The sequence below is a fragment of the Candidatus Aramenus sp. CH1 genome, from assembly GCA_022678445.1.
Lineage (GTDB): Archaea > Thermoproteota > Thermoprotei_A > Sulfolobales > Sulfolobaceae > Aramenus.
The window spans coordinates 1-56,489 of sequence record JALBWU010000008.1 but is presented as its reverse complement, the minus strand read 5'-3'; the positions used below and the strand labels follow the sequence as shown (position 1 = coordinate 56,489).

The window sequence follows — 56,489 nt, the reverse complement described above, 5'->3', positions numbered from 1 at the left end:
AAATCCAGACCTTTGAGGGGACTGAAGTTTACGTCTACCAGCCTGGACTCCTTCCTGGGAACTACGTTCCACTAAGCCTTCCAGCTTCAATCTACTTGCTGGTTAACGTTAGCGTCAACTCCTTGGGTCAGCCTGTCATCTACTTCTGGTACAACGACGGCTATGGGTGGATTAACTACGACACCGTGACCGTAACCAACGTACAGTTGGCCAGCAACGTCTACTTTATGGTAGACGGCTACCAGTACACGGGGAACGGGCACTTCTACGACGCAGAACTCGTAATGGGAGGACCAGGTGGAGGCTCTACCGCCTACCTCAACTCGTCCCAAGTGTTCTTCTCCCTATCCTACTGGAACGGCCACAATTTCCAAGGGATAGAGAACGCCTACAACTTCGGCTCCGACACAGGGGAGACAGTGAGCGACGCAGTGGACACTTCCTACTACTACCCGTTTTCCGGGGAGCTTGTGGCCGGGGTCACTGCCGGCTCCGGAACCCTTGGAAGCTTATGGACCTCCAACCAAGTTTCAACGCTAACGGTAGAGACAGGTGTGCAGAGCGGTTACGTGGTGGTGTACAACGACACTTACCAGTACTCCCCAAACTACGAGGGCCAGGGCATACCTTTTACTGGGGGCTCAGCTACCTTAACCCTCTTTCCAATGGACTACGCTGTTCTGGTGTACAGTGCCCAAGGTCAGCTAATAGGCGAGGCCAACGTTGCCCTATACGGAGGTGAAGTCACGTCCACTCCTGTAACCCAGTTCTCACTCAGCGTTCCAGGAGCCGTCACTGAGATTACATTTACCTTCTCCATCCCCATAACAGTGTACGCCTATGGCACAGTTACCCTCTCCGTCGTCACTCCCAACGGTGTTACCTACACCTTACCGGGTCAAGTGACAGTAAATGGCGAGGCCACGGAGTACCTGGACGTGACAGCGCCCGGGCCCGGCACCTACGACCTAACAGTGGTAGCTACACTGTTCCCAGGGTTCTACGTGGAGAGGACCGTCGAGGTGCTAGTGAGTCAGCCAACAGCCCAGGTGACGTTGGCGTACGAGGTAATAGGCCAGCCTCTGCCCACCTCTCCTACTGTGACACTGCAGTTCCCCAATGGGACGATAGCATCCTACCCAATGCCCATCTCCTTGGTGGTGCCAGTTGGCACTACCTACTCCGTGCAACAGATAGTGGGCATCTCCCAGGGGATAAGGTGGGCTACTCCCACAGCTGTTGAGGGCGTTGTGAACGTGAGCGGATCAATAAACGTGGTTTACTACGAGCAGTACCTGGTCACCTTCGAGTTTGAGGTGCAGGGCGGACAGGGCTATGGGGATCCCAGCGTGATATACACGTACTTCGGCATGGAGGCGGGAGCGACTGCCCCAGCGACGGTATGGGTGGACTGCAATTCCACCTACGCCTACAGCCAGACCCTGCCGGGCTCCAACTCCCAAGGTAGGTGGGTGGCTTACAACTACGAGGGTGTGGTCTCCTCTCCAGGGACTATCTCAGTATTCTACAACTACGAGTTCAACGTCACTGTGAACTCCCCAATCCCCGTGTACGCACTAGTCAACGGGACGAACACCACGCTGAAGACGGGGTGGTACATAATAGGGACTACCATTGACGTGGAGAACCTCACCTACTACGCCAGCCCAGTGGAGAGATACGTCATTGCCTCAGTGTCCCCTTCAGAGAAAGTGACTGTAGCATCGCCCCTCATCTTAGAGGTCTACGCGGTAATGCAGTACTACGTCACTGTGAACTCCCCAATCCCCGTGTACGCACTAGTCAACGGGACAAACGTTACCCTTGTCACTGGATGGTACAACGCCGGGGACGCAGTGAAGGTGGAGAACATAACTTACTACCCCTACGCTGGTGCCAGGGAGGTGATAGTGAGCATATCTCCTCAGTCCTTTACTGTGACGTCGCCCGAAGCAGTCACGGTGAGCGTGGTGCCCCAGTACTACATCAACTTGATCACGGAGGTCCAAGTATATGCCTTGGTCAACGGGACTAACACTACCTTTAAGGCAGGGTGGTACAACAAGGGCACTACCATTGTGGTGGAGAACTTGACCTACTACCCCTCACAGGGCACTAGGTACGTGGTAGTGAGCGTCATGCCCTCGGAGAAGATCACATTGGAGGAATCTGTGAACTTAGTCGTCAGCTCGATCAAGCAGTACTACGTCACTGTGAACTCCCCAATCCCCGTGTACGCACTAGTCAACGGGACGAACACCACGCTGAAGACGGGGTGGTACGACGCGGGAACGGAGATCCAAGTGGAGAACTTGACCTACTACGTGAGCCCCCAGGAGAGGTACGTGCCGACCTCTATCTCGCCTTCGACGCTCAAGGTCAACTCCTCCTCTTCTGTGGACGTCACCGCGGTTAAGCAGTTCCTGGTTACAGTTAACGACGTCTCCTCTTGGTACGACCAAGGGTCCACTGTGGCCCTGAACGCCAACGTCCCCATATACGAGGTGGGCAAGTTCACGGGGACGGATAACGTCTCAGTGGGGGCGACGTTAGTGGTCAATGGTCCAATACACGAACAACTGGTAGAGTCGCCAAACTACGCGTTCTTAGGCTCAGTGGGCGTAGTAGTTGCAGTAGTGGCTGGAGCTACTGTAGCGCTTTCCAGGAAGAAGCCCGGGAAGTGAGCCGTAACTCGGTTAACGCCTTTTTTAGTTCCTTTTATGAAATCATTGTTTAAATTAGATGAAGGCTAATACTTCAGTTATGCAGTTGAACTGGCTTATCGGAGGTCAGCAGGGGGCTGGAGTAGACACATCAGCCCTTGTGTTCGGCAACGCCCTAGCCTCAGCGGGGTACTACATCTACGGCAACAGGGAGTACTACTCAAACATCAAGGGGAGGCACAGCTACTTTGCTTTGACCATCAGCGACAGGAGGGTGAGGAGCTTCTCCTTTACCGTCGACATCTTGGCAACCTTTGACGCCGAGACTCTCTTCCAGCACTTCACAGAGGTAAAGAAAGTTGTGATCTACAACAAGTCCCTAGAGGGCACCAAGGCAGAGTACGTACAGAACATGGAGCCAGAGATTGCGGAAAAAGTAGTGTCCTTCCTTAAGGAGAAGGGGTACGGTAGCACGGTAAGGGACGTTGTGGAGTACTTGAGGTCTAAGGGGGTCACTGCCATAGGCGTTGACTACGATGGCATCATGAGGAAGGTAGCTGAGGAGGTAAAGCTATCTCTGTCCGTAGTTGAGAGGGGAAAGAACACCATCGCCATAGGGGCTTCCTACGGTCTCTTAGGGTTGGGGAAGGGCTACCTCGAGTCAGCGATAAGGGGCATGTTCAAGAACGAGACCTTCGTTAAGCTCAACTACATGTCCGCGGAGCTGGGGATGGAGTCCGTGCCAGTAGTGTTCCCCCTGAAGGAAATACCAGTGGGGAAGGAGAGGGTACAGTTGGACGGCAACACGGCAGTGGCAATAGGCAAGATCTACGGAGGACTTGGGTTCCAGAGCTTCTACCCAATATCGCCTGCGAGCGACGAGAGCGTCTACATCCAGGCCCACCAGGAAGTGTGGTACGTGGACCCCAAGACGGGAGACAAGAGGAAGAAGACCATAGTTGTGGTGCAGGCGGAGGACGAGCTCTCAGCCATAAACATGGCCATTGGCGCCTCCTTGACCGGCGTTAGGGCGGCTACGGCGACCTCGGGCCCAGGATTCTCGCTCATGACAGAGGGAGTTACGTGGGCTGGCATGAACGAGGCACCCGTAGTAATAACCTACTACATCAGGGGAGGGCCAGCAACAGGACAGCCAACTAGGACGTCTCAAGCCGACTTGTTCTTCGTAATGAACGTTGGTCACGGCGAGTTTCCCAGGATAGTCATAGCCTCAGGGGATCACGTAGAGGCGTTTCAGGACGCCGTGTGGGCCTTTAACTTAGCTGAGAGGTACCAAACTCCCGTTATCCACCTCGTGGAGAAGGCCATAGCCAACGCCTACTCCGTGATCGACTTGGAGGAGCTTGGCCTCGACAAGCTGAGGGCCGATAGGGGAGACGTGTTACTCTCTCCTCCTCCCGACTACGCGAGGTTCAAGATTACTGATACCGGGGTCTCTCCGAGGGCCTTCTTGGGCTCCACCTCCATGTTTTACACTGGGGACGAGCATAACGAGGAGGGCCACATAAGGGAGGCGTCCCACGTGAGGGAGTCCATGTACGAGAAGAGGCTAAGGAAGCTAGAGACCGCGGACAGGGAGATACCGGAGGAGGACAGGGTGAAGACCTTCGGAGATCTAGACCAGAAGGTGGTCGTGGTGACGTGGGGCTCGCCTAAGGGGGCAGTGCTTGACGCAATGGAGGAACTAAACGAGGAAGGGGTCAAGTTTGGGGTGGTGCAGATAAGGATGTTCAGTCCTTTCCCAAAGAACTTGATGAGGAAGCTCTTGTCGGGGAAAGAGAAGGTAGTGGACGTCGAGGGTAACTACACGGCTCAGGCGGGGATGACCATGAAGCTCTTCTCGGGGGTTGAGCCCACCCACTACGTGCTAAAGTGGAACGGCAGGCCAATGGCGAGGGACGAGGTGAAGGAAGCCTTAAAGGCTGTAATCCTAGAGGACAAGAGAAAGGTGGTGTTGCACGGTGGAGCTTAAGCCCGAGTGGTCTGACTGGTGCCCCGGTTGCGGTAACTTCGGGATCTTAAACGCTGAGCAGAAGGCCATCCAAGAGCTAGGTCTCGACTCCAAGAAAGTGGTGATAGTCTCAGGGATAGGCTGTTCTGGCAAGATACCCCACTTCCTCAGGATACCCATCTCCGGAGTCCACACTCTACACGGTAGGGCAATAGCCTACGCAACGGGAATAAAGCTATCCAACCCGGGTTTAGAGGTAATAGTCAACGGAGGGGATGGGGATCTCCTAGGCATAGGGGCAGGACACTTCGTCAACGCGGGTAGGAGGAACATAGACATGACTGTAATAATACACGATAACGGCGTCTACGCCTTGACCAAGGGGCAGGCCTCCCCCACCCTAAGGAGGGGGGACAAGCCAAAGTCTCTTCCCTTGCCCAACATAAGCGACAACGTGAATCCCATAGCCCTAGCCCTCTCTGCAGGGTACACCTTTGTGGCCAGGGGTTACGCCTACGACGTCAACGGGCTCAAGGAGCTCATAAAGCAGGCGATAAAGCACAAGGGATTAGCGGTGATTGACGTGCTACAGCCCTGCCCCACCTACAACGACATCTACACCAAGGAGTTCTACGACAAGAGGATCTACTACCTCTCTTCAGAGAAGGATTGGGACCCCGTGGTGAGGAGGCCTGAGGATGAAGGGGAGAAGATGGCGAAGGCGATGCTGAAGTCCCTTGAGTGGGGAGACAGGATACCCATTGGAGTCTTCTACCAAAACGAGCTAGTACCGACTTACGAGGAGAGGATTGCTCAGCAGGCGCCCAGCTACAAGGACGCCTACCCGGCTAACGTGGAGATAGAGAAGGACGGGAAGCTCTTAACCCTAGTTGACGACATATTGAAGGAGAAGAAGGTCTAGAGTTTTTTACCTTTGGGAAATATAGGACCCTATGAAGCTCTTAGTTCTGGGATTAGCCCTAATGATCTTAGGGGCAATAGCAGTAGCCTTGACCTACCACGGATACAAAGCAATCACCTCTACGTCCTCAGTCTCCATCCCTCCTCACTCGTACTTCCACGTCTCTTATCCTGGGAACTCGGAGGTCGTGTTCACGTACAACTTCACCCTGCCCGTGGTTGTGTCAGGGTACTCCAGCTCAGCAACGTTGGCAAACAACAGTTTGATATACGAGGTCTGTTTCTTCTCCACAAGTCCCGGTGAGCTAACGGTGTTCAACCCGAACAACGCGAGCACTTTGGTGCATTACGCTCTACAGTACGTCCAGGGAAGGAGAGTAGACTTTGAGTACGGGTTCGTCCTTGGCCTCATTGTGTTGGGCGGGGGCGCCTTCTCCACTGCTATCAACTTCTTGCTGAAGCCCAAGAAGAGGGGGACAAGGTGATGTGGGAGTACAAGGTTCCAGGGATACCAGATGATATGTTTGAGAGGGAAGAGTACATCCCTATGACAAAGGAGGAGGTAAGGGCAGTGGCCTTATCGAAGCTGAGGGTGAGGGAGGGGGACGTCTTCCTAGACGTGGGGAGCGGTTCTGGTAGCGTAAGTGTGGAGGCGTCTCTCTTGGTTGGGGAGAGGGGCAAGGTGGTCTCTGTCGACTCCGACAAGAAGGCAGTGGAGCTCACTAAGAGGAACGTAGAGAGGTTCAACTTGAAGAACGTAGAGGTGGTCTTGGGAGAGTCCCCACAAATCCTCCAACACGTCGTGCAGAGGGTAGGAAAGGTAGACAGGGCGTTCGTGGGAGGAACGAGGGGACTTGAGGGAACTCTCAAGGCCCTCTTTGACGCGTTAAGGCCAGAAGGCAGGGTAGTGGTCTCAGCGGTATTACTGGAGACCACCTCTAAGGCCATCTCCTCCATGGAAGAGGTGGGCTTCATCAACGTAGAGGTGGTAGAGCTCATAGTGGCAAAGGGCAAGAAGATCAGGGAGGGCACTATGATGCTGTCGAGAAACCCCGTCTTCCTGGTGTCTGGAGAGAGACCGTAACCAGCTGGGGCCATGGTTTCGAAGGCCCCTTCGAAGTCCAAAGACTAAAATTGTTGGAAAACAAAGTTAACTAAATGTTGGAGATCTCAGACGGCACCCTCTGGGCACAAGTCATGGAGGAGGGGGCTTACCTTTACTCCCTTAAGAAGAACGGCAAGGACGTAATCCTCCCAGGGAAGGAGAGGAAGACTAGAGGAGGAATGGCGATCCTAGTGCCCTACGCCAATAGGGTAAAGGATGGGGTCTACACTTGGGAGGGGGCAACCTATTACTTACCTAAGAATTCGGAGGGCCACGCTATCCACGGCCTTGTAATGGACAAGGTGTTCGAGGTGAGAGAAAAGGGCCAGGAAAGGGCTGTCTTGGAGACCCTGCTCTCCCACCCGGGCTACCCGACTACCCTGAGGGTCAGCGTTACCTACTCCGTGGTGTTCGGTAGCTTGGACGTGACGATCTCAGTGGAGAACGTCGGGGAGAGGTCTGCCCCCTTGGTGGTCGGAGCCCACCCGTACTTCCTGGTGAGGGGGAAGTGGTCCGTCTCCCCCTTCAGGGTGAGGAGGTTGAAGGCAGAGAACAAGATCCCCACAGGGGAGGTGGAAGAGTTCAAGCTAGTACAAGGGGACTACGACGATACTTTTGTGATAGAGGACAACGTGGTCGAGCTGAGATCCGAGTACTCCACGGTGACCATAGAGAAGAGCGACATGAACTACGTCCAAGTGTACACTGGGCAACCGGGGGCGGTCGCAGTAGAGCCCATGTCAGGGGCACCGGACGCCTACCATAACGGACTAGGGCTCGTAGCCCTCTCGTCAAAGGAGAGAAGGGACTTCAACTTCGTCATCTCAGCGAGGGTGGTGTGAGGGTTGCCAAGGAAGAGGGAAATTAACGTAAGACCATACACGTCGCTTAGGGCCTCCTCAGTCTTCCTCCTAGTTTACTCCTTTTCCATTGCGGTCACTGGGGAGCTGGCGTTCTCCCCGCCGGGCTACGTCTCTGCAGTAGTTTCTACCGCATCCCTCCTTGCCTTTGGGGTGCTTGCAAGGAAGTCCTTCGACCAGATGGCCGAGAACTTCAGCTTGGCAGTGAAGGTGTTCCCTATCCTAGTAGTGGGGCAGGCAATATTTCTTGTCTTCTACTTCATGAATGCAAGGGGTCTCTTCTCGATCTTAGAGTTCGTCGGAGAACTCCTAGTTCTGGCTTACCTCCTGGAGTTCGCAATGGAGGTGCTGAGGCTCTCCAGCTTCCTAAACTTGAGGGAGCTGAAGGTGTCGGGGTACGTGTTGGTGGCGGCCCTCGTCGGATTCGTCATCTTGGGCTTCACTGTGTTGAGCTTCTTGGTCTTTGGCTTCCTGCTCACGGTTGCGTCGCTCTCCCTCTTCTACGGGCTCAGCAGAGTCATCTCTAGGGATACCTCCCGGTGAGCTGTAGGTACCTCTTTAGGTACGGCGTGTCCTCTATCTTCTCTTTCGTCAAGTACTCCAAGAAGAGCCCCTTCGGCTTCTGCCTAGGCTCCACCCTTATCAACTCCTTCTCAGTGGCTATCAAGTCTAGGGGCACGTCGTAGGGCTCAACTGGTATGTAGTCCACGATCTGGATCGAGTGCACAGTAGTAGCTATGGGCGTCCCCTCGTCCACCTTCCTAAGCTCCCTGAGTATTGCGTATTCTAGTTCGCTGTACCCCTCCCCTTTCCCCACTCTGTCCCCCTTCAGCGTTACCGCTACAGAGCCCACTACCACGAGGTCTACGTGGGGTATTTCTTCGAAGCTCACTCTTTTCCCCAATTTGGTAAACCCAGAGATAGTGGAGGCCTTCCTGGGATCAACGCCTCTCCCGTCCAGGAGGAAGAACTCCCCTCTTAGCCTAGGAGTGGGAGTCAGCACTTTCTTCCCCTCCCTCAGGGCTATCTCTCTCACCTTCCTCTGAGGGGCGTCAGGGTTCACCTTAACCACCTCCGCCCTAGCGAACTCCCTTGTCCTAGCCAAGTTCTCCGCTGCCCTCTCCGAGCCCTTAAAGTTTGGAATTCTGCCGTAGACTGGCCTAGGAAAGGAGGCAATGTCCCTCTCCTCCAGTGTCTTCCAAACCAACTCCCTGATTTGCTGTTTGTCCATAAAAAAGGGAGCTAACGCGTGTTTTTAAGCGTCCACCAGATTTCATCATTATGAAATACTTGGTGCTGGGTCTAGGGTTCGTGGCCACGCACGTGGCTGAGTACCTCTCCAGTTACGGAGAGGTGGTGGTGACTTATAGGCACTTGAACCCAGTGAAGGAAGTCTACGCGAACGCACTCAAGGAGAAGGGGGTGAAGCTGGTCAAGGTCGATCCGTTGGCAGAAGACATATCGGGGCTAGTCAGGGACGCTGACGCCGTGGTCAACTTAGTCGGGGAGATCTCGGGAGACGAAGAGGCCTTAAGGAGGGCAAACGTAGAGGTACCCATGAAGGTGGCCAAGACGATAGTCAAGGAGAACCCCAAGGTAGTAATGATCCACTTGAGCGGTATGCTGGGCATGACGGGAAACGTAAAGCCAGAGGAGAAGCACTGCGAGGGGGTCACTCCTACTACGACCTTCGAGAGGACCAAGTGCGAGGGGGAGAAGGTGATCAGGGAGGCAGGGGTCAACGCTGCCATACTGAGGCCGGGGCTGATCTACGGCAAGTACGGGGCTCACGTCCAGTTCGTTACAATGTACAAGTTCGCCAAGAGGGGGTTCGTTCCCGCCATAGGCTTTCTCTTCTCCTCCATAAGCGCCAACTCCGTGGCGAGGATAATAAGGGCAGTGGTAGAGGAGAGGCCCAAGTTCACTTATTTCTACGCAACGGAGTGCGAGCCGGTGAAGGTGGACAGGTTCTTCGAGGCCATGGCGAGGGGCCTTGGGAAGAGATACGTGAAGATCCCCGTTCCAAAGTCCTTGGCCAAGGCCTACCTTCCCGCTGACATAAGGAACTTGTTGAAGTACGACGGCTCCAGGTTCGACTGCTCCCAGGCAAAGAACTACGACAAGGACTTGGGGTTCGACGAAAGGGAGGTAGAGGAGAACGCTTGGTTCCTCAAGTCTTTGGACGAGAGGGGGATACTGGTCCCGACTTGACGCGCCTTGCTGAACCCTTAAACGCCTTGTCCCTTAAGGCAGGCCCTTTCCTACTCGCGAGCGGTTCTAAACACTCTTAATGTTTTCCCCGTAATTAGCGTTAAACCTTTGACGACTAGAAGGCAGTAACTGTACATGTTTTACTTTACTCTACCTATAGAATTGTCACTGCTTTCTCTGGGTATCAAGGGAAACCACCCGAAAAAAGTTTAAAAGAAGTAGTTTACAAAAAACAAATTGACTTTAATCCTCAGAGAGCACGCCAGCAGAGTGTTACTTCTTCTGGCCCTGCTGGCTCTGGCTCTGTCCCTGTGACTGCTCCTTCTTCTGCTTCTTGGCCATTTTGCCTCTAATTATGAGGTAAAGGATATTACTATTTAAGAATTCCTATGTTGATTTGTTCTAAACATTCATGTAAAACAGGGAAGGGATATCACAATCATTTTAAACGACTGTTTGTTGAGATTATCAACATAATTATGTTTTATCATGGCTTCTCACTAAATCATTTTTAATTTTCTTTATATATAGAAAATACTGTTCTGAGGAATCGCGCTCGTAAATCCCCTAAGTTCTTAATTAAGAGAACAATTTGACAAATATAATTATAAATTTTTCTTGGAAGACCGCTTGGCCTCTCCACGTGCCTATATAGAGTATGGAGAGAATCCTTATTATTTTATGTTCAGACTAACTTTCTATGTTAACGCTTGTGTTGGTAAGGCACGGAGACGCGGAGCCAAAGGTAGACGGAGTGGACGACAAGGATAGAAAGCTCGTAAAGAAGGGGGTTAAGCAGATGAGGAGGGTCGCCTACTTCCTGGAGGAGATGGAAGTGGTGTTTGACAGGGTAATGACCAGCACGCTATTGAGGGGCTACCAGTCAGCCGAGGTAATACTAGAAGAGCTAGGTGAGGAGGACAAGAAGATAGAGACCTTGAGCGAGCTAGACCCAGAAAGGGAGCCCTCCGACTTCGTGGGCAAGCTCAAAGAGATGGACAACTCCACATTGCTTGTTGTGGGCCACGAGCCCTTCCTCTCCAAGCTGGTCAAGGAGATCACGGGAGGGGAGGTGGAGTTCAAGAAGGGCGCAGTAGCGGTTGTAGAGTACGACGTGGCCAAGGGCTCCGGCGTCCTCCAGTTGCTGTTAAACCAAAAGATCTTGAAGCTGATGTGAATGCTATCAGCCGTAATTGACACGGGTTACAACTCGACGAGGCTCTGCATCTACCAGGTCTTCCCCAACGACACCTTCAGGATAATAGGATCCACCAAGTCCTTCTTGAGGCTAGGGGAGGACGTCAAGGAGGACTACCCGATACCCGAGGGCAAGGTAGAGGAGGCGGAGAAGCTGTTCAAGGAGTTCAAGAAGGTCATAGAGAAGAAAAGGGTGGGAGAGGTAAAGCTTCTCGGCACGAGCGCCTTTCGCTACGCGTCCAACGGGCCAGAGGTCGCAAAGAGGCTCTCGGACGTCCTCGGCGTGGAGATGAGGGTCTTGAGCGGTGAGGATGAGGGGAAGCTCTCCTTCCTGGGGACTGTGAACTCGTTGCCAGTGGACTCCGGCGTCATGTTTGACCTAGGAGGGGGATCTCTTGAGGTCGTGTACTTCTCGTCGAGGGAGGTCAGAGAGGTCTACCACTTTAGGCTTGGGGCACTCAAGCTTTCCAGGGAGGTAAAGGACGAGAAGGAGCTCAGGAAGAAGGTGAGGGCGGAGCTCTCCGTCCTTAAAAAGGTGAACGGCGTGGTCGTAGGCGCTGGGGGGGAACGTGAGGGCGCTGGGCAAGATGGACTAGAGGCTCTCAGCCTTCCCGCTCAAGTCCACCCACGGCTACGAGCTACAAGGTAAGGAGGTGTCAAAGTACTCGAGCGTCCTCTTCAACCTCGACCCGGAGGAGAGGGCAAGTCTGCCTGGGATAAGCAAGGATAGGGCCTACACCATCTCCACAGCCTCTGTCGTTGTGGACGAGCTCATGAAGGCCTTGGGGGCGGAGAAGTTGGTGATCTCCGCCTTTGGCCTGAGGGAGGGGGCACTGGTGGAGGAGAAGTTGGACAACTTGAGGGAGAGGTGGCTTGAGTCCATTGCCTACTGGTTCAACGTGGATCCGCCGTGGGACCTCTACAACCACTTCGACGACTTCTACCAGAAGGTCACCGCCTTCATCGTTGGCGTAATGAAGTCTGCTGGCTTCCTGGACCCCTACGAGATGTGCCAGAGGTTCGTCAAGTACTCCACCCTCCCAGGGTTCACCTCGAAGGAAGCATTAATGGTGTACTTGATGTGCAAGGCGTCCAAGGGGAAGCTAAAGAAGAAGCACATGTCCGTGCTGAAGGACTTGGTGAGCAAGGAAGACCTAATCAGGAAGGGCAAGGAGATAAAACAAGTAGTGGAGTCGTCAGTGGCTGGTAGCCTATGAGGGGACTCTTGATAGCCTTTGAGGGAATAGACGGTTCGGGGAAGTCGAGTCAAGCTTCCCTGCTCAGGGACTGGATGTCCAAGAGGAGGTTCACCTTCCTCACGGAGTGGAACTCCTCCGAGTGGATACACGACATCATAAAGGAGGCCAAGAAGAAGGGCCTGCTTACCCCTCTGACCTTCAGCTTGATCCACGCCACTGACTTCGCCGACAGGTACGAGAAGTACGTCCTCCCAATGCTTAGGCTGGGCTTTGCGGTGATCTGCGACCGGTACGTCTACACGGCCTACGCTAGGGACACTGTCAGGGGGGTTAGCCTGGAGTGGGTGAAGAAGCTCTACAGCTTCGCAAGGAGGCCGGACGTAGTCTTTTACATAAGGGTACCCCCTGAGGTCGCCCTTGAGAGGTTGCTCAGATCTAGGAGGCAGGTTAAGCCGGCTGAGGCTGGGGCAGACGTGTTCCCTGGGCTCACGCCAGAGGAGGGCTTCCTCAAGTACCAGTCAGCGATACTGGAGGTGTACGATAAGGTCTCCCAAGAGGAGAATAACTTCGTGGTGGTGGACGGCACCAAGGACCCAAGGGAAGTCCAGAACGAGATAAGGAGGAAGGTGGTGGAGGTATGGGAAGGGGGAAGATAATAGCCATTGAGGGGGTGGAGAGCTCTGGGAAGACAACCCACGTCCAGAGCCTAAAGGAGTACCTAGAGGAGGAGGGCTACGGCGTAGTCACCTTTGGGATACAGTCGTCAAAGCTCATGGCGGAGGCAATAGCCAAGGTGAAGAAGGACATAGTATTCCAGAGGAGGACCCTCTTCCTCGCTTACGTCACCGACTTGGCCGACCAAGTGGAGAACGTGGTTAAGCCCGCGCTGGAGTCGGGCTTCATCGCCATAGCCGACGGCTACCTGCTCACGCTAGAGGCTTGGGGGATAACGAGGAAGCTGGAGAGGGAGTGGATCGAGGGAGTCCTCTCAGTCCTCCCCAAGGCTGACGTCAGCGTCTCCCTGGTGTCGCCCTCCATGGAGGTAATGAGGAGAATAATAAGGAAGAAGGGGTTCCTCGACCCACTTAGCGAGAGCGTGGACCTATGCGTCAACGAGGAGATCTTCACGTCGTACAGGAAGTACGTTATTGAGTTCCAGAAGCACTTGAAGAGGCTGTCGAGGGACGTCATAGTGACCAGGGGAAACGTCAGGGAGGTCAACGAGAGGATAAGGTCGCTGGTTAAAGGGGTATTAAGCACTTGAGGCCTGAGGACTATGCCAACCTGCACCTACATAAGTTCCTGTCGATAAGCTCCACCTCGGAAAAGGCAATACACGACGCAAGGGTGGAACTGAGGAGGTACCTCGTCGTAGCCAAGGCCACTTACCTCCTCCATTCAAGGGCAGAGGCAGTCCTAGTGGCTAGGTCTATACTGAGGAAGCTGGGGGAAGTGAGGGACATGGACGTGTTGACGTGCTTGGACAGGGACAAGAGGGACTACTTGGCTAGGAAGGTGGTCTCGCAGTTCGGCAAGATGGCTAAGTATGAGCTTCCCAGGATGTACGGCTCGAGGCTTTTGGTGGCGAGGAGGGTAAAGGCCAACGCTTTGGCACTGGAGGTGGAGGAAGACTTCCACGAAGTGAGGAAGAGGATAAGGGAGTCGAGGTTCCTCCTTGAGAGCCTAGGGCAGTACTCTCCCACGTTAAGGGACGTATCCAGGGAGCTAGGCAACATGAGGGACTTGTACCTCTACAGCGTCAAGTGCTTAAAAGCAGAGAAGAAGGTCGACTGGGAGAAGGTGGACGAGCTCCGAAGGAAGGTGCTGGAGGAGATAAAGAGGAAGTTGTCTCACGCAGGTTTCACTTAAAGTACGGCACCCTTTCTCTCATGCCCAAGAGGGTGGAGAAGAGTTTTTCGTCCAGCTCGATACCGCTCTTTAGCCTCTCCTCTCTGATCTTCCTCCCGTGCTCCCCTGGGAAGAGCCCTCCGACAACCACCTTCATGTACTCTATGGCGCCGTCATTTGACTCGAAGTACTTTGGGTCGATGACTATCATCACCTCCCCCTTGTTTGGAGGCTGCTCAGTGTTCAGCACCCCCCTCACTTGGGGCCCCACTGCAGACCCTGTCAAGAACGCCACTAAGAGCTCCAGAGTGAGCATGAGGTAGAACCCCTTCTCCCCACCTAAGGGTAAAAGTGCACCTTCTAAGGCCCTTTGTGGGTTAGTGGTCACTTTTCCCTCTGAGTCGACAGCGACGCCGTGGGGTATCACCTCGCCTTTCCTAAGCGCCTCCACGATCTTCCCCCTAGCTATAGCGGAGAGGGCCATGTCAAGCACTACCGGAGGGTCAGAGGGTATGGCAACGCTAAAGGGCGTCGTGGAGAGCACCTTTGTAGGGGTCCCGCTGGGCCTCGTCACGGCTGGCTCCGCATTCCCTAGCATTATAGCTACCTTTCCCTTCCTCGCAAGCCTTTCGGTGTAGTAACCTAGGTAACCCACGTGGGAAGCGTTTCTCACGGCTATGGCTGCCACCGGGGAGTCGAACTCCTTTTCGATGAGTAAGCTCCAGAGCGAGATTCCCACGCTGTGCTTACTGTCGATCAAGATGGAAGAGTTGCTCTCCTTGACTACCTCGAACTCCAGGCCCCTCCTTATGGTGCCGAGCTCTATCCCCTTTACTAAGGGTATTATCCTCTGGACGCCGTGGGAGGAGTGGCCCCTCAGCTCCGCCTCGATGAAGTGGTCTGCAATTACGTCACTGCACTCTACCTCCCTCTTCTCCAGGATGTCGGTGAGCAGTCCCCTTAACTCGTTGTGGCGGACGATCATCAATTCCCACCTCGTGGCCTTTTTATTTAAACATTTTCCAAAATAAGTAAAAACGTATTTCTTGTTAAAATCAGGCCACAGTATTAAACGCAGAAATATCACTTTATATGAAAAAAATATCTTTAGTAACACCGGCTAATATGAAAATCTTTAAAGTAAACTGCGGGTTTCAGGTAGGTTTTCCCTACATTTTTCGTTATGATCTTTACTAGGTTTCTAAACGATTTTCAGCTCAATTATAGTTTATGAGTGAGTCTGTTTACACTTTATATTTTTCCAAAATCATTTTTTAACGCTATATTAACTCATGTATTATTAAGCTTATTATTCCCCTGACAAAACGGGTAAGCGGAAATGGAGACAAAAAAGGTGTTCTTAAGGGAGAGCTCCGGCCTAGTAAGGGAAGTAAGCCCTTGGTCTTCCTTGCTGGCGTCTTGGGCCCTCGTTACCGGGGGGATACCGATACTCATAATTGAGTGGCTTTACCTTGACCCCGGGATAAATTGGACGCTCTCTTTTTTAGTCACCCTCATCCCCGCCCTTGGTTCCGCGTTCCTATTCTACGTGTCTGGCGTGTCCATGCCTAGGGCTGGAGGGGACTATGTCTTCAACAGCAGGGCGAGCAGCCCCTGGGTAGGTTTCGTAAACTACTTCGGCCTCTTCGTGGCCTTCGCCTTGTCCCTAGGGCTCTACAGCTACTACGCAGCCAGTTGGTTCTCCTATCTCTTCTCCGGGCTAGGACTCTACTACAACAACCAAGCGCTCCTCAACTTGGGCAACTTCTTCGGCTCCACAAACGGGAGCGTAATAGTGGGAGTTGTCGTTGTCGTGATAAGTTCGCTCTTGGCCTTCTCCAACAGACTAGCTTGGAAATTTGTCCTTGTCTCCGGAATCGTAAGCGTCCTATCCACCGTGGTCCTATTCGCAACCTTAGCTACCATTAGTCCCTCCTCCTTCGCTCACGCTCTCTCCTCCTTTACCGGGATGAACGACGCCTACAACGAGGTCATAAAGGACGCCGTGAGCAATGGCCTCAGCTTCGTGTCTAACCCAATAGCTGGGGCCCTCCTGGGCATCCCAGTGGTGTGGTACTACTTCACGTGGTACAACCTCCCTGCTTCTTGGTCTGGGGAAATGAAGAGCGTGAGGAAAAACGTCATGTACTCCATAGTGGTCTCAATAGTCCTCATAGCTCTGTACTACGTGATGTTCACCCAGCTTTCGTTGGACGCGTTTGGAAACGAGTTCTTGACGGCGTGGTCCTACATCTCCGCCAACGGCGTAAACGACCCAGTTTACAACTCCCTCTCGTCCATAGGCCCCTTTATACCCTTCTTCGTTCTCATGGTTAACCACAACGTCGTCCTCTACTTCATCTCGTTCCTGGCATTGTGGTTGCCCAACTTCTACAGCAACCCCCCACTCGTCATAGCGTTGACTAGGTACCTTTTCGCTTGGTCCTTCGATAGGGTAGCCCCAGCGTGGCTCGCCGACGTTAATGATAGACTACACGTTCCCCTCAAGGCCACTGCTGTCATCACTGCAGTGGGCATAATAGGTGTCCTAATGTATGCCTACCTCCAAGTGATAGAGACCGTGGACGTGACCGTAGTGTTCGAGATAGGTTACGCAGTCTTCGCCATTTCCACCGCGCTAATGCCCTTCCTAAAGAAGGACATGTTCTCAACCTCAGTACCCTTCAAGAGGAGAATCATGGGTGTCCCAATAATAAGCTGGGTGGGCTTCGGGGTCTTCGCTTTCCTGATGTACGCGCTTGCCGTAACCTTCAACAACCCTGTCCTGTTACCAATTAACGTGCCAACGCTGGCTTCTCTAGGGGTAATATATGGGGGAGGGGCCCTCATTTACTCAATCTCCAAGAGATTAAACGCGTCGAAGGGCATAGACATAGGTCTAGTGTTCAAAGAGATACCGCCTGAGTGAAACTCGGGATTTTTATTATATGCATTCCCAAAACTTATTTTATGAGTGTTAGCCTACGCAGAAAGGTCGTGCTCTTTAAGCTGCTCCTCTTCAGCAGGTTTACAAAGCCCTTCCTGGCCTTGTCCTTACTACTCATTATCTCCTATTATTTTTTGATAATTGGAGCAACACATGGTGCTCAAGTACCTTTGAGCTATACAGTGTGCCTTCTAACAGTCCCGGTCGTGGTTTCCTCCTTATTGTCAGGAGTTTTCCTCACCAAGTCCGACGTAGACTTCCTCTTTCTCCTCCCCCTTGACAGAAAGGAGATACTAGTAGGCCTTTACTTGGTCTCCATAGTGGCCAACAGCCTTGCCTCCCTCTACTTCAGCGTGTTTGCAGTGGACGCGTTGGGCCCAGCGGGAGTAGCTGTGTTAGTAGCTCTGGTCCTCCTTACCCCCTCCATGTCCATGGCACTGGCCACCTTGAAGCTCAGGAAGAGGCTCTTGATCGCTACGATAATTGGGGTGTGGTTCCTCTCTCCCCTCTTTGGTTTCCCGTTCTCTCCGTTCTCCATGTTTATAGGCTACACCTTTGCCTACGCCTTACTCGCTTTGCTCACTGTCCTGTTTGTGTTTCTCTCGGTCAAGAACTTGGACGAAATAAAGCTCCTCTCAGTACAGGGACAGACTCAGAGCTCCAAGGTAAAGGAGATATCCTTTTCCTCCGGTACTCCTTTCGTCGCAGTGCTGAAGAGGAGCCTATCCTTCCTTGAGCTCGGGACTAGGGTAAACTACATGGGGATCTCGACCTTTAAGACATTCCGGATAAACGTAAAGTACCTACTGATAGCTTTTACTTCAGCCTCTGTAGTTTACTACCTAATAGTTGTCCATCTAAGCAGTGACGGAGCTCTTAACGACCACATCTTCTCCGGGTTAACCTTTTGGTTAACCTTTTTGCTCATGTACGGAATGCTAATCGTTGCTCAGTCATCCTTCATGTTCGAGCCTCTCTGGTTGAGTTTCGGAATCCTTGGCCCCCTGAGATACGCTAGGTACTATATGCTAAGTAGGACAATCTCCCTGGAGATTGCGTTGGCTTCTTTTTCAGCTGTCAACGCGTTGCTGGGGGACTATACTGTGGCATTCTTAGTGAGTGGAATGCCTTTCATTTACGTCTATATTGCATCCGTTATAGCCAGCTTGAACCCAATCCAGATCAAGGACGAGAACGCCCCAGTAGTGAGGTTCTCAGCGATCCAGTTCTTAATACCCCTGCTTTTGGCGCCCCCGCTGCTCTTGGACTACTTCTCGCTGTTTGCCGTGTCAATCGATCCAAGCGCTCAGCTTTACATCGGCGTAGTTTCTTTCCTCATCCAAATGGGGTTAGGGTTACCTTTCTTTTTCTGGAAGAAGTTCTGGGAGAAAGCACAGGAAAAAATGCTATCTAACAACTTTGTCTAGCGCCCTCAGTTCTTCCCTTACTTCCCTCTCCTCTATCACGTCCAGGGGGAAGTAGGCAGTCACGATCCAGTTTGGCACGTCTACAACTTGGCTTACCTTCAAGTCTAAAATCACGCTGGACAACATATAAGCCTCCAAAGGCGTCATGTACCTAGAGAGGATAGAGATGATGCCCTTGACGGCTATTTTGCTAGCCTCCCATAAGTCCGGCTACATGCCTGGATATGCCAAGTACTCCTCATAGTCCATCTCCTTTACCTTGGAGAAGTAGAAGATAGGCTGGGATATGCTGGCGTCCTTAATGAGCCTTACCCTAAGCTTAACAGTCAGCGGTGCCTCTATTGCGCTACCGCACACTTCTCCATCGCCCTGGGCAAGGTGGGTGTCGCCTATTGAAAGCAGGGCCCCTCTCTTGAAAACTGGCAAGATCACTCTGGAGCCCACGGTTAAGTGCTTTACGTCCATGTTTCCCCCGTTCTCCCTTGGGGGAATTGTGCTCCACCTCCCTGGCGCCCTCAAAGCCGTACCTATTACGCCAGGGAAAGGGTAGTTCCTCACCTTTACGTGTATTTTGCCGAAGGTTGCTTTGGAGTGTTCTCCGTCGCTCTTCCATATCTTGAGCCCCGGTCCGCTCAAGTCGATGGGGGCAGTATAGGAATTCTGGGCCAAGAAGCCGAAGCCCGGGATCACCGCAGTCCAGCCCCAGCCCATGTCCTTGAACTCGAGGAACTCAACCTCCACTGCGTCGCCAGGCTCAGCCCCCTCAACCTCTATTGGCCCAGTGAGGGGGTGGATAAGGTCGAAGTTCAGCCCCCTCAAGTCCTCTACAGTAGAGGAAGGTGATATCTGACCGTCTGAGGCTTCCTTAGTCTCCACTTCTATGACTTCTCCGTCCTTCACTGAGGCTATTGGCTTCAGGGAGTTGTCCCACTTGTTATGGGTGACTGCGTGTATGGTAAGCGTGAACTACTTTTCCTCATGGCCCTAATAAGCGTTTTTGTATGACCTTTAGTTTTGAACTGCTTTGAAAATGGATTTAAGCTACCTATCAACTTATTCTCTGATGGAGTATTGTATTGAAGCGAGAAACGTTGTGAAGCGTTACGGTAGCTTCTTGGCTTTAAATAACTTGAGCTTTACTGTGCCCTGTGGGGGGAAGTACGCGCTCTTAGGGCCTAACGGTGCCGGGAAGTCTACAACAATGAAGATACTCTCAGGATTAATGAAACCGGACGTAGGGGAGGTCAAGGTCATGGGCTATCCCCCAGACTCCACAGGGGCAAAGAGGCTCTTGGGCTACTTGCCTGAGGACCCCATGCCTTACAGGAACTTGACGGTTAGGGAGAACCTCGAGTACATAGCCACCTTAAGGGAACTTGAAAATCCAAGGGAGGTAGCGGAGAGGATGACACACTTACTGGGGCTGGAGCAGTACCAGGGGGTCTTAGCGGGCAAGTTATCAAGGGGAAACCAGCAGAAGTTGGCAATAGCCTTGGCAATAATGCACAACCCCAAGGTCCTCCTACTTGACGAGCCCCTCAATTACTTAGACATCCCAACGCAAGAGATGGTGATCTCACTGCTCAAGAAAATGGACTCCACATTCCTCATTTCCACCCACATAATGTCCATAGCCCTCAGACTCACCGATTACGTGCTTATGATATCCAATGGCTCCTTGGTGTGGCAGGGATCTATACAGCAGTTGAAGGCAATGGGCAGGGAGGACGAGTCAATAGAGAGCGTCGTAGCGAGGTTGATGACCGAGTTAAAATAGCCTCACGCGCACTACTCAGGCGGTATCTCCCTGAACGTCGAGTCAAGGTCTATTCCCTGCACCTTTCTCACACGCTTGGCTGTCAAGTAGGTAGTCAAACCGGCTAGGGGAGGTATGACAATAGTTAATAAGTCAAAGTACACGTCCCCAGAGAAGATAACGTTGGCGTACTTTAACCCGTAGAATACTGCAATAAAGGCGGTTAAGGCGAGTGAGACGCTGGACAGAAGGCCGGAGACGCCCAGCTTTAAGTCCTTCCTCACGGTGATGGCAGAGGCCAACGACACTAGGAGATAGTTCCACGTCAGGAACCAAAGCCCGTCAACAGCGAAGCTGACAGAGTAGCCCAAGTAAACCTCTATGAGCTCAAAGAATAGGGAAAGCGAAAGGGAGAAGATTAACGCGTTGACTGGAATTCCCCTTTTTATTTCTCCCAAGAAGGAGGGGAGTACCCTGTCAAAAGCTAAAGAAAAAAGGAACCTAGAGGAGGCGCCAACGTTTATCATAGCGTAAAGCAAATACCACGTGAGACCAGACGCAATAACTAAAAGGAGTAAAGGCAAGCTATCAAGGAAAGGAAGTGAACCAAAGGATAGAAGGGAGGAAGTTGAGATAGGCAAGTTCCATCTCTCGGTAGAGACAGAAATGAAACCTCCTACGCCAATGCTGTACTCCAAAGCCAAGATTAATGCCAAGGAGAAGGCGGTAGCAACAGCGTAGGAGGCAAAGTAACCTAAAGCAAAGCTTTTCCTTGGCTTTCTAGCTTCTCCTGCAAAGAAAGCAGGAGCGTTAACGAAGGCGTACATGGATAGCACAAAGACAGAAGAGAGGAGGAAGGTTTCGGTGAAACTAAACTTAGGAGGCGACGGTTGATAATAGGGCGAAAACGCCGATTTTAGGGCTACCATGCCAAGAACCATTACAATAGTGCCAATAATTTGCAGGAAAGTTAGGTACCTAAATGTCTTGAAGAACCACTTTGAGTTTGAGCTAATGAGGAAAGCTATAATTATAATCAACGTCGTTGCCAAGGTTAAGTAGTTCACGTTGTCTGTCAATTCATTTCCTATGAAAATTAAGTTAGGATCGCGAAGGGAATAGCCCAACAACTGCATTGTTGGGGATAGAACCATGATAACTTCAAGCTCAGCCAGAACTGGGAAACCCATGGCAAAAGAAACTATTAATGACATAGCCAAAATTACTCCCATCATGCCTCCTAAAGTCCTTGAAACGAAAATGTAGTCAGAAGAAGATCTAGGTAACTTTAGCGAAAGGAAATAGTAGTTGAAGAGAAGAGGTAGGGAAAGAAGAGCTCCAATTAATAGCGCTAGAATCCAATTGGCTCCGGGCAAAAATGAGGCAACGAAAAGAGGGTAAGAAATTCCAGCAGCTGGGCCTATGAAAGAGAAGTTAAGGGCAAAAGCGTCTAGAGGACCCATTTCCCTTATCAATCCTGTTGACTCTCTGAGGAACTTCACATCTTACAAAAAGTAAGTAATAAAAAAAGGTTTATCTTGAGCTTGAAACTAGTTTTCTCCACTTAAAGTACTCCGTAAAGGCTAAGTATGCTATCATTGTTGGCACTGCTATCCACAATATTGAACCAACTATCTCTAGTGGCACGTTAGCGTAGAATTGAGACGTACCACTAGACGAGGAAATAGCATTGGTTACAGTGTCCAACGGTAAATTATAATTCAAGTATGGAAGATAACTAACAAAGTTTATTCCCTTAAGCAGTAGGATGGTGGCTATTAGTGTTTCTATAAAGAGGAAGAAGAAAAACGTAAAGAGGGCGATCCCTAAGTACTTTCCAGAGCTTTTTGTTAGGCTCGCTATCATAACCATAATGGAATAAAACGCTGTTAGGCTTGACGTAAGGCCCATAAATAATAATAAAGCGTCAAGTGCTGGTACTGGCACGCCTAATAACGCTATTGTAGGTATTGACAATGATAGAACAAACAAAGCCGAGCTAACAATTGCCGTCATAACTCCTCCCAAGTATCTACTCACAAATACACTTCCTCTAGTTACTGGCCTAGAAAGAAGGAAGTCCAAAGCTCCTTGATCCTTAGGTTTAGCTAATAGCCCATAACCCAAATAAAGAAATATTATAGGGAAAAACGTAGCAAAAGTTCCCGCTGATAATTGGTCTATAATTCCTTGTGAACTCAAGGAAAACGCTCTAGACTCGGTATTGAAGGGTATTTCTACTGAATTTTGATGGTTACTACTAGTTAAATTGAGCTTTAGCTCGTAGAGCGTTGGAGGGAAATTTTCGAGCTTTCCTACGTCTAGTAAGATAACATGTGTTCCATGGGTAAGGTAACCCGCGTATTTTGACTCCTGGAGTGATTGAGCCGAACCACTTGTGCCAGCATTGTTAGGACTCGAAGCCGTAACGTTATAGTAAAGTTTTCCTGAGACTGTAGAGGCTACGAACACCTTTAACGTTCCGTTGGGATAATATGTCACCGGTATCCCGGAAATTTGGCTAGGGAGTTCGTAATTAGCGAAGCTTGGAGTGTTATAACTAGAACATAGAGTGTATGGGGAAGCATATTCAAAGGTTGTGTTCCACGCTGCCTGAATCAAAGGAATAGAATCCTGGTTTGGGTTAATCAATATTATTTCCCCCTTCTTACCGTTAGCTTCTGAAAACTGTAAAGTAACGTTAGGGGCCAAGGCTCCTTCTACCTTTAGTGCGAACATACCAGAGGAGTTTGTAATAGTGGAGAAGTACTTTATTTCATTACCAATGCTAACTCCTAGCGTCACATTTAATCCCTGCTGCGGGTTTCCTGAAGTACCTATTCCAAGTCCTGCTATTTGTAGATCAGTGCCGTTAATAACCGCGTAGCCTATGTACGAGTACTTAAAGGGAGTCAAAGAGCTAAGGTTAGAGCTAACTAGTGTAGTTAAACCCACGCCTGCTAATATGAACAGCGCTAATAACAGCAGGGTTGAAAGTCTAAGAAATGACCTCTTAAAATCGTGTAAAAAGGGGCCTCATTCTTGCTCACCTTGAATGATCTGGAAGAACACTTGTTCTAGAGAGGCGTACTCAGTCCTTATTTCCATTAACTTGTATTTCTGGGACAGCTTAGAGTTGACTTCAGCTACATCCCCCTTGAAGTTCCTCACAAAGATTAAGTTACCGTTTTGTTCAACGCTACCGTAACTTGAGAGAACGTCAACCAATTCCTTGTCTGGATTTTCTACTCTTATAAAGAGGCTAGGTGTAGCGGATTTCCTTATCTCGTCCATGCTCATTACCCTAACTATCCTTCCCTTGTGGATGAAAACAACCTTGTCTGTGAGGTTTTCAACCTCAGAAAGTATGTGGGAAGAAAAGAGGACAGCTTTTCCTTCCTTCTTCAGCTTTAACGCCAAATCCCTAAAGAACATTATTCCTTGAGGGTCTAGACCATTTAAAACTTCGTCAAAGAGGTAGTTCTTTGGGTTAGAAATCATTAAAAGGGCTAAGGCAAATCTCTTCTTCATACCTTGCGAATAGTCCTTGAGCTTTCTGTTTTCCATTCCCTCTAATCCAACTTCAGCCAAGAGCTCTTTTCCTAACTTTTTGGCTTCTGAAGTTGGAGTACCCCATGTAGCCAGCAATGTAAACGAAATAATCAATTGCCTTCATTTCCATCTCGAAAATTGGAAACTCTGGAACCCAAGCCAAGTTTTTAGAGGCCTCTACCTTTTCCCTTACGACGCTATGCCCTTCTACTTTAACGTCTCCGGAATCTGGGTAAATTACCCCAGCAACTATCCTCATGGTAGTTGTTTTCCCAGCTCCGTTTAGGCCAACGTAGGCTGTTATTTGCCCATCCGGAACTTCAAAGGTCACGTCATCTAGAGCTTTGAACCTGCCGAACGTCTTGGATACGTGTTCTATCTGAATCATTAAGATTATGTACGTCATGTATTTAAAATAATTTGGCGGATTTAATTCAGATAATGGATAAAAACTCAAGCAGTGAAATTTCCTTCATATCATCCATTTTATCAACCCTTCTCCCTCACTTTTTCCGTAAATTTCCCAGAAGCCAAAGGGAATATCAATTTCACTGTAAGTTACGCTTTTCTTTAGCACTGCTCTAAATCCCCTTGTTCCAGGCTCTAGTTTAATGATAGCGTGAGCGCTGTGGGTACCAAAAATAGATCCTTCCTTCTCCCTGTCCATGAAGCTAAAGAGGAATTTCCTTCCTTCGCTTTTCCTCAAAGCTGATACTATCTCTGCGTATTTCCTTCTGTGGTGATAAGGATTAACAACGACCAAATTTCCCTCGACTTCCTCCATTGCCTCAATTGTAGGTTTAACGTCTTCAACCTTGAATGCCCTCCTTAAGTAAATTTCTCCCTTCCACCCAAATATCCTCCTAAACCTCTCAATTAACAAGGGATCTAGTCCTCCCCTTTCTGCAACAATAACAACCTTAACTGGCGCTGAAACTACCAGTACCCTATGGTAAAAAGTGTAGAGGAACTCCCTATCTAGGGAATAAAACTCGACGAAGTCGTCTTTCTCAATTAACCTGTCCAACAGCTCGAATCCCGTGGATAGCGTTAACCAACACCTCGTACTCCCTTTCCAAGTAATCCAAGTAGTATCCAACGTCTCTGCCTTTGTAGCCCTCCCTGGCGTCGTAAAATCCCCTAACTCCCCTAACTAAAGGCCTGTCCTTTACCCAAATTACGAAGTCTGCCCTTTCCTTTCCCTCTATTATCCTCTCCTCCAACTCCTTCTTTATTTCCTTGATTTCGTTAAGGTCTATTTCCTCAAATTTTTTCGCCTTTCCCATTGCCTTTACAGCTCTCTCTAGGAATTCCTTCACCACGTTCGGCATGTTACTTCTTATTAACCCCTTTGCCTTAACTTCTCCGTCCTTTCTTTTGGCTAAATACCTCATTGGGTAAGGCATTCCGTCCCTCCTTGGGAAAAGGATTACCCAGTCCATTTCCTCTACCTTCATCTTCAGTCCAGTCAATCTCTCTATTGCCTCGCTGAACTCCTTTACGTTATCTCCCTTAACTATTAGCGAATCTATTATGCCGTGCAATACTTCAACCTTGTATTTCTTAGCTAGCTCTATTGCCTCCCTGAGCGTTTTCCTGGCAAAGTAGGTTACAAGCTCGTAAGCCTCTATTTTTCCAAACTTTGAATTCCTATAACCTAAATAGCCAAATGACGCAACTAAAATCCACTTTATGGCCTCTGCCCTTTCCTCGTCAATCCTTTTTAGTTCTTCTTTTCTCTTTACTAACCACTCTAAGGCTTCTGGCACTATTCCCTTTTCTTTCATGCAGATGCTATGCCCTATTTCAGTTACCACGTCGTCGCATTTATCTACGGTGTCGAAGGATATGTTGTACTTTACTATGAGCGAGGGGTACATTGAGGAGAAGTCTAGCTGGTAAACTTGGTTGTATGCCCCTACCTTTGGGAAAACAATTAAACCTCCCTTGTCTACCTCCTTAAGTTGTTCAACAGTTCTTAACTTCTCAACTCTAGGTACAACGCCAGGAACTATTACCTTTCTTTTCAAGGCAACCCAAGCTTCGTTTGTAGTGAGTGCCTTGCCTATTGTGGAGTCCTCCAGTTCCCTTATTGGGGTCTTCGTAGTTAACGACCACTCGATTAGTCCCTTAACAGACACTGGAGCCCTTTTTCTCTTAATGAGGACTGAGCTCTTTACCTTGTGGCAGGCAATTCCAAAGCACTCCGCCACGTCAACTGCTAAATCAAACTCGCCAACCTTTTCCTTTATTTCAACTCCGTTTACGTTGGCTATGAACTCCTTGCCGTAATAGGAAGGGCCAAACCAATCAACTGTAGTTACAGTGGCGTAAGTAATTTTCGGGAACTCCTCCGGAAAAACCTCCACTACTTTGCCTCCTTCAATCCTTACTTTTCTAAAAGGATAAGCCTTAAGCCTGTAAAGTGTTTGCGCCATCACAGTTGGCAACTCGTTCACTACCTTTGCCTTTTTCCTAATGTAAAGGTAAGCGTTGTAATCTGTAAGCTCAAACCTGTAAAGCTTCACTTCGTTTTCGTGAATGTCCTTCCAAACTTCCTCCTCGTAGTACTCCACTGAAGGGTGTTGTGCAATTATCTCTGGGTTTTGGGTTTCCACGTAAATTGGAAAAGTTGTTGGAACCTTTACCTTTCTAAAGCCATCTAAAACTAAGTAAACTCCCTTGTAAGTAGGTATTGCGTCAACGACGTAACCTTCCGTTACACTTCACCTCAGCTAAAACAGAAATGAGGGATAAGAGAACGACTTCCTGAGGATCTGTGACCTCGTCGTAAAGGGCGCTTTGAAAGTCCCTAACCCTAGTTGAGGCCTCAAGCACAACCTCCTTAAAGCAAGGGTTTCCTAGCCTATTCGCAAGCCTAACGAGCTTCTCCACCTCCCTGTCTACTGAGGAGGTAAAGGGCGATTGCGTTCTACCCATAATTGAAAGTTATGCCTTGGCGAAATTAAGGATTTAGAGAGATAACTGAAACTTATAATTTAAAGACGTAGTCTAGAGTTTAAATCTATAGTGCCGGTAATACCGATACAATACATGATACGAGAAATGTTCCACAGCGTGAGAAATGAGCTAAAGAGCGACTAGTTAGAACTGTGCCTTAGTAATTAAGGCGTTGTACCTATTCCAAGAAGAGCATTAAAATTCCCTTTTGTTAAATAGCGTAAGGACGTATTATGTATCGTAATATGCTAATTTATTGCGGCGTATAGACCTTGTAGAGCGGTCTTAGAGAACTTTGTAGAAACATTTCCTGGAGTACGCTTCCCCAAAGAAAAGCGGTAAGCCAATGAAGGACTCTCTCGTTATTCACGGCGAAAGAGAGATTCAGTTGAGAAGCCTAAAGGTAACAAGGTTGCGTCAATTGACTTAGGTATAAACGCGTTGGCTACTGTTGTTGTTGAGAGCTTACTGTTGTATTTTACCGTGGTTCAGCAGTTAAGAGCGATTACTTCTATTTTTCAGAAAAAGATCGCCGAACTAGACAAGTTGAAAAGCGAGGCTGAGAAGGTTCAAGAACAAGAAGCTAGGGAAGAAGTGTTGATGGAGAGGGAAAGAGTATTTGCAAAGTTGTACCGTAGGCTTCTTCATTTACAGAACTTTAGCATCTCACTTGGCTAAGTCCTTATGGGATCTTGGCGTCTCCGCCGTTTACTTGGGCTATCCTTACTTCATCTCTCAAGATAAGGGTAACAAGCTCACTTCAAATTTGGTCTTTTCGCAAGTTGGCGCATTAGCGAACAAACTCCACGAGCACGGCGTAAAGACGTACCTAGTTGTTGAGTACAATACCTCGCGTTTCTGCGCTTACCATAACGCAAATGTAACGAGAAGGCCTAGGGGAGTCGTAAACTGTCCTCTTGGCCATAAGCTTCACAGCGACGTTAGCGGAGCGTTAAACATCGTGAAACTAGGAGTGAAGAAGATTGTCGACGCTTTGGCTCTTTCCTTTCTCTTCACATCACGGGGTATCTCCCTTAAAGGGGAGTAACGCCTTAGACCTATGCAGAACCCTCGCAGGGTGGGGAGGAGGTCAGGAAATAACGTCGTCTCTACTCCATTTTCCTTATCTTCACGTTACCTTTGTCGTCTTGGTGGACGAAGAACTTCACGTTTTTCATTTTCCTGTAGCTCCACGTTGATATTATTTTCCCTTTACACGGTTCCAGCTCCTCAGCTTTCACGTCAATTATTATCTCCAGCCTCCAGAACTTGAGGACCACCATCTACTCTAGGACCTCGTAGAGTTGGACCCTGTTGTCTTCAGTCACTCTTAGGGCATACTTTTCGCCGTCTACTTCTACCAAGTAGAACTTTCCCTTCTCGAGGTCCTTTAGGTTGAACTCTATCTCACCCTTCTCTTTTACGGCGATCCTGTGCCTAGAGATGTAGTCCTTCAGAGCCTCCTCCACAACTACGCTGAGCATCCCTCTCTTATAGCCGGAGATCGCGACGAACGTGCGTAGATCTTTCTCCACTTCGTCGGAGACCTTGACCGTTATCTTTCCCATATTTACAGATTTCTGTATTTACAGATATAAGCTTTGCCCTCTCCGTGTCACGTCAGCCACGCAACTAAGTCGAAGTGTCCTCTTACGCATACAGCTGACGTAAACAGGAGGGGGAGAAACAAGTAAATATGGTCTCCGCCATTACGCCGTGTGGGAATAAGCGAACAGAGGCCCATGAAGCTCGCGCGCTAGACGTGAGTCCCCACGAGACTTCAAGCCCGGCGTGCGATTCCTCAAAGGCTACATAGGTAAATTCATGGTCTCCCCTCTACGTGTGGGGCCCGCTTGACCTCCACGAAGCCAAAGGGCGGACGCCAAGAGCTGGAGGGCCTAGGGCCAGGCCATTTAAGTGGTCTTGTAGCCCAGGAACTTGTTCAAGGTAAACCTAGCTAGGCTCACCCTCTGGATGTCGTTAGTCCCCTCGTAGGTCTTCAGTATCTGCAGGTCCCTCAGCATCCTTTCAAGCCCAGTGGAGGTGGTCACCCCGTAACCGCCGTGTACTCCAATGGCCCTCAGCACGACCCTCTCCGCTGCCTCAGTGGACACGAACTTCGCAAGGGACGAGGCGACGACGAACTCCTTCTCCTTCCCCTCCTTGAATAGCGTCCCCGCCCAGTACGTAGCTAACCTAGCCGTCTCCAAGTCCGCTATGGACTCGGCTATCTTTGTCTGCACCAGCTGGAAGTCCGCCAGCTTCCTCTCGAAGGCCGTCCTCTGTAGCGAGTAGTTGAGCATCCTCTCCAGAGCCCCCTGTCCTATCCCGAGGGCCTGCGACGCTACTATCGTCCTGGCGAAGTCGAAGGAGCTCACCGCGTACGTGAAGCCCTTACCCTCCTCGCCCACAAGCTTGTCTGCTGGAACCTTCACGTCAGTGAGCTCTATCTCTGCAGTGTGGGAAGCCTTCAGCCCAGTGGTGTCTATCCTGCTTACGACCTTCACGTCCTCCCTCTCCACTAGGAACATGGATATCCCCTTCCACCTGGCGTTGGGCTCGGGAGGAGAAGTCCTGGCCGTGACCAAGTAGAAGTCTGCGATGTCCCCGTTGGTTATGAAGATCTTCCTGCCGTTGAGCAAGTACCCGTCGTCCAACTTCTTCGCTGTGGACTTGATCCCCGCTACGTCTGAGCCAGCTGAGGGCTCAGTAGTGGCAAACGCCGCCACTTTTTCCCCCTGGCGACAGGGGGGACGAACTTCTTCTTCAGCTCCTCGCTGGCGAAGCGGGTCACGGCGTACATGAACATCCAGTCTATGAGAAGGAAGGTACCAAAGGATGGCCACACCCTGCTTATCACCTCAGACGCCACGAGCAGGGAGAGGTAGTCCCCCCCTTGGCCCCCCAGCTCAGGAGGTATGTTGAGGCCGTAAAGTCCGACCTCCTTCGCTTTCTCCTTTACCTCCCTGGGCAGGTCTCTCTCCGCCTCTCCCCTCTCCACGCGCTTAGCCAAAACCTCCTCGGAGAACTCCCTTATCACTCCCCTGAGGAGCTCGTGGTCTTGGGTGAGCTCAACCTTGAAGTCCTCTATCGAGGAAAACGGGTATACCATATATTATTTTTGGAAACTATGTTATTTATTTTATTATTTACGTACTTTCGGAGTTGAGAGTAAGCACATAAATAAGCGCCGTAGTCAAGGGGTCTACTAACCTCTCCTGCTCAATATCCGACTTTCTCCCCACCTAAGGCGTTTGGTAAACTACAGCTTAACCCCCAGCTCCTTCAAGAGCACCAGTAGCTCCGCGTGCACGAAGGCCTGTGGGAAGTTCCCAGTGAAGTCCCCCTCTTTCACGTCCACGTGTTCCCCGACTAGGCCAAGTGGGGACAGCTTGTTCAATTCCTCAACTACTTTCACGGCCTCCTCTTTCCTACCTAGCCTGGCGTAGACTCTGGCCAGCCATAAGGTGGTCAAGAGGAACGGGTGCTTAGCCTCTCCCATGAAGTCGCTCGCGTACCTCTTCACGAAGGGCCCTACCTTTAGGTTCTCCTCCACTTTCCTTAGCGTCCTTAGGAACACTTCATCCTTGACGTCCACGAAGCCGTAGAGCGGGAGGGAGAGGAGGGCGGAGTCAACGTCAGTGGAGCCCGCGTACCTAGTGAGGTAACCTGCGTGGACGCAGTTGCTGAATACCCACTGCCTGAGCTTCTCCCTGCTCTCCTCCCAGTAGTCCTCCTCCCCAAGCTCCCTCATTATGTCCCCTGCCCTCTTGAGGGCCACCCACATCATGGCCTTTGAGTGTGTGTAGTGCCTAGACACTCCCCTCTCCTCCCAGATGCTGGCGTCGATGAGGCCCCAGTTCCTCGAGACCCAGTCCGCTATGTACTTGACTTTCCCCTCTACCTCCTTGAGGAACACCAGATCCCCGGTCTTCTCGTAGTACTTCCAGAGGGCCGACATGAAGAAGCCCTCCACGTCGAGCTGGAGTTGCTCCGACGCCTTGTTTCCCACCCTCACTGGGGACGAGCCCTTGTACCCAGGGAGCCACTTGAGCTCGACCTCGGCAGGTGGATCCTCCCCGTCTGCCGTGTAGAGCGGGTGGCGGAAGGGCTTAGACGTGAAGTTCACCAACCCCAACAGGAAGTTGAGTATCCTCCTCCCCGTTACCACCTCACCTACCTCTATTAAGTCCTGGGCCACTATCGAGGAGTCCCTCACCCAAGCAAAGCGGTAGTCCCAGTTCCTCTTCCCTCCCACCACTTCTGGCAGGGAGGTCGTAGGGGATGCTACTGGGGCAGAAGTGGGGGAGTAGACGACGCCGTAGAGCACAGTGTAAGACCCCCTCGCCAGCTTTCCCTCGGCCCTCCTTTCCTTCTCCCTCCAGAAGGAGACCGTCCTGTTGAACGCCTCCTCCACGTCCAGCGACAGCTTGGCGGACTTCTCGCTGAAGAGACCATGCTTCGCATTCTTGAAGTAGACCAAGTAGAGGAAGTGCGTTCCCTTGGGCAGGAGCACCTCGTTCCCCTCCCTCTCTCCTTTGCCGTAGACGAAGCCCACGCAGTCGTCCCCTATAGGGTTGAGGAACTGGACGGCGTCTCTGTGGAACTTAATGACGGGGCGGTGGAGGGCGTAGTTAAAGGTCGGGTAAACCTTCACCCTCACAGGGATCTCCGCTTCAACTTTCCGTATGATGGCGGGCTCGCCTATGGGCAAAAGGTCGGTGACGGTGACCTCCCCGCCCTCAGCATAGGTGGTAGTCCTGAGCACGTTGTAGGTGAGGTACTCCCTCGAGGTAGAGATAACCTTCCCCTCTGGCACTACCTTGAACTCTCCTCCGTGCTCCTCGTCTAGGATAGAGGCGAAGATGGGCGAGGAGTCGAACCTAGGGGCGGGGAACCACGCCACGTTGGTGTCCAGGGATATCAAGGCAGAGGTCATCTGGTTTGATATGAAGGCGAACTCCTTCATTACCATTAAATTTGAAAACGCGTCTATTATTTATTCTCGAGAGAAAAGAGTCTTGAAGTCCCCCTTCGCCCTCGGCTGGCTCTTGACTTCCCTTCAACTAGCGTTGAGGCCGGGCTGGGGGGTAGTGGCGGTTGTCTTTGCTGTCTCCCTCCACCTCACCCCAGTGGAGATAGGGGCGGTGGTGTTCCTCTTCTACTTGGGGTACACTTCCAGCTCCGTCCTGTGGGGGGCTATAATAGACAGGGAGGGACCTAGGAAGGCCATGTTCGTCTCAGCTACCTTCTCTGGACTCCTCCTGCCGTTGGTCTTCCTGGCTAAAAACGTGGGCGAGCTCTACGCCATCTACTTGGTGGAAGGGGGGCTCACTGCTGGGATTTACCCGTCTGCGGTAAAGGTGGTGTCTGCCTCTGGGGGCTCGCTGACCCTCTACTTGGCAGTGCTGGACTCGGCTGCCCCAGTGGTCACCTTGGTTGTCTCGTCCCTATCAGGGGAGATACTTTCGGGGTGGGCCCTCTACTGCGTCACCCTTTCCCTGGGGCTCGTTTTGGGAGGCCTCATCACCCTGTTCCTCAAGGTGAGTACGCTGAAGTCGACGCAGGTGAGGAAAGTGTTATTGGACAGGAGGGTAATCTACGTCTCCCTGATAAGGGCAGGGGAGCAGTGGGGTCTATGGGGAACCTCCTCGTGGCTATTCCCCTTCCTAGTACTCTACGACGGAGTGCCCGTCAAGCTGTCCGAGATCCTCTTCCTGCTCTACGGCGTGGGCCAGTTTGCCTCTACGTTGGTCTCCGGCCTTCTGTCTAGGACTGTGGACGACGTCAAGCTGGTAAAGGTGACGTTGGCCGTGTTCGTAGCCTTGGTGTTCGCGCTACCCCTGGCCAAGGAGGCTTCCCTCCTGATCCCCCTCTCCTTCCTCCTGGGAGTGTTCTCCTTCATATACAGGCCGCCAACTGACTCCCTAGTGGTAAAGGTGATGGGGAGCAGGTATGCCGGCACATCCATGGGCTTCGCCAATGCCATCTCCCAAGGGGGTTCAATGATGGCACCGCTCTTTGTAGGCGAGGTGATCTCCCTGGGGTTAAAGGGGTTTGTAATGGATAGCTTGGCCTTTGGCCCCCTAGCGTCGTTAGCCTTGGTCACGCTAGTGATCAAGGGGAAGTCAGGGGAAGATGAAAAGTCAACTGGAGCTAGCTTTTTATTAGACGACTCCAGACCTATCCAATGAAGGAAGTAGACAAGCTCGCCTTAGTGGGCGGTGCCAGGTCGCTGAGTGGGTCCGTAGTTTGGCCCTTCATAGGCTTCGCCCTATACGACGTTTACCACTTCCCCTTCTCCACAGTCTCCGCCTTTTACTTGCTCCAGGGAGCGGTAAGTTTAGTCGCATACCTCCTAGGGGGATACTTCACCGACCTCTTTGGTAGGGTGAAGACGATGCTGTTGGCAACAGCGTCCTCTTCCCTCTCTCTACTGCTGGCCTACTTGCTGAACTACCCCCTGGCAGTGGTCTCCCTCATACTCGTGCAGACGTTCTTCAACTCCGCCTATAACGTGGCAAACACCTCCATCATAGGCGACCTCACTACCGGCTTTGGCAGGTTAGTTAGGGCCTTCAGCAGGGTCAGGGTCGGGATAAACGCAGGGTGGGCAGTAGGGCCAGTGATCGGTGGCCTTGTCTTTTCCACCTCAGGGTTTAGGGCAGTCCTGCTGGTCTCCTCCCTCGCTTCCCTGGTATTCATACCCTTGATCCTGAGCCTGCCGGAGTACAAGGGGAGGATAGAGGTCTCGTTACACGTAAACAAGGACTTCGCCCTCTTCTTGGTCCCTACCTTCATGACGTTCATGGTGATGGGACAGCTCGGTTTCCCCCTGCTGACCTTCTACAACCTCGTGGACAAGTTGAGCACCTTCCAAGTGGGGCTCCTCTTCATGACCAACGGAGTCCTCATAGTCGCCCTCCAAGAGTTCGTGGGGAGGAAGCTGACGCCGAGGATGATATCCCTAGGCATGCTACTCTACTCTGCCTCCTACTTCGCTGTCGCCTTCGTTACCTCCTTCCTCCTCGCCCTAGTTGACGCCGTGTTCGTAACCTTGGCAGAGATGGTGGTGTCACCGCTCTCGCAAGCCATAGCTTCCTCCCTCACCAATAGGGAGACAAGGGGTAGGTCAATAGGTATATACGGCATGGTCACCGCACTGGGGAGGGTCACAGGCTCCGCGTTCACTGGGTATATGATGGGCCCCTTCCTCTTTACTCCAGTTGTGCTCTGGGGAAGCGTTGCCTCCCTCGGGATTGCCTCAGCTGCGCTCTACGCGGTGAGCGGAGCTATAAGGGAGAGGAAGGGGTGAAAAGAAGACACTGAATAAAAAGCAACTGGGAGTGGAGGACTACTGACTTCCCTCAATGGACCTTAACAACCTCAATGCGGCAGCCCTAACCCTCTGGTCTTCATCCTCGTTGTTAACCACTTGAGAGAGTAGTCCCTTGTCCTTGAGTTCCCCTAGCGAGGTCACTACAGACGTCCTCACCGCAGTGCTAGGGTCCTTCAGCATAGCCGTCAAGACCTCCCTTACCCTCGGATCCTTGAACCTCCACAACACCCTAGCTGAGGCGGCCCTCACGTTCTCTACCTCGCTCTTCACCCCCTTCTCCAAGACGAAGTTGAAGGATTCGTCATCGCCGAAGTAGGACAGCGCCTCTATCACGGCCGAGGAAACCACGTCGTTATGTGAGGGCTCTCCAAAGTGGGCCTTTACCTCCTCCTTGAACTTGGCGACCCCTGCCTTACCCAGGGAGACCAGGGCGTCAGCCTTGACGTAGTAGCTCCTCTCCTTCCTCAACAGCTTCACTAGGTACTCCCCGGCCCTCTCGTTGTACTTGAACTCTCCCAAGGCCTTCGCCACCCCTCTCCTAGCCTTCGACGGCTCCACCCACGTCGAAGTCAAGTACTTCAAAGCGTCCTCTCCTCCCACCTTACCCAAGGCCATAGCCGACTCGTACTTTACCCCCCAGAAGGGGTCGTTGAGGAGTCCCGCTATTGCTGAGACTGACCTAGGGTTAGAGAACCGGGTTAGCCCGTTCACTGCCTGTACCCTACACATCAATTCCTTGTCCCTGGCCTCCTTGACTAGCATCTCCTCGCCTTGTACGTCGTTGACAACCTTGAACCACTTGAACTTGGGGTCTAGGCACACGTATTCTCCCTCCTCCTCTGCTCCTTCCTCCACTTCGATGACTTTCTCAGTGCCGTCCTTCTTGACTACTTTCACCTCCAGCTTCAAGTCGTACTTGAAGTCCCCTGCCTGCTCAAGCCTCACCTCTTTTCCGTCGTAGTACAAGTTCACCACGGGGTGGCCCGCGGAGTATACGTACTGGTCGAAAAACCACGTCAAGTCCTGTCCCGCCACCTCCTCCATCGCCTTCCGGAAGTCCTCCGTGTCTACAGAGGAGAACTTGTGCTTCTCCAAGTAGTTCTTGACCCCCTTTCTGAACATTTCGTCCCCCAAGTAGCTCCTCAGTGAATGGAGGATAAGGGCTCCCTTTGGGTACGTGTGCTTGTCAAAGAGCTCCTCAGCCCACTTGTAGTACCTAATCACTATGGGCCTCGAGTATTTCTTGTACTCCTCGAGGTAGTCCTTGAGCTTTCTGTACATCTCGTACACGAACTCCTCCTCACCCCTTGAGTGCAGTAAGTAAAGGGCCTGGAAGTATGTGGCGAAGCCCTCGTTCAACCAGATGTTTGCCCAGTCCTTCGTAGTCACTAAGTCACCGAACCATTGGTGGGCAAGCTCGTGGGACAGGAGCCCGTCGCTGGAGTAGTCCATCTCAGCTACCTCGTCGTGGAGGGTGTACCACGTCAAGTGCGTGGACGTGATGTACTCCATCCCTCCCCTCATCGAGAAGAGAACCACTTGGGCGTACTTCTCATAGGGGTACCTCACCCCCGTGTAGGAGGAGAAGAACTCGACCATGTCCCTGGTCTTGGATAAGTTCCACAGGAACCCCTCGTAGCCCCTAGGTAAGTAGTATTGCAAAACGGGGTCCCCCCCTTCCTCGTGCACTACGAAGTTGCCCACAGCCACGCTGTTCAAGTAGGCGGAGTGCGGTCTTTCCATGACCCAGTGGAAGAAGTTGTACTCTCCCTCCTCCCACCTCCTCTTGAGCACGCCGTTTGAGATGGCGACTAGGGGCTTTCTCACCTTTATCACCTTCTCTGAGGTCGCCTTCACTCCGGGGTAGTCCACCACGGGTATCCAGTGGGGGGCGCTCATGACCTCCCCCACGTTGCACACCTCCACAGCCTCTCCCCTGCGGACGAACTTGAAAGTTCTTGGCTTCCTCGCCACGTAATCTACCTCGAGCTTGTGGCTACCCTCTAGCTCTATCCACAGCGCTTTTCCGTCGTACTTGTACTCCACGACATTACCGTTGACCTTCACTGACTTGACCTCGAAGTGGACCGCGTCAAGCTTGACCTCTCCCCAAGCGTCCACGTCTATGGTAGCCTTTCCCTCGACCAGCTCGTTGTCCACGTCGACGAAAAGCTCGAAGAGGTAGTGCTTGACCTTGAACTTCAGCCTCTCCGGGTAGACGATGGAGTAGTCCTTGAGTAGGAAGTTCTTTCCCAGCCTGGCTTGTTCCCTAGGGGGCAGGTAGCTCATAAGTGATTTCCGTAGAGTTGGTAAAAAACCTCTCGCGTCTTCGCGTTAACCGTAGAACGCAGTAGCCAGCATGCTCACCCCAGTCCACGGGACGTCGAAGTCTATTACCTCCGCCCTCTTTGGCTTTACGAAGCCCATGAGCATGTACATTGTGTTGAGTTCTCCCTCAGGCATCGCCCCCTTCCACTCCCTGGGATAGAGCTCCTTCGCCCTCATGATTTCCTCGAACTTGCCCTGCTTGAGCAAGTCCACCAGTAGCAGGTCGAACTTGCTTGGCCTCGGCTCCACCTTGAAGTAGAACAAGTCGAACCTGTGGGTTGGCGACCCCGTGGCCAGGAACACCGCCCTCCTCCCCAGCACATCCACTGCCTTGGCGATAACCTCTCCGAGCCTGTAGTGCTCCTCCGGGCTACCCTCATTTATGGACACTGTGACCACCTTTACCCCGCCCTCCGGGAACATGTAGTAGAGGGGTATCCACGCCCCGTGGTCAAGCCCCCAGCTCCTGTCCTCTACGAACTTCCCGTGGCTCAGCTCAGCTATCTTCCTGGCAAACCCCACGTCGTTCTCGGCGGAGTAGCAGAACTTGTACAGCTCGTCCGGAAAGCCGTAGTAGTCTTGGATGCACTCCAGTTTCTCGGACACCTCCACGTAGTGGACGTCGGAGAAGGTGAAGAAGTGGGGGCTCGCAACTACGACCACCTCGGGGTTGACTTTCTCCTTTATCTCCTTCCCAAGGGAAGCCAGAGTCCTCTTCCACTTGACGTCCTCCACTAGTATCGTGGGAGAGCCGTGGGACACGAAGTATCCTAACTTCATAAAGTAAAGTTAGTTTAGAATTTAAAATAGTTTTTGCCTAGTTGGTGGTTCCTCTTGACTGCCGGGGCACAGCTCAACAGTCAAGGGGTTGATCTAGGAAAAGCTTAAAAACACAAGGGGGAGAGACGGGCTGTGAAGGTCTTAAAGTACCTAATACCCTACGTGGTCATAGGCACTTTCCAGTACCACTTCGCCAAGGACGCCCTCGCCTTCTCCTCGCCCGTTACCTTCAACGTGGTGAGGTACTTGGTCTCAGCAGGGGTGTTCCTGGCTTTGACGAGGAAAGTCGTTGTCAACAGGGACGTGATGCTCCTCTCCGTCTTCACAGTCGCCAGCTCCCTGCTTTGGGCCTACGGCCTCCTCTACGTCTCCCCCTCGGAGTCAGCAGTGCTGAGCTACACCATGCCCCTCTTCTCAATACCCCTCGCGTACCTAGTGCTGTCAGAGAGGCCCACTGCAGTGGAGGCGTTGGGCGTGGGGATAGGGTTCTCTGGGGTAGTGCTTTACGGCCTCGGGCTAGACCATGGAGTCAGCCTCCTAGGAGGTGTCCTCACTGTGGTGAACGCGGTGTTCTGGGCCCTCTTCTCGGTGTACTACAGGAAGCTCAAGGACTACGACCCCCTCGTGGTTAACGCTAGCCAGTTCACGCTGGGTAGTGGGTACCTCCTCGCGATGACCCCAGTAGACCCTGAGCTGGAGGTAAACTGGGCCTTCGCGGAGGACGTGGCTTACACCTCACTCCTTGGAGGGGCCTTGCTCTTCTTCCTCTGGAACTTGATAGTAAAGGAAGAGAAGGTAAGCAGGGTGACCGTGTTGACGTTCTCCATCCCGATCTTCGCTACGGCCTTTGACGAGGTTACCGGGAACCCGGTGTCCTTCCTCCAAGTAGTGGGGATTCTAGTGATGCTTGCTGGGATAGTCGCATCTAGGTACAGGGACTTGGTGGGGGGAGGGAAAAGGGGTAGGGCGACGAAGGTCTAGGGATGACGCGAACTGTCCACTCCCCGTTTACGTGCACCAAACGCACAAGGCTTCCGAGGACCCCGGAGCACTTCCTCTAACGGCTTCGTAAGAGGAGCCTAGGGCACGCCACCGCTTCTGGGCAGTCGCTCTGCTGATGTCGTCCTGACTTTCGCCTCCCACAATTTTCCTCCCTTCAACGTCCTCGCTGAGATGACGACACCTAGGCTCTAGAAGCCTGTCCTAACTTAAGGACCATAGTTATGGCTCCCAAGAGTTCTTTCACTTTATTGTTGTATAGGCAACAAAATGGCTACTAGTTGTTAATTCATTTTAATGTCTGCTTTAAAGTATAAATACTAAAATACTAACAAATAACATATGAGTTATCAAAGCATAGAAATAGAGGGGATCAAGAAGATCAGGAGCGGTATGCTGATATACATAGTGGGCAACCTCCTGTCCGTCTTCTTGGCCTTCTCAATAGTCGGGCTGTTATTTGGTACGTTAGGGGCCCTAAGCTCGGCAAACTTGTTGGCAGGCCTGGGGGCAGTTGCTGGGCTGGTAATAGCGGCAGGACTACTTCTTTTGGTAGGTGCAGTACTTGACGTAATATCAATTTTAAGGGTGAGGGACGGCTTAGGGATGTTAGTCTCCGTGGGCAGGGACGTGGGTATTGGGAGAACCGGCACCACGCTAATACTCGTGGGGGCGGCACTATCGATCATAACCGCGCTGTTGACGTTTGTAGTGATAGGAATCTTCCTAGTGCCTATCGCCGAGGTAATCCTACTCATAGGCGTGATCCTGCTGGGAATAGGGCTGTACGAAGTGGGTAGTATATACCAGGACACGCTGACTGAAGTTGGGGGCATAGTCTCCATCTTCGTTGGCTTCATAGGTGCAATCCTAGTGTACGTAGGCCTTGGAAAAGTACTGCAGAAGCTCTCCGCTTACGCCACTGCAGGGCCCACCGTTACTGCCCAGAGCGTCATTAGGGGGAACGGGATCGCCACCTTGACCTTCTACTCCCAGTACCAGGGGACTATCCTGTCAGTCCAAATACTAGGCACCAACTACATCACGGCCGTAGCGATGCCGAGCACCGTCGCAGTGGGCAACAACGCCATAACCGTGAACTTCAACGGGCCCGTGTCCTTGTCCTCCGGGATGACCTACACCGTAAGGGTTAACCTGTCCAACGGAGCCTATATAGACGTCCAAGCGGTCTACACGCCTTAAACCTTTTTTTAGTCTATTACTTCTTCGCCCAAACTCCTGAGGGCGTGGGAGAATTAGAAGAGAGACAGGGAGCTATGTCAGAACAGTCTCTACTCCCCTTCGTTTTTCTCCTTTTCCACGTACCTAACGTTCCCTCCGTTTCCCACCCTCTCGATCTTTCCCTCCTTTACCAGTCTCCTTAGGGCCTTGTATGCAGTTGACTTGGGGAGCCCGGTGTACTTCATTATCTCGTTAAGGGTTTTAGCGCCGTTCCTTATGGCTTCAAGGACTTTCTCCTCGTTAGCGGTCACGCTAGAGCTTAACAGCACTTCCTTCTCCCTACCGCTTAGCCTCGTCATCACTTCCCTTGAAACGAAGAACGTTAGGGCTCCGGCCAGCACGTCGAGCACTAGCAACGTGACATTTAGCATACCTTAGATAGGGAAAAAGAAAAAAAGCTTTACCTTTACTTATAGTACACGTAGATCACTGGACCGCTGTAGTCGAGGAGGCTGGGGTTGCTGCTTACCACGAAGTTCAGAGTCATGTAGACGCTGTAGTTGCCCTTGTTCAAGTACACGGATTGGCTGAAGGGATAGCCGTTGGAGAAAGTCAGCGTGCTCGTCGCCGTTGAGTTTTGCAGAGAGAGCGTAACGTTGTAGGACGAGAACGCCTCGAATAGCATTTCGTTGATAGTAATGTTGTAAACCCCGGGCGTAAGAACCTCTATGTAAGCAGTGGTGGAGTAGGTATAGTACAACCCTGGAGTCAAGTTCCCAAGATTTAAGTATGCTCCATATACTATAGCAGGTTGCTGGTTTATGATAAACCTCACCGATAGCAGGGGTCCTAGGTATATTTCTGATATCACTAGCGTTGACGTGACTAGTACAGCCAGTATTATGGACGCTATTACGGTTTTATTCATTTCGCATCTAAGATAAATTAACTTAAGGAGGTTCACTAAAATAGTTTCGTGGCTTAGTTCAGGTTCACGCCCCGTAAACTTAAAGTTTCTCTACGAGGTTTACGGAGGTTTATCATAAAAAATTGAACTTAAACTAGAAATAAAATGTATAAATAGAGTGTTGGGTTTATGAACTGCAATAACGTTAACTCGAGTCTTCACAAACGTAGTGAGCCTATAAGTTGCCCTAAGTGACGTTCTCGTTCTTCGGTAGACCAGTTGACTACAATTAGCTCTAGTTTTACCTTCAGCGTGAAGGCTACGAGCTCATTTTAACATCGCTGGAAAACAGCTTAAGAGTAACTACGCTTAATTAAACCTGTGAGGGTCCTCCTTGCGTCAGCTGTGTCCTTGACGGTGGCAGAGCGGTTTGCGTTCTTCTACCTCTCCTAAGTTGCGTTCATACTCTTCCCTCCGGCAATGGGTTCGCTTGTCTTCTTCTTGGGCTTCGTAGGGAGGTTTCTCGGTAGCGTGGTGTTGGGATACTTTGGCGATAGGTTCGGTACTAGGGCCTCTTTGGTGGTCACAGTACTCACCTTGGTCGCCTCTTCCCTTGTCGTCTCGCTTGTCCCTTCCACTCCCTCAGTGGCCGTCTTCAGAGTGATTCAAGGTTTGAGCTTGGGGGGAGAGTGGGGATGTGCTAGCGTGGCCCTCTCCGAGGCCTTCTCTTCTTCGAGGTTTAGGGTGTTCCTTCTCAGCCTTATACAGCTAGCCGTTCCCATTGCCCTAACCTTGTCGACAGGGGCAGTGCTCTTACTCTCGTCAAGGCACTTCGAGGGCTGGAACTACGCTCTCCTCCTCGTGGTTTTACTGTCTCTGCTCTCCATTCCCCTTATCAAGGCCCCTAGCCATGGGGGTAGGGAGGGCTACGATTTGGCCTCAGCCTTGAAGGAGTGGAAGGGCATACTTCACGCTGTGGGGATAAAGGTAAGCGAGAGCGCAAACTTCTATATCTTCACATCCTTCGTCTTTTCCCTTCCCTTTGCCACTGCCTCGGTGTCGAGTGACGTTTTGGTCTCAGTGCTGACTCAGTTGGTTACCATCCTTATTCGGCTACTTGGCAAACCAGGTCGGGAGGAAGGAGGTGGGACTGATAGGAATAGCTCTCTTCGTGGTCGGAACCGCCCTACTGGAGAGCCGTCTACTTTTGCCAGGGGAACTTGTCCTCTCCATCTCTGACTCCACCCTCACTCCTAACAGTCCTCTATCTTAGTGGACTTGTTCAAGGGAGAGTACAATCACACTAACGTCAACCTCTCTTACCAGCTGGCGAGCGTCCTAGGGGGGTCGCTCCCTCCCCTCGTGCTCTCCTTAACTGGGTACCCCATAGTTCACGTAGTCCTGCCCTACGCCTTGATCACCGCCCTCTCCTTTCTTATCATAAAGGTAGAAGGCTGAAATCGCCCGTCTTACCTAGTGCTAACCTATTTAAGGGGATCCCGCTCCAGTTATCTTCACATGATATTAGGAGACATAGTACTCGCTAAGGGGCTGGTGACAAGGAAGTGTGTGGCCATCTTGGGGATAAGGGGCTCCGGCAAGTCCAACACGGCAAAGGTCTTGGTGGAGGAGCTCATCAAGGAGGGAGTCCCAGTTACTATTGTCGACCCAGACGGAGAGTACGTGGAGGAAGTGCTAGCCTACGGCGGGACTGTGGTCAGCGACTTCTCAAGCGACCCAGTTGAACTAGCCCTCTTCCATCAGAAGTCAAACGCCATTGTAGACGTGGACATGAGCGAGTGGAGGGAGGAGTCCTTCACCTTCCTCGCTAAGTACTTGGACGCAATGTGGCAGGTGGCAAAGGCCCACCCAATGGACAGGCTGGTGGTAATTGAGGAGGCGCACGAGTTCGTACCACAGGGGAAGCAGACTGAGCTCTCAGACGCCATAGTGAGGATAGCCTTGAGGGGGAGGAAGAGGGGACTCGGCCTAGTCTTCGTTAGCCAGAGGTCGGCCAAGGTAAACAAGGACGCTTTGACGGAGAGCGAACTCTACTTCCTCCACAAGGTAGTCCACCCCGCAGACCTAAAGGTGTACAAGGAGATCCTACCCCTCAGACCAAAGGAGGTTGAGAGGATAGTACCCTCGCTGGACGTCGGGGAGTCCCTTTTCTACTTTAACGGGGAGGTGAAGAGGGTCAAGGTGAGGAAGTTTGAGCTCGCCCCATCACAAGTTCAGCAACCCAATGAGTCCTTGGTGTGAGCAGTGTTACGGGCGGTGTTCTACTTAACCAATTCCCGTGAGGGTGCTAAGTACCCCACTCGCTAGCGCCATTGCGCCTAAAGCGAAGACCAACAACAGTACCTTCTTAGTCCTGGCGAACTTCAACAGTCCGTCTATCAGCACTAGGCTCACCGCCGTAGCTACGACAACAGATATTTCCAAGGACCCCAGCCCAACTTCGTCCAACGCCTTCTCCACGACCTCCCTTGACAGTAAAACGGTGACCCCTATTGCCCCCAGAGCAGAGGGTATCAGTGCGATGAAAGAGAGCTTGAAGGCGTCCTCAGGCTTATATCCTAGGAGGAGCAGGACTGAGGTCATCATCCCCGACCTGCTCACCCCTGGGAGGGCGGCTAGGCCTTGGGCCAGCCCAACTAGAGCCATCTCCCTCAAGCTCATGTCCTTAACTCCTTTTTTAGGCCTGTAGGCTCTCCTGGAGAAGTGGATTACCAGCCCGTCAGCTATCAGTACTAGACCTAGCGCGGTCATGGGCACGCCGATGGCGGGACCCCTTACTAGGTCAACCACGGCGACGTATATTGGCATCCCCACCGCCCCCGTCACCAAGGTGGACATCACCAAGTACTTCAAGAGCAAGACGTCCTCCAGGTTGCCCCTCCCAGCTAACGCCCTCAGCACTCCGTATATCTCCCTCCTAAAGTACACTACCGCAGCCAGTATCGTCCCCATCTCCATGAAGAGCCCAAAGGAGTACCCCACCGAGAAGCTGACCCCAAGGAGAAAGGTAGAAGCTAGGAGCACTTGGGTCTTACTGCTTATTGGCAACCACTCGCTCACACTTTGGACTACGCCGAGCACCACGCCCACTAGAACTGCGTCCATGCGTTATTGTCCCTTGAGGGGAATAAAAGCAAACCCAACATTAGGCTATATACACCTAAATTCCCTAAATGGTCGCCCCATATTTCCAGTAGGGAAAGTAGGCTATATTTTACTATATATTTCTACATTTCATTGATAAACTATTTAGGAATATATATCCAATAGTCGATAATATTTATATTTCCCAACACCCTTTGGTAAAGCGAGGAGGTATGGACATAAGGTCAGTGTTCAAGCCATTAGACCAAAAGGAGTTTAGTTGGTTCCACGTTAGGTCATTAATAACGACAGGGATGGGAGTGTTCACGGATGGCTACGACTTGTCGTCAATTGGCATAGTGCTGTTAACAGTGCTGTCCGCCTTAGGGATCACTGAGCACAGCCCCGACTACGCCCTCTACACGTCGTTGATATCGGGGTCGGCACTAATTGGTGCGGCCGTGGGGGCGATAATCTTTGGCATGCTGTCTAACAGGGGGAGGAAGACCTTCTACGGGGTCGACGTGGCTTTAATGACGGTAGGCGCAGTACTACAGGCTTTTGTGACCTCACCCATAGAACTCGTCCTGGTTAGGTTCCTGCTGGGCCTCGGCGTAGGCGCCGACTACGTCCTGTCGCCAATGATAATGGCGGAGCACTCCAACGCAAAGGACAGGGGGAAGATCATAGCCTTGGGCTTCGGGCTCTTCTGGGGCTTCGGGGCCACAACCGCGGCACTTATATACCTTGGACTGTCCTACTTTGGAGTGTCACCGGACGTGACCTGGAGGGTAGTCCTAGCAGCAGGAGCAATACCTGCAGCGTCGGTAATCTACTTGAGGAGGAAGATACCCGAGACCCCTAGGTACCTTGCTAGGATAAAGGGGGACGTAGAGGGACTCAGGAAGGTAGTAAAGGAGGTGGTGGGCCAGGAATTGCAGGTGTCGAGCGAGCTCAGAGACGTCAAGGCGTTCTCGGAGTACTTTAGGAGATTCTGGAGGAACTTCCTTGTGGCATGCGTCCTTTGGTTCCTCTTCGACATAGTGGCTTACTCTGGAATACTCTTTGGTCCGTCCTTGATAGCTAAGAGCCTGGGGATAAACTCCGGCGTGTTCCAGCTTCTGGACGAGGGCATCTTCGTGGTACCAGGAGGGATAGTTGCCTTATCCTTTATAGATAGAATAGGCAGAAAACCACTCCAAGTGGTCGGTTTCATAGGCATTGCCCTTTCCTTGTTCGCCTTCTCAGCCTACAAGGACATCGCTGGAGCGGCCTTTAGCCCTGTGGTCGCCTACGCGCTCTACGGCATGATGGGCTTTGCACAACAAGCTGGTCCAGGGTCGATAAGCGCCACCGGGCTTTTAGGCGTCGAGCTAGCCCCCACAAAGGTCAGGGGAATAGTGCAGTCGCTGACCGTGGCCTCTGGGAGGATAGGGGCGTCACTGACGTCCTTCGTCTTCCCCTCGCTTTTCATCACGTACGGAGAGGGCTTCGCTGTGGGCTTCCTGGGGGCAATAGCCCTAGCGTCCGCGGTGATAACGTGGCTGTTAGTGCCTGAGACCAAGGGCAAGCCACTTGAGGAGTCCTCCAAGGAAGTGGAAGTACAGCTTGAGCAGACAAACAAGTAATACCTTTTTTGTGCGACGGACATTCTGTTTACGCATTTACGTGGGAACTAAGATCTGCCATTATAGATTAGTTTAATATTGTATAAATGGATGATATTTTATGCTCTCCCTTGACCCCATCCAAATTGCCAAGATGCCCTACACCCAGAGGAATGACACCATAATGAAAGTGCTGAATACACTGTTCACGCTCGACGACAACCAGAAACTTGAGGCAGTAAAGGGCCTCCTGACGGCGCTGGGGGCAAAGGCATCAGACGAGGACTACGCGAACTGGTGCGACTCAATGATGAGGGTACTATCCATGTACCCGGACGAGGTGGTAAAGGCAGTCCTGTCGCTGAGGGCAAAGGCAGTCCAGTCCCTCCCCAAGGAGGTGCAGGAGAGGGACGCGAAAGTAGTGGGCCAAGTCATCAACAGCCTAGACGCCTCCGTCAGGGAGAAACTGGCAAGGAACATGAAGTAACCACTTTCGGCCTCCCCTCAGCCAATATCTAAAACTTTTTCCCTCGTGTACCCCTACTTGGTCTCCGCAAGGCTTTACGAGGGCAGGAAGGTCTTCCTCCTAGTAGTTGATAGTGAGGAGAATCCCCTTGAAAGCTACGTCGTCAAGATAGACGCGGGAACTAGGGTAAGGGCAAGCTGTAGCTGTCCCGGCTTCGCCATAAAGGGAAAGTGTAAGCATCTCTCCACGGCGATGAGGAGGGTAAAGGACTATATAGACTATATAGAGTAAATAGACATTATATATTTAATCTCAATGACAAATTCATATTTGATCTGACTTATTTAGAAGAAAGGTTTATATCTAGATAATACAAAAAAAATCTTATGCCGTCCAAGTACTTGTTCATTACTAAGGACAAGGTTTTCTCCTACGACGGGAAGGTAAGGGAGCTGAAGAAGGTAAAGGAGATGGACGGCTATGAGGTGAGGCTGGCGAAACCAATGATAGCCTATGACGTGGAGGAGTTAGAACTCCAAGACTTCATGGAGGAGCTCAGCGGTTCCCTAAAGGTGGTCTTCGATCTTCGGTTCACGGATTTCATAGTCTACGCTGACCACTACTCTAAGAAGGTGGAGATCTTTGCAAACAAGGGGAAGTACTTGGAGTTGCCCTACTCCTACCTGCCTCTCCTTCGGTACGTCCTAGCAAAAATTCCCGGCGGTGTCCTCCTGGAAACCGCTGACCTTAGCTTTGAGGACTGAACCCGAGCCTTGACAGGAGCCCCTTCAGTTGCCTCTCTAATAAGTTCACTCTGTGCTCTAGGTCGTCGTTGTCTTCCTCGTAGAAGCCGTAGACTCCCCTCATTTTCATGAAGACCACCTCCATCAGCCTCTCCATCACTGGGGCGTTGTTGACCTTCTTCACCTTATAGAGCCACTGTTTCCTCCAGCCTATCGGCAAGACCATTATCCCTCCTTCCTTGAGTTGTTCGAAGGGCTTACAGAGGAGGGTCGGGGAGGAGGCCCACGCTATTACCCTGTCGTAGGGGGAATCCTCATCGTAGCCGAGGGTACCGTCTCTCTTCATAAGCTTTACGTTGGGATAGTTGAGCCTCTTCCTGGCGTACTCGTACATCTCGTCGTGGATCTCCACGCTTACCACCTTATTAGCGATCTCAGCCATTAACGCCGTGTAGTAGCCTATCCCTGTCCCTATCTCCAGGATTTTCTGCCCTCGAGAAAGCTCTAGGCTGTCCAACATGTAGAGACCGAGATCTAGTGCAGTAGTCGTAACCCCAGGGAAGATGACCAGAGGTTGGCCGGAGTACTTCTCGCTGTACGCAAAGTTCCTCAAGTGCTCCGGCAAGAAGTCCTCCCTATTGACCTTGTAGAATGCGTCCCTCAGCAGAGGGTTCTTTATCCTTGAGGCTAAGTACTCCTTTTCCATTACTCTAAATTCTGCTCTGAAGCTTTAAACCTTGAAGGGGGAGAGATGTTTCTCACACGCATATATACTACATGTCCACAGAATAGTGAGACATGAGGAGACCTTTCCTCTTTGCCCTAGTTCTAGTGTTGCTCACCTTTTCCTTTAGGGCCTCGGACAACATGTTAATGACCACCCTACCCTTAATAGCCAAGTATTACTTCCACTTCTCTAGCCTCACCATAGGCCTCATTTCGTCCCTAGCTACCGTATTCGCCTTCCTGTCAAGTGGGCTCCTGAACGCAAGGCTTAGGGGAGAAGCAAGGAGGAGGGCGTTTTTCATGGCGTCAGCGACGTATGCCTTCTCTTTCCCCCTCTTTTACTTCTCCTCCCCTGCAAACGTGTGGCTACTTACTTCGCTAATTGGGTTTGCAATAGGGATCCTGATGCCCAACGTCGTCACCTCAGCGAGCCTCTTCCCTGAGCAGAGGACAAGGGAGAGGCTACTCTCCCTTTACACACTCGCCTTGAGTACTTCGCTTATAGCAGGCCCTTCCATTGAGTCCGCTGTGCTCTTGAAGTTCAACCTTTTCCAAGCTTTTCTCCTCTTCTCCCCCCTCGCAGTGCTCGTCTTCGCCCTCTCGTTCTTCCTCGACTTTCCCAGGTCAGTGCAAGAGGTCGAGGGCAGAGTGAACGTGTGGAGAAGGAGCGGGTTCAAGCTGTCCGTAGCTTTAAACTTGATGTACGGAATACCCTTCGGGACGCTGACTACCTTTGGGGGAATCTTCGCTGTTAACAGTTTTGGGGCCTCCTATTCGACCGCGACCCTGCTATTTTCCCTGTTCTTCACTACCTCCTTCCTCGGGAGGCTGGCTTTGACCGTCTACCCGCCTAAGAGGCTGTGGAGCTTCGTGGGGCTCTCCACCTCACTCACGTTTGCTGGCCTCGTGATGGCGTTCTTCTCGAGATCGCTACTCATGTACGCCCTCGCCCTGGTCGTGTTGGGAGTCCCACACGGTATAACTTACCCTGTGTCCCTCATATCCATATCCAGGAGCTTCTCTGAGGGGGAGAGGAGCGTGGCTAACAGCTATTTCTCTGCCGTTATGACCGGGTTCTCCTCCTTTGTCCCCTTGTTGATATCAGGAGTAGTTGACGTCTTGGGCATAAGGGGGTCCTTTGGAGTCTTGGCTTTGGTCACCCTGTTTTTCACAGCTTATATATTCAACATGTTCAAGCAGGTGCAGAAGCAGGGATAGCAATAGTTGACTAAAACCGGTCGCCAGAGACTTACGCTACTGACAGGGAAGGCGTACTGTAACCTTTTGTTGTCGCGACGACCTATTCAGCCCTTGTGCATACCTAACCGACTACTCACTAGGTGGAACCTCTGCTCTAAGGGCGTACAAGGTCGCCATACGTGCTGTCCCCTTGCAGTCTCGCTCTGACGATTCACCTATGAACGATAGAGGTCTAAGTCGCCACACATGACCTAGAATATCTGAACAACAGAACGAAAGTGTAGAGACTAACACGCGTAGGTGGTCATTCCCTTTAATTTCTTTCAGGAATCGATTATATTCCTTTATCTCTTTTCATAGGAAAAACTTATAAGTTAAAGGGATAAGGGTTTAGCATGGCTAAAGTCCTATTTCTTATAATGTCTGGAGACGAGAAGTTCGACCTAGCCATAAGGATGGTATACAACTCCTTCAAGAACAAGAGGTTTGAGGACATCAAGGTAATATACTTCGGACCTAGCCAGAAAAGGCTTATCACCCTTGAGGGGGAAATGAAGAATATGTTCCAGGAGATGCTACAGAACAAAGTAGTGGACTCTGCGTGCATAGCAGTCGCACAGAATATGAACATAAAGCCCAACCTGGAGAGCTTGGGCGTCTCGCTCCTCCCCGCAGGGGAGAGGGTGTCGCACTACGTCAACAACGGTTACGAGGTCATAACGTTTTGAACAAAGGGACGTTGTGGCTAGCAGCGGCAGGAGTAACAGTCCTACAGATGCTGATAGGTAACGTAATGACCTATTATGCTCCTTATCCACCGCTTTTGGGCGCCCACGCGTTCCTAGCTGGAATCCTCCTCCTGTTAGCCCTTTTTGGACTGAGGTTCGCCGAGAAGGGAAGGGAGAAGAGGATAATGATGGGCAACATACTACTGGTGGTGTTAATCTCGGCCCTCGGCTTAGCTTTTTTGCAATCGCAGTCAAACGCGGTCATCTTGCTACACTTCCTGCTGTCAATAGGTCTCGTCTCCAACTTCTCGGTTCTCTACGGTATCTACATAGGTGAAAGGGAGGCCCAAGGGAAGGCTTGAACTGAGACAAGGAAAGCCAACAGGCGTCTTTTTCCTTCTCCAATAATGTAGATTAAAAAAGGAGGTCTTAACTTAACGGGGCCTTCCCTAGGGGTGGGTTCTTTCCTAAGCTCTCCGCTACGACGATAGCCAGGCCCGTATACCAAGCTGCTATGGCAGTGAGGATGCCTACGTATCCCCCTGCGTGGGTCAGAGCTACGCTATTCAAGATCGCCCCAGCTCCCAACAGGAAGAATGTTATCCAGAGCAGTAGGAATGTCACGAAAAGCCCCATGTTGGCCTTAAACGTCCCTATCCACATTGCGAACGTGAATATGCCGAAGGCTATGAGCACTAGACCTACTCCCTGTGCCGTAATGCCTCCGAAGATACCCAAGGCCGTGAGGAAGTACCACTCCCAGAAGGCACCATACGTGAAAAATGCCGTATATCCAAACGTGTTCCCGGCCCTCCACTCGAGGACTCCTGCGAGTAACTGGGCCAGACCGCCGTAAAAAGCTGCTAGCCCCAGTACCACTCCCGCTCCTTGAGACGACAATATCCCCGCATTAAACGTGCTTAACACTAGCGTCGTTAGAGCGAAACCGGACAGACCTAGCGGTGCCGGGTTTGCTCTCTTTTCGTATGACATGCATAGTACTAACAGTCCCATGTAATTAAAACTTTCTTTAATTATACGGAAAAATCTAAAACATATGGCGATAATACGACCCCTATATAAAAAGTTTAAACCCGAATGTAGTCAACGCAAGTTTTTAAGTGAAACCCCGCTAATTTCTACCATGAAGTTACTTTCCTTTTCTCCCGTACCAGGGGAAGGAAAGAGGGTAGGAGTTCTACTTGACGGCAGGGTAGTAGATTTAGCAAAAGCCTACGAGGTGGTGTTTGAGGCAAGTGCTCCCAACTGGTTCTTCGACTTGAAGGAGTTCGTTGCAGGGGGAGATGGGGCACTCCTCTTGGCTAAGGAGACCTTGTCCAAGCTGAAGGGAGTGGAGAGAGAGGTGTCCTACGACCCAGAGAAGATCGTTTATTACCCTCCCATTGAACGTCCAGAGAAGATCCTCCTACTAGCTGTAAACTACAAGTCCCACGGCAACGAGACCAGCACCTCCCCTCCCAAGGAGCCATATCTCTTCACGAAGTTCGCCAACGCCTTAGTGGGTCACAACCAGCCAGTGGTCTACCCGAAGGCGTCTAGCAGGGTGGACCACGAGGTGGAGCTTGCAGTTGTCATAGGCAAGAGGGGGAAGTATATCCCAAGGAGGGGGGCGTTCAACTACGTTTTTGGGTACACTATAGCCAACGACGTGAGCTTTAGGGACAAGCAGTTCCCCCCAGAACCTCCTTACGGGATGAGGTGGGTCCACGGGAAGGGCATGGACACGGCCATGCCCCTAGGGCCTTGGATAGTGACGAGGGACGAGCTTGATCCCAACTCTGTGAAGCTGACGCTCAAGGTGAACGGCGAGGTAAGGCAAGAGGGCTATGCTGAGGACATGATATTTAAGGTAGACGAGGTAATTGAGTACGCCTCAAACGGGATAACCCTCTCCCCTGGAGACGTGATCTCAACGGGCACCCCGCAGGGGGTGGCGCTGGCCACGGGGAGGTACTTGAAGCCAGGGGACATGATGGAGGCGGAGATAACTGGAATTGGAGTGCTCAGGAACTACCTAGTGGAGGAGAAGTGAGACCTCAGCGCCATCGCCATTCCCCTGTCCCACGTCGAGACCAGGAGCTTGTTTCCCTTCTCAACCTCCCTTGACAGTACTTCCAGGATCACTTTCCTCTTGTCCTCCGTTAGGTACTCCTCTGGGGCCTCAATCACTATCAACGCTCTATCCCTCACAGAGGCGAGCTCTAGGATCACAGTGGCCAAGGCTTTGACCCACTTGAGGGCAGAAGTAACTTGGACCCCTTGGTACTCCACTACCCCTCCGTCGACCTTTAGCCCTAGTGAGTTTTCACTCAGCACTCCTTTCCCTCTCCTCACCCTCTCCATTGCCATAACGCAGTTGCTTGAAAAGAGCTGTGCGACCTCCTGCTCGGTCAAGGCCGAGAAGGACGCGTTGAGAAGGAAGGGCCTTGACGGGGGTATGTAGACCATCTCTCTCACTCCCAACGTCCTCTCTAGTTCCTCCCTAAAGGAGGAGATGGTGGGCTCTACCAAGACCTCCGCCACGCTTACCATAAAGTCCTCGAAGGTGGATTGGGAGCCAATGGACTTCTCGTTGACCTCCTTTGCCGTAACCCTTAACACCTTGTTTAGCTCCTCCACGTCTACGTCCTTGTTCATCCCCCTGTCCTCTGGCACGTACTCGAGGTTCAAAGAGGCCCTCAAGTTCCCCTCATCGTAGGTGGAGTCCAGGCTCAGGAACATCCCCTTTACCCCGGTCAGCCTGCTGAGGTCTAGCCTTGTCTTCTCCCCAGTAGGGGTGGGACTCGCTTTAACCTCCTTACCGTCCACCTCCACCTTGACGCGTTTCCCTATTTCCTTAGCTACGTCAAACTCCACCTCGACCTCCACGGGGTCCTTCAGGGTTACCCTCCCCTTCTCCCACTTGAGCTTAGCTGAGGTGCTCAGCCTCTCGACCACTGATGGTAACGCGTATGAGGGGTTTACAAACCGGAAGTTCAGCTCCCTCACTATGGCCGAGAGCTCAAAGAGGGCGAAGAACGCCTCCCTGATCTGGTTTGAGAAGGCCCTTGAAGCCTTAAAGTAGAGGTCCCACGCTACTCTCCTCCTCAAGTTGGCGTAGCCCGTGGGGTCAAGGGCACTGAGAGACGTTACCAAGTCGTCTACCTCCTCCCCGTAGAGCACCGTAACGTCGTCTAGGAAGTAGTCCATTTTTCCAGTTGAAACCTTCATATCATATATTATGAAAAAACAGTTAAAACCTTGTGTAAGTCACTTGACGTCGTTCTGCTATGCGTGAAATAGATATATCGAAAACTTTTTATCTCGTGGAGTAGCTTTAGGTTACTATGGACATCAAGACTAGGACAATGGCTCTCCTTTCTGCAATGTTGTTAATAGTCAACTACGTGGAGACTATGGTAATCCCGGCCCTCCCAACTATAGAGACGGACTTCTCAATTTCCGCGACGCTCGCCGGGTGGATAACCTCCGCCTACATGATAGTCGCTGCGGCCACCTCTCCCCTTATGGGAAAGCTGGCAGACACATACGGCAAGAAGAGGATGTACACCATAGCTATCTTGTTCTACATCGTGGCGGTGGCCCTAGCTGGTTTCTCCCCAAACGTCTGGGTACTCATCGCGGCGAGGGCGATCCAAGGGGTCGGGTTCTCCATCTTCCCAATAGCAATCTCGATAATTACCGACTTGTACCCCAGGGAGAGGGTAGCCTTTGCCCAAGCCATACTCAGCGCAATCCTAGGCATAGGCCCTGCACTGGGGCTTCTCATAGGCTCCTACATAGTCCAAGACCTAGGCTGGCAGTACGCCTTCCACACGGCAGCTATCCTCTCGCTTGTGGTGTTCGCCCTCTCCGAGGTCTACTTACCTCACACTGGTCACAGGGTCGAGGAGAGGGTGGACGTGGTAGGGGCGACGCTAATAGGGCTGGCCACCGTGATGACGTTGGTTTACTTGACGGAGATACCGGACTGGGGTGAATTCTCTTTGCAGAACTTGTTGTTGCTGTTCTCGGGGATAGCGCTCTTCGGCGCCTTCATCGCCTTCGAGAGAAGGACAAGTGAGCCCCTCCTAAAGCTTGAGCTCTTTAAGGTAAGGAACTTCGCCGCTGCCAACTTGGTTGGGCTCATTTCGGGGGTTGGGATGTTCATGGTGTTCATCTTCCTGGTCTACTACTCTCAGCTACCCGCCCCATATGGCCTAGGCCTCTCCATAATACAGTCCGGGCTCTTGATGTCGCCAGTTGCCTTTGGGATGGTCATATTCGGGCCCTTGTTCGGTAGGCTACTGCCGAGGGTTGGACCCAAGCCCATAATGATCCTGGGGACTGTGCTGGGGATAGTCTCCTACTTCCTTTTTATAGTAAACAGGGCGACCCCACTTGCAATACTGGAGGACGGCTTCCTGTCCTCTGTGGGGCTTGTGGCAATAATCCTCCCCTTAGTGAACATGGTAGCACTCTCCCTCCCAGACGAGTACAGGACGACGGGGATGGGGATGAACACGTTGCTGAGGACGCTAGGGGGTTCAGCGGGACCAGTGATAGCCACCGTATTCATGGACTCCTACCAAGACCCCATAGTGATGATGTACAACAACCAGCCCCTAGTCCTGGGCTTTGTGCCCTCGGCTACGGCGTTCAACTACATATCCATAACGGGGATAGGGATAATGGTGCTCACCCTGATATCGGCTCTGCTCATAAAGAACTACACCTTCAGAGTTGTAACCAGAGCTTGACCAACTCCTTGGCGAGGCTGTAAAGCTCGTCCTCTACCTCCCTCACTTCCTCGACTATTTTCTTGTCCCCTCCGTACTCCTCAACCCACTTCTCCACGATCTTCGAGTCAACCTCAACGTGGAACTGAAGTGCAAGCGCCCTTTTGAACGCAAAAGCCTGGAAGTACTTGTCGCTATAAGCTAGGAGGGAGGAGCTCCGTGGAAGGGTAAACGTGTCACCGTGCCACTGGAACACCCTCCTCTCTCCAAGGTGGTTTAGGAACTTCACGGTGTGGACGCCTATCTCTGGGCCGAAGTGACCCTTGACCACTTCTCCACCGAGGGCCTTCGAGGTCAGCTGTGAGCCCAAGCAGACCCCCAACACCCTCTTCCCAGAGTCCACTGCTTCCCTTATCGCTTCCATCTCCTTATACAAGAAGGGGTACTTGTCTGCCTCGTAGACGCCCATGGGCCCTCCCATTACTATTAGTCCGTCAAAGCCCTTAGGGTAGTCGTCCCACGCCATGGCCTCCTTTACCTTGTCGTCCAAGAGGTCGACCAAGGTGCCAGGGCCCTCGATTGGATGGTTCTTTATTACAAGGTACATGTCTTAGTTTTCCCCGACAAGCTAATAAGCGATCTTAAACGACAATTTGAAAGGTTTAATTCCACGGCATGGGAACTGAGGGCTTTTCCCAAAATTTTTTAAAAGAGGCAAGGAAGCGGGTGGACAGTTTAAAAACATTAACTTATATCCTTATCTTAATATTAATTTCTCATGAAGCTTTTAGAGGCTACCATGGAAGAGGTCGGCGGAAAGGTTGGGCTCCTGCCGATAGGCAGTGTGGAGCAACATGGCCCACACTTGCCAATGGGGACAGACGCGATTATAGCTGAGGAAGTGGCGAGGAGGATAGAGGAGAGGTTCCCCGAGCACGTTCTACTCTTCCCCACACTCTACGTGGGATGTTCCCTGGAGCACAAGGGGTTCCCCTTCCTGGGGGTGAGGTACGTGACAATGGTCAGCTACCTCCTTGACCTGCTGGAGAGCTCCAAGTCGCTCAACTTGAGGGGGCTCGTCATAGTCAACGGCCACGGGGGAAACGAGAGCGTATTGGACATTGTGCAGAGGGAGTTCAACTTCTCCTCTCCCCCGTTCAAGGTACACGTGATCAACCTAGTGGGCAAGGACGCCCACTTGTTCGGCAATGTAGACCTCCACGCCGGCTCTGCGGAGACGTCGAAGATGAAGGCGATAAGGCCGTCGCTTGTCAGGGAACACAAGCTGAGGGAGGTGAAAGACCCGTGCGTGAAGGAAGGCGTCTTCACTGAGATAACCACTTACGAGGCAAGCCCCTACGGCATAATAAACGATGGCGACGTAGAGGTCAACGAGGACAAGGGGAGGGTGTCCATAGAGAAGGCTGTGGAGGAGATCTCCGAATTCATTAGAAGGAAGTACTTGGAGTAGATCTCACTTCTTCTGGTCCACTCGTTGGGCTTGCTGGGTCTGTTGCTTTGGGTAAAAGTATATTTTGCTACCTAGTACCATGTTGTTTGGGAGAATGGCAGTAGTGTTGTCCGCCTTCTGTATGTAGGTGAACAAGGTCGTTATCTCTTCTACTGTCCCTTCCTCCCCCTGCACGCTTACGTGGTCCTTTATCTTGAATGGCCTAGAGAGGAGGACGAAGAGCCCTGCCAGCGCTTGCCCCATTACCTGCTGTGAGGCAAACCCGACCACAATCCCTAGGAACCCACCCAAGGCGACCCCACTGGCAGCGCCTCCAACCGCACCCGCTATGGCCGCGACTAGCACCCCAACTCCTATTATCCTGAAGACGCTCCTCATGGACGCCGCGGTGGAGTGGTCGTACTTTAGCCTCAGGTTCCAGTACACTATGGCTATGAAAGCCTGCAAGATCAAGTAGCCAAATAACAACGCTAGTAAGACGTTGACGTAGGGCGCGTTTGCGTAGACCCCTTTCCCAGAGATTTCAAATGAAAAGACGGAAAAAGAAAGGCTGGATATGAAGGGAAAAACCAAGTTATTTACAACCGCTGCAACTATCGCGTAACCCACAATGACTAGGACTAACCTAACGGTGTTCTCCCCAATCTTCTTGACTATTTGGTCCCTGGAGTTAACCTCTTCGTCTTTCATTTTGGGGGAATTGAAAGTTGGCGTATTAAGCTTTTCTGCCTTAGGGCTTCCGGCCTTTCTTTGGCCCTATCTCCGTAGCTGACGACTGTCCGTGGAGGCGCTTTAGCGTCCCACCAATAACGCTAAAGGTCACACGCTCTCTACGTCCAACCTAAGCACCTTTATGGAGTTCGTTATACCTAAACTTTTTGAATTTAACACTAATTTTACAAACAAGGTATTAACCCTCGTATATTCGTATATAAGATATTTATTTAGTGCCAACAACGATAAATTATATATGACATCAAGGTGATTGAATGAGGACCTCCATTCAGGGGCTAAAGGATGATCACTCCTTTGTGGAGAAGTCTTTAAATGAGCTGACAGTTTACGACGTAGAGAAAATGAGGGGCACGCTAGCTCGCCTATTTGAAGTGACCAAGTTCCACATGTACGTGGAAGAGGAATACGTGTTCCCTAAAATAGAGGAGAAACCGTTGTCGAGGACACTGCTGTACCAGCACGTAGTGATCTGGAACCTCTTCAACGACCTTCTGAAGGAGGAGTACCCCAACTTTGACCACTTGAGACTACTTTTGGCGATGGTATCTCTCCACGCCTTCTTGGAGGAGGAAAGGGTTTACCCCTACTTTAAGGACACGACACTTGAGGTAGATGAGTTACCAAAAGGTTGGGAGCCCAGGTTCGCAAGGCCTTACGATAGCATGTTTGATAAGTAAGAAGACAAACCTCGCTTGGCGGGGTTTAAGGTTTTAACATGAAAACGATTTCCTTTTATGGCGCTTCCTTTGGCGAACTAAAGATGAGGAGCCCCGATTACTCCCGCAATTCCGGAAGCGTCAAAACCGCAGTTGTGA

The 56,489-nt window shown here is 51.5% G+C and carries 55 protein-coding genes and 4 pseudogenes (1 of these 59 running past the window's edge); 36 read left to right on the top strand and 23 right to left on the bottom strand.

Annotation, left to right across the window (positions count from 1 at the left end):
- From MPF33_08120 to MPF33_08090, 7 genes are all read left to right on the top strand, one after another.
- Positions 1-2,684, top strand: the 3' portion of a protein-coding gene (locus MPF33_08120; GenBank protein ID MCI2415185.1) for a thermopsin. It extends 514 nt beyond the left edge of the window; the window shows 2,684 of its 3,198 coding nt (coding positions 515-3,198); its start codon lies beyond the left edge, outside the window; it ends in the stop codon at positions 2,682-2,684.
- 79 nt (positions 2,685-2,763) lie between these two features.
- Positions 2,764-4,656, top strand: coding sequence for a 2-oxoacid:acceptor oxidoreductase subunit alpha (locus MPF33_08115; GenBank protein ID MCI2415184.1), 1,893 nt, complete (start codon positions 2,764-2,766; stop codon positions 4,654-4,656).
- Positions 4,646-5,557 (top strand): thiamine pyrophosphate-dependent enzyme, encoded by a 912-nt coding sequence (locus MPF33_08110; GenBank protein MCI2415183.1) that lies wholly within the window; start codon positions 4,646-4,648, stop codon positions 5,555-5,557. Before MPF33_08115 ends, MPF33_08110 begins: the two co-directional genes overlap by 11 nt.
- A gap of 31 nt (positions 5,558-5,588) precedes the next feature.
- Positions 5,589-6,041, top strand: a complete 453-nt coding sequence (locus MPF33_08105) for a hypothetical protein (GenBank protein MCI2415182.1) — start codon at positions 5,589-5,591, stop codon at positions 6,039-6,041.
- Positions 6,038-6,640 (top strand): precorrin-6Y C5,15-methyltransferase (decarboxylating) subunit CbiT, encoded by a 603-nt coding sequence (gene cbiT / locus MPF33_08100; protein MCI2415181.1) that lies wholly within the window; start codon positions 6,038-6,040, stop codon positions 6,638-6,640. The genes MPF33_08105 and cbiT overlap by 4 nt, the downstream gene beginning before the upstream one ends.
- Positions 6,641-6,714: 74 nt before the next feature.
- Positions 6,715-7,503, top strand: coding sequence for an aldose 1-epimerase (locus MPF33_08095; GenBank protein MCI2415180.1), 789 nt, complete (start codon positions 6,715-6,717; stop codon positions 7,501-7,503).
- Between the two features lie 3 nt (positions 7,504-7,506).
- Complete coding sequence (locus MPF33_08090; protein ID MCI2415179.1) at positions 7,507-8,064, top strand: hypothetical protein; 558 nt, start codon at positions 7,507-7,509, stop codon at positions 8,062-8,064.
- Here the strand turns inward: MPF33_08090 and MPF33_08085 are convergent.
- Positions 8,045-8,752, bottom strand: coding sequence for a 5-formyltetrahydrofolate cyclo-ligase (locus MPF33_08085; protein ID MCI2415178.1), 708 nt, complete (start codon positions 8,750-8,752; stop codon positions 8,045-8,047). The two genes, MPF33_08090 and MPF33_08085, sit on opposite strands and share 20 nt — an antisense overlap.
- 50 nt (positions 8,753-8,802) lie before the next feature.
- Here MPF33_08085 and MPF33_08080 point away from each other — a divergent pair, with 50 nt between their 5' ends.
- From MPF33_08080 to MPF33_08055, 6 genes and pseudogenes are all read left to right on the top strand, one after another.
- Complete coding sequence (locus MPF33_08080; GenBank protein ID MCI2415177.1) at positions 8,803-9,732, top strand: NAD-dependent epimerase/dehydratase family protein; 930 nt, start codon at positions 8,803-8,805, stop codon at positions 9,730-9,732.
- A 700-nt stretch (positions 9,733-10,432) separates the two neighbouring features.
- Entirely contained in the window at positions 10,433-10,909 is a 477-nt protein-coding gene (gene sixA, locus MPF33_08075; protein ID MCI2415176.1) for a phosphohistidine phosphatase SixA, read from the top strand.
- A pseudogene (locus tag MPF33_08070) lies at positions 10,910-12,146 on the top strand (Ppx/GppA family phosphatase). It begins immediately after the preceding gene.
- Positions 12,143-12,784, top strand: a complete 642-nt coding sequence (gene tmk, locus MPF33_08065; protein ID MCI2415175.1) for a dTMP kinase — start codon at positions 12,143-12,145, stop codon at positions 12,782-12,784. Before MPF33_08070 ends, tmk begins: the two are co-directional and overlap by 4 nt.
- On the top strand, positions 12,766-13,392 hold the full coding sequence (locus MPF33_08060) for a thymidylate kinase (protein MCI2415174.1): 627 nt from the start codon (positions 12,766-12,768) through the stop codon (positions 13,390-13,392). The genes tmk and MPF33_08060 overlap by 19 nt, the downstream gene beginning before the upstream one ends.
- Positions 13,389-13,997, top strand: coding sequence for a hypothetical protein (locus tag MPF33_08055; protein ID MCI2415173.1), 609 nt, complete (start codon positions 13,389-13,391; stop codon positions 13,995-13,997). Before MPF33_08060 ends, MPF33_08055 begins: the two co-directional genes overlap by 4 nt.
- On the opposite strand, the gene MPF33_08050 is transcribed toward MPF33_08055, so the two are convergent.
- Entirely contained in the window at positions 13,990-14,961 is a 972-nt protein-coding gene (locus MPF33_08050) for an Ldh family oxidoreductase (protein MCI2415172.1), read from the bottom strand. The genes MPF33_08055 and MPF33_08050 overlap by 8 nt on opposite strands.
- A 354-nt stretch (positions 14,962-15,315) precedes the next feature.
- Between MPF33_08050 and MPF33_08045 the strand changes: the two genes are divergently transcribed.
- Both MPF33_08045 and MPF33_08040 read left to right on the top strand, forming a co-directional pair.
- Positions 15,316-16,905 carry an APC family permease gene (locus MPF33_08045; protein MCI2415171.1) on the top strand — a complete coding sequence of 530 codons (1,590 nt, stop codon included), beginning with the start codon at positions 15,316-15,318 and terminating at the stop codon, positions 16,903-16,905.
- Positions 16,906-16,973: 68 nt separating this feature from the next.
- Positions 16,974-18,350 carry a hypothetical protein gene (locus tag MPF33_08040; GenBank protein MCI2415170.1) on the top strand — a complete coding sequence of 459 codons (1,377 nt, stop codon included), beginning with the start codon at positions 16,974-16,976 and terminating at the stop codon, positions 18,348-18,350.
- Here the strand turns inward: MPF33_08040 and MPF33_08035 are convergent.
- A pseudogene (locus MPF33_08035) lies at positions 18,330-19,304 on the bottom strand (acetamidase/formamidase family protein). The gene MPF33_08040 and the pseudogene MPF33_08035 overlap by 21 nt on opposite strands.
- Positions 19,305-19,413: 109 nt before the next feature.
- On the opposite strand from MPF33_08035, the gene MPF33_08030 reads away from it, so the two are divergent.
- The gene (locus tag MPF33_08030; GenBank protein MCI2415169.1) at positions 19,414-20,127 is read left to right on the top strand and encodes an ABC transporter ATP-binding protein; all 714 of its coding nucleotides are present in this window, start codon (positions 19,414-19,416) and stop codon (positions 20,125-20,127) included.
- A gap of 11 nt (positions 20,128-20,138) precedes the next feature.
- On the opposite strand, the gene MPF33_08025 is transcribed toward MPF33_08030, so the two are convergent.
- From MPF33_08025 to MPF33_08000, 6 genes and pseudogenes are all read right to left on the bottom strand, one after another.
- Positions 20,139-21,608, bottom strand: a complete 1,470-nt coding sequence (locus MPF33_08025) for a hypothetical protein (GenBank protein MCI2415168.1) — start codon at positions 21,606-21,608, stop codon at positions 20,139-20,141.
- A gap of 31 nt (positions 21,609-21,639) precedes the next feature.
- Complete coding sequence (locus tag MPF33_08020; GenBank protein ID MCI2415167.1) at positions 21,640-23,061, bottom strand: ABC transporter permease; 1,422 nt, start codon at positions 23,059-23,061, stop codon at positions 21,640-21,642.
- Positions 23,062-23,142: 81 nt separating this feature from the next.
- Positions 23,143-24,046 (bottom strand): annotated as a pseudogene (locus MPF33_08015) (ABC transporter ATP-binding protein).
- 84 nt (positions 24,047-24,130) lie between these two features.
- Entirely contained in the window at positions 24,131-24,541 is a 411-nt protein-coding gene (locus MPF33_08010; GenBank protein ID MCI2415166.1) for a hypothetical protein, read from the bottom strand.
- A gap of 127 nt (positions 24,542-24,668) precedes the next feature.
- The gene (locus tag MPF33_08005) at positions 24,669-26,354 is read right to left on the bottom strand and encodes a DNA polymerase II (GenBank protein ID MCI2415165.1); all 1,686 of its coding nucleotides are present in this window, start codon (positions 26,352-26,354) and stop codon (positions 24,669-24,671) included.
- Positions 26,355-26,358: 4 nt separating this feature from the next.
- Entirely contained in the window at positions 26,359-26,598 is a 240-nt protein-coding gene (locus MPF33_08000; protein ID MCI2415164.1) for a DNA polymerase II, read from the bottom strand.
- A gap of 453 nt (positions 26,599-27,051) precedes the next feature.
- Between MPF33_08000 and MPF33_07995 the strand changes: the two genes are divergently transcribed.
- Together MPF33_07995 and MPF33_07990 are read left to right on the top strand one after the other, a co-directional pair.
- Positions 27,052-27,297, top strand: coding sequence for a transposase (locus tag MPF33_07995; protein ID MCI2415163.1), 246 nt, complete (start codon positions 27,052-27,054; stop codon positions 27,295-27,297).
- Positions 27,290-27,667, top strand: coding sequence for a zinc ribbon domain-containing protein (locus tag MPF33_07990; GenBank protein ID MCI2415162.1), 378 nt, complete (start codon positions 27,290-27,292; stop codon positions 27,665-27,667). Before MPF33_07995 ends, MPF33_07990 begins: the two co-directional genes overlap by 8 nt.
- Positions 27,668-27,728: 61 nt before the next feature.
- Here MPF33_07990 and MPF33_07985 read toward each other — a convergent pair whose 3' ends face one another.
- The 4 genes and pseudogenes from MPF33_07985 to MPF33_07970 all read right to left on the bottom strand — a co-directional run bounded on the left by MPF33_07985 (position 27,729) and on the right by MPF33_07970 (position 31,588).
- Positions 27,729-27,902 carry a hypothetical protein gene (locus MPF33_07985; protein MCI2415161.1) on the bottom strand — a complete coding sequence of 58 codons (174 nt, stop codon included), beginning with the start codon at positions 27,900-27,902 and terminating at the stop codon, positions 27,729-27,731.
- Complete coding sequence (locus tag MPF33_07980; GenBank protein MCI2415160.1) at positions 27,903-28,187, bottom strand: hypothetical protein; 285 nt, start codon at positions 28,185-28,187, stop codon at positions 27,903-27,905.
- 345 nt (positions 28,188-28,532) lie between these two features.
- A pseudogene (locus MPF33_07975) lies at positions 28,533-29,731 on the bottom strand (acyl-CoA/acyl-ACP dehydrogenase).
- Positions 29,732-29,881: 150 nt separating this feature from the next.
- Entirely contained in the window at positions 29,882-31,588 is a 1,707-nt protein-coding gene (locus MPF33_07970; protein ID MCI2415159.1) for a glycoside hydrolase family 15 protein, read from the bottom strand.
- 52 nt (positions 31,589-31,640) lie between these two features.
- Here MPF33_07970 and MPF33_07965 point away from each other — a divergent pair, with 52 nt between their 5' ends.
- Complete coding sequence (locus MPF33_07965; GenBank protein ID MCI2415158.1) at positions 31,641-32,813, top strand: MFS transporter; 1,173 nt, start codon at positions 31,641-31,643, stop codon at positions 32,811-32,813.
- A complete protein-coding gene (locus MPF33_07960; protein MCI2415157.1) occupies positions 32,810-33,934 on the top strand; it encodes an MFS transporter in 1,125 nt (374 codons plus the stop codon). Before MPF33_07965 ends, MPF33_07960 begins: the two co-directional genes overlap by 4 nt.
- 39 nt (positions 33,935-33,973) lie before the next feature.
- On the opposite strand, the gene MPF33_07955 is transcribed toward MPF33_07960, so the two are convergent.
- Together MPF33_07955 and MPF33_07950 are read right to left on the bottom strand one after the other, a co-directional pair.
- Positions 33,974-36,247 carry a HEAT repeat domain-containing protein gene (locus MPF33_07955; protein ID MCI2415156.1) on the bottom strand — a complete coding sequence of 758 codons (2,274 nt, stop codon included), beginning with the start codon at positions 36,245-36,247 and terminating at the stop codon, positions 33,974-33,976.
- Between the two features lie 45 nt (positions 36,248-36,292).
- Positions 36,293-37,066, bottom strand: a complete 774-nt coding sequence (locus tag MPF33_07950; protein ID MCI2415155.1) for a dioxygenase — start codon at positions 37,064-37,066, stop codon at positions 36,293-36,295.
- Positions 37,067-37,198: 132 nt separating this feature from the next.
- On the opposite strand from MPF33_07950, the gene MPF33_07945 reads away from it, so the two are divergent.
- Both MPF33_07945 and MPF33_07940 read left to right on the top strand, forming a co-directional pair.
- Positions 37,199-38,047 (top strand): DMT family transporter, encoded by an 849-nt coding sequence (locus tag MPF33_07945; protein ID MCI2415154.1) that lies wholly within the window; start codon positions 37,199-37,201, stop codon positions 38,045-38,047.
- A gap of 360 nt (positions 38,048-38,407) precedes the next feature.
- Complete coding sequence (locus MPF33_07940; GenBank protein MCI2415153.1) at positions 38,408-39,268, top strand: DUF973 family protein; 861 nt, start codon at positions 38,408-38,410, stop codon at positions 39,266-39,268.
- Between the two features lie 89 nt (positions 39,269-39,357).
- On the opposite strand, the gene MPF33_07935 is transcribed toward MPF33_07940, so the two are convergent.
- Complete coding sequence (locus MPF33_07935; protein MCI2415152.1) at positions 39,358-39,678, bottom strand: winged helix-turn-helix domain-containing protein; 321 nt, start codon at positions 39,676-39,678, stop codon at positions 39,358-39,360.
- A 35-nt stretch (positions 39,679-39,713) separates the two neighbouring features.
- Positions 39,714-40,175 carry a hypothetical protein gene (locus MPF33_07930; protein MCI2415151.1) on the bottom strand — a complete coding sequence of 154 codons (462 nt, stop codon included), beginning with the start codon at positions 40,173-40,175 and terminating at the stop codon, positions 39,714-39,716.
- A gap of 459 nt (positions 40,176-40,634) precedes the next feature.
- Here MPF33_07930 and MPF33_07925 point away from each other — a divergent pair, with 459 nt between their 5' ends.
- The 3 genes from MPF33_07925 to MPF33_07915 are packed head-to-tail and all read left to right on the top strand — an operon-like array spanning position 40,635 to position 42,416.
- On the top strand, positions 40,635-41,393 hold the full coding sequence (locus tag MPF33_07925) for an MFS transporter (protein ID MCI2415150.1): 759 nt from the start codon (positions 40,635-40,637) through the stop codon (positions 41,391-41,393).
- A 33-nt stretch (positions 41,394-41,426) separates the two neighbouring features.
- Positions 41,427-41,612, top strand: a complete 186-nt coding sequence (locus MPF33_07920; protein ID MCI2415149.1) for a hypothetical protein — start codon at positions 41,427-41,429, stop codon at positions 41,610-41,612.
- A 60-nt stretch (positions 41,613-41,672) separates the two neighbouring features.
- Positions 41,673-42,416, top strand: a complete 744-nt coding sequence (locus tag MPF33_07915) for a DUF87 domain-containing protein (protein MCI2415148.1) — start codon at positions 41,673-41,675, stop codon at positions 42,414-42,416.
- Between the two features lie 24 nt (positions 42,417-42,440).
- Here the strand turns inward: MPF33_07915 and MPF33_07910 are convergent, their stop codons facing one another.
- Positions 42,441-43,280: an undecaprenyl-diphosphate phosphatase gene (locus MPF33_07910; protein MCI2415147.1), complete on the bottom strand. Its 840-nt coding sequence runs from the start codon at positions 43,278-43,280 to the stop codon at positions 42,441-42,443.
- A gap of 212 nt (positions 43,281-43,492) precedes the next feature.
- Between MPF33_07910 and MPF33_07905 the strand changes: the two genes are divergently transcribed.
- From MPF33_07905 to MPF33_07890, 4 genes are all read left to right on the top strand, one after another.
- The gene (locus tag MPF33_07905) at positions 43,493-44,887 is read left to right on the top strand and encodes an MFS transporter (protein ID MCI2415146.1); all 1,395 of its coding nucleotides are present in this window, start codon (positions 43,493-43,495) and stop codon (positions 44,885-44,887) included.
- Between the two features lie 100 nt (positions 44,888-44,987).
- Positions 44,988-45,353, top strand: a complete 366-nt coding sequence (locus MPF33_07900) for a hypothetical protein (protein MCI2415145.1) — start codon at positions 44,988-44,990, stop codon at positions 45,351-45,353.
- A 57-nt stretch (positions 45,354-45,410) separates the two neighbouring features.
- The gene (locus MPF33_07895) at positions 45,411-45,623 is read left to right on the top strand and encodes an SWIM zinc finger domain-containing protein (protein MCI2415144.1); all 213 of its coding nucleotides are present in this window, start codon (positions 45,411-45,413) and stop codon (positions 45,621-45,623) included.
- A 95-nt stretch (positions 45,624-45,718) separates the two neighbouring features.
- Entirely contained in the window at positions 45,719-46,096 is a 378-nt protein-coding gene (locus tag MPF33_07890; GenBank protein MCI2415143.1) for a hypothetical protein, read from the top strand.
- Here the strand turns inward: MPF33_07890 and MPF33_07885 are convergent.
- Positions 46,080-46,781, bottom strand: coding sequence for a protein-L-isoaspartate O-methyltransferase (locus tag MPF33_07885; protein MCI2415142.1), 702 nt, complete (start codon positions 46,779-46,781; stop codon positions 46,080-46,082). The two genes, MPF33_07890 and MPF33_07885, sit on opposite strands and share 17 nt — an antisense overlap.
- A gap of 92 nt (positions 46,782-46,873) precedes the next feature.
- Between MPF33_07885 and MPF33_07880 the strand changes: the two genes are divergently transcribed.
- The 3 genes from MPF33_07880 to MPF33_07870 all read left to right on the top strand — a co-directional run bounded on the left by MPF33_07880 (position 46,874) and on the right by MPF33_07870 (position 49,091).
- The gene (locus MPF33_07880) at positions 46,874-48,019 is read left to right on the top strand and encodes an MFS transporter (GenBank protein ID MCI2415141.1); all 1,146 of its coding nucleotides are present in this window, start codon (positions 46,874-46,876) and stop codon (positions 48,017-48,019) included.
- 377 nt (positions 48,020-48,396) lie between these two features.
- Positions 48,397-48,729, top strand: a complete 333-nt coding sequence (locus MPF33_07875) for a DsrE family protein (GenBank protein ID MCI2415140.1) — start codon at positions 48,397-48,399, stop codon at positions 48,727-48,729.
- Positions 48,726-49,091 (top strand): hypothetical protein, encoded by a 366-nt coding sequence (locus MPF33_07870; GenBank protein MCI2415139.1) that lies wholly within the window; start codon positions 48,726-48,728, stop codon positions 49,089-49,091. Before MPF33_07875 ends, MPF33_07870 begins: the two co-directional genes overlap by 4 nt.
- 67 nt (positions 49,092-49,158) lie before the next feature.
- Here the strand turns inward: MPF33_07870 and MPF33_07865 are convergent, their stop codons facing one another.
- On the bottom strand, positions 49,159-49,722 hold the full coding sequence (locus tag MPF33_07865) for an acetate uptake transporter (protein ID MCI2415138.1): 564 nt from the start codon (positions 49,720-49,722) through the stop codon (positions 49,159-49,161).
- Positions 49,723-49,873: 151 nt separating this feature from the next.
- Between MPF33_07865 and MPF33_07860 the strand changes: the two genes are divergently transcribed.
- Complete coding sequence (locus MPF33_07860; protein ID MCI2415137.1) at positions 49,874-50,782, top strand: fumarylacetoacetate hydrolase family protein; 909 nt, start codon at positions 49,874-49,876, stop codon at positions 50,780-50,782.
- On the opposite strand, the gene MPF33_07855 is transcribed toward MPF33_07860, so the two are convergent.
- The gene (locus MPF33_07855; protein ID MCI2415136.1) at positions 50,761-51,960 is read right to left on the bottom strand and encodes a hypothetical protein; all 1,200 of its coding nucleotides are present in this window, start codon (positions 51,958-51,960) and stop codon (positions 50,761-50,763) included. The two genes, MPF33_07860 and MPF33_07855, sit on opposite strands and share 22 nt — an antisense overlap.
- A gap of 116 nt (positions 51,961-52,076) precedes the next feature.
- Between MPF33_07855 and MPF33_07850 the strand changes: the two genes are divergently transcribed.
- Positions 52,077-53,489, top strand: coding sequence for an MFS transporter (locus tag MPF33_07850; protein ID MCI2415135.1), 1,413 nt, complete (start codon positions 52,077-52,079; stop codon positions 53,487-53,489).
- Here the strand turns inward: MPF33_07850 and MPF33_07845 are convergent.
- Positions 53,467-54,075 (bottom strand): type 1 glutamine amidotransferase, encoded by a 609-nt coding sequence (locus tag MPF33_07845; protein ID MCI2415134.1) that lies wholly within the window; start codon positions 54,073-54,075, stop codon positions 53,467-53,469. The genes MPF33_07850 and MPF33_07845 overlap by 23 nt on opposite strands.
- A 171-nt stretch (positions 54,076-54,246) precedes the next feature.
- On the opposite strand from MPF33_07845, the gene MPF33_07840 reads away from it, so the two are divergent.
- On the top strand, positions 54,247-54,939 hold the full coding sequence (locus tag MPF33_07840) for a creatininase family protein (protein MCI2415133.1): 693 nt from the start codon (positions 54,247-54,249) through the stop codon (positions 54,937-54,939).
- A gap of 3 nt (positions 54,940-54,942) precedes the next feature.
- Here MPF33_07840 and MPF33_07835 read toward each other — a convergent pair whose 3' ends face one another.
- Entirely contained in the window at positions 54,943-55,629 is a 687-nt protein-coding gene (locus tag MPF33_07835; protein ID MCI2415132.1) for a mechanosensitive ion channel family protein, read from the bottom strand.
- Positions 55,630-55,928: 299 nt separating this feature from the next.
- Between MPF33_07835 and MPF33_07830 the strand changes: the two genes are divergently transcribed.
- The gene (locus tag MPF33_07830; protein ID MCI2415131.1) at positions 55,929-56,351 is read left to right on the top strand and encodes a hemerythrin domain-containing protein; all 423 of its coding nucleotides are present in this window, start codon (positions 55,929-55,931) and stop codon (positions 56,349-56,351) included.
- Positions 56,352-56,489 lie beyond the last annotated feature (138 nt).

What these genes read in the sequence shown, in the direction of transcription:
- MPF33_08115 (MCI2415184.1), top strand. Translation starts at nt 2,764, where the DNA reads ATGCAGTTGAACTGGCTTATCGGAGGTCAGCAGGGGGCTGGAGTAGAC.
- MPF33_08105 (MCI2415182.1), top strand. Translation starts at nt 5,589, where the DNA reads ATGAAGCTCTTAGTTCTGGGATTAGCCCTAATGATCTTAGGGGCAATA.
- MPF33_08095 (MCI2415180.1), top strand. Translation starts at nt 6,715, where the DNA reads ATGTTGGAGATCTCAGACGGCACCCTCTGGGCACAAGTCATGGAGGAG.
- MPF33_08085 (MCI2415178.1), bottom strand. Translation starts at nt 8,752, where the DNA reads ATGGACAAACAGCAAATCAGGGAGTTGGTTTGGAAGACACTGGAGGAG.
- MPF33_08080 (MCI2415177.1), top strand. Translation starts at nt 8,803, where the DNA reads ATGAAATACTTGGTGCTGGGTCTAGGGTTCGTGGCCACGCACGTGGCT.
- sixA (MCI2415176.1), top strand. Translation starts at nt 10,433, where the DNA reads ATGTTAACGCTTGTGTTGGTAAGGCACGGAGACGCGGAGCCAAAGGTA.
- tmk (MCI2415175.1), top strand. Translation starts at nt 12,143, where the DNA reads ATGAGGGGACTCTTGATAGCCTTTGAGGGAATAGACGGTTCGGGGAAG.
- MPF33_08060 (MCI2415174.1), top strand. Translation starts at nt 12,766, where the DNA reads ATGGGAAGGGGGAAGATAATAGCCATTGAGGGGGTGGAGAGCTCTGGG.
- MPF33_08050 (MCI2415172.1), bottom strand. Translation starts at nt 14,961, where the DNA reads ATGATCGTCCGCCACAACGAGTTAAGGGGACTGCTCACCGACATCCTG.
- MPF33_08045 (MCI2415171.1), top strand. Translation starts at nt 15,316, where the DNA reads ATGGAGACAAAAAAGGTGTTCTTAAGGGAGAGCTCCGGCCTAGTAAGG.
- MPF33_08030 (MCI2415169.1), top strand. Translation starts at nt 19,414, where the DNA reads ATGGAGTATTGTATTGAAGCGAGAAACGTTGTGAAGCGTTACGGTAGC.
- MPF33_08000 (MCI2415164.1), bottom strand. Translation starts at nt 26,598, where the DNA reads ATGGGTAGAACGCAATCGCCCTTTACCTCCTCAGTAGACAGGGAGGTG.
- MPF33_07985 (MCI2415161.1), bottom strand. Translation starts at nt 27,902, where the DNA reads ATGGTGGTCCTCAAGTTCTGGAGGCTGGAGATAATAATTGACGTGAAA.
- MPF33_07980 (MCI2415160.1), bottom strand. Translation starts at nt 28,187, where the DNA reads ATGGGAAAGATAACGGTCAAGGTCTCCGACGAAGTGGAGAAAGATCTA.
- MPF33_07970 (MCI2415159.1), bottom strand. Translation starts at nt 31,588, where the DNA reads ATGAAGGAGTTCGCCTTCATATCAAACCAGATGACCTCTGCCTTGATA.
- MPF33_07960 (MCI2415157.1), top strand. Translation starts at nt 32,810, where the DNA reads ATGAAGGAAGTAGACAAGCTCGCCTTAGTGGGCGGTGCCAGGTCGCTG.
- MPF33_07955 (MCI2415156.1), bottom strand. Translation starts at nt 36,247, where the DNA reads ATGAGCTACCTGCCCCCTAGGGAACAAGCCAGGCTGGGAAAGAACTTC.
- MPF33_07950 (MCI2415155.1), bottom strand. Translation starts at nt 37,066, where the DNA reads ATGAAGTTAGGATACTTCGTGTCCCACGGCTCTCCCACGATACTAGTG.
- MPF33_07940 (MCI2415153.1), top strand. Translation starts at nt 38,408, where the DNA reads ATGAGTTATCAAAGCATAGAAATAGAGGGGATCAAGAAGATCAGGAGC.
- MPF33_07935 (MCI2415152.1), bottom strand. Translation starts at nt 39,678, where the DNA reads ATGCTAAATGTCACGTTGCTAGTGCTCGACGTGCTGGCCGGAGCCCTA.
- MPF33_07930 (MCI2415151.1), bottom strand. Translation starts at nt 40,175, where the DNA reads ATGAATAAAACCGTAATAGCGTCCATAATACTGGCTGTACTAGTCACG.
- MPF33_07925 (MCI2415150.1), top strand. Translation starts at nt 40,635, where the DNA reads ATGGGTTCGCTTGTCTTCTTCTTGGGCTTCGTAGGGAGGTTTCTCGGT.
- MPF33_07915 (MCI2415148.1), top strand. Translation starts at nt 41,673, where the DNA reads ATGATATTAGGAGACATAGTACTCGCTAAGGGGCTGGTGACAAGGAAG.
- MPF33_07910 (MCI2415147.1), bottom strand. Translation starts at nt 43,280, where the DNA reads ATGGACGCAGTTCTAGTGGGCGTGGTGCTCGGCGTAGTCCAAAGTGTG.
- MPF33_07905 (MCI2415146.1), top strand. Translation starts at nt 43,493, where the DNA reads ATGGACATAAGGTCAGTGTTCAAGCCATTAGACCAAAAGGAGTTTAGT.
- MPF33_07900 (MCI2415145.1), top strand. Translation starts at nt 44,988, where the DNA reads ATGCTCTCCCTTGACCCCATCCAAATTGCCAAGATGCCCTACACCCAG.
- MPF33_07890 (MCI2415143.1), top strand. Translation starts at nt 45,719, where the DNA reads ATGCCGTCCAAGTACTTGTTCATTACTAAGGACAAGGTTTTCTCCTAC.
- MPF33_07885 (MCI2415142.1), bottom strand. Translation starts at nt 46,781, where the DNA reads ATGGAAAAGGAGTACTTAGCCTCAAGGATAAAGAACCCTCTGCTGAGG.
- MPF33_07880 (MCI2415141.1), top strand. Translation starts at nt 46,874, where the DNA reads ATGAGGAGACCTTTCCTCTTTGCCCTAGTTCTAGTGTTGCTCACCTTT.
- MPF33_07875 (MCI2415140.1), top strand. Translation starts at nt 48,397, where the DNA reads ATGGCTAAAGTCCTATTTCTTATAATGTCTGGAGACGAGAAGTTCGAC.
- MPF33_07865 (MCI2415138.1), bottom strand. Translation starts at nt 49,722, where the DNA reads ATGTCATACGAAAAGAGAGCAAACCCGGCACCGCTAGGTCTGTCCGGT.
- MPF33_07860 (MCI2415137.1), top strand. Translation starts at nt 49,874, where the DNA reads ATGAAGTTACTTTCCTTTTCTCCCGTACCAGGGGAAGGAAAGAGGGTA.
- MPF33_07855 (MCI2415136.1), bottom strand. Translation starts at nt 51,960, where the DNA reads ATGAAGGTTTCAACTGGAAAAATGGACTACTTCCTAGACGACGTTACG.
- MPF33_07850 (MCI2415135.1), top strand. Translation starts at nt 52,077, where the DNA reads ATGGACATCAAGACTAGGACAATGGCTCTCCTTTCTGCAATGTTGTTA.
- MPF33_07845 (MCI2415134.1), bottom strand. Translation starts at nt 54,075, where the DNA reads ATGTACCTTGTAATAAAGAACCATCCAATCGAGGGCCCTGGCACCTTG.
- MPF33_07840 (MCI2415133.1), top strand. Translation starts at nt 54,247, where the DNA reads ATGAAGCTTTTAGAGGCTACCATGGAAGAGGTCGGCGGAAAGGTTGGG.
- MPF33_07835 (MCI2415132.1), bottom strand. Translation starts at nt 55,629, where the DNA reads ATGAAAGACGAAGAGGTTAACTCCAGGGACCAAATAGTCAAGAAGATT.
- MPF33_07830 (MCI2415131.1), top strand. Translation starts at nt 55,929, where the DNA reads ATGAGGACCTCCATTCAGGGGCTAAAGGATGATCACTCCTTTGTGGAG.